This window comes from Mucilaginibacter sabulilitoris, assembly GCF_034262375.1.
Taxonomy (GTDB): Bacteria; Bacteroidota; Bacteroidia; order Sphingobacteriales; family Sphingobacteriaceae; genus Mucilaginibacter; species Mucilaginibacter sabulilitoris.
Window position 1 is genome coordinate 2,768,232 of the sequence record NZ_CP139558.1, and the last position, 57,671, is coordinate 2,825,902.

Consider the following 57,671-nt stretch of genomic DNA (forward strand, 5'->3'; position numbering starts at 1 on the left):
CACAGGCAGGCATAATATTAACTGTATTATTGGCTGATGTAAAAAGCGCCAGGGTAATACCATGCCAAGCAGTAGCGGCGCGGTAAACAAGGTGCAGAAAATGAATTTGTTCTCTATTTTTTCGTAAAATGCGGGCGAATGCTGGGCAATATCATCAATAACCTTAAAACCCAGATTTTCTATTTCTTTTTTTATTTCCGGCAGTTTGGCGCTGTCGTCGGTTGAGAATTTTACTTCTTCGCTGGCAAAATCGACCAGGATATTATGTAAGCCTTTTTTTTCGAGGAGTTTATGTACAGATAGTGCGCAATTATTACAATGCATTCCTGTTACATTCAGTTCAATTAATTGCTCAGCCATAATTACAAATTTAGTGATTAATTAAAATCGTTCTAAATTAAACGGGTAAGCCGAATGTAATTTTAAAAAGAGTTTGCAAATCGGCATAAGATTTCTATTTTTGCACTCTCCAAACGGTAGATGTAGCTCAGTTGGTTAGAGCATCGGTTTGTGGTACCGAGGGTCGTGGGTTCGAGCCCCATCATTTACCCTTAAAGAGGTAGTCAGTTTTTGGTTACCTCTTTTTTATTCACTGTAACTTATTGTAAATTAACATTCTAACGGTATTTTTTGCCACCAAAAAGGCGGTTCGAAGTTTTTGACGTTTTTTTAAGAGTTTTCTTTAATTATAAAAAAAGCGAATATTGAAGCAATAAACGCCTGTTTGCTGGTTCGAATACTCCTTAAGGTCTTGGATCCATTTGTTGATCATCTTTATGTAGATTATATGTTTTAGCAATCAGATATAAAAAATCCAATATTTCTTTGGCTTGATCTTCATTTACTCGAATGTCATTCTGGTTTAAAATCCTAATTGCAGTATTAATAGAAATCTTTCTGGTGTAAAAAGCTTTGGAGTACTTTGTCGAAAATTCTTGCATTATTAAATATTTTGTAAATAATGGACGTATGGGCAGTGCTATCTTGCAGAGTTTGGATTGTAAATAATAATCTTAGACAATCCTGGATCAATTTGTAGGAAATTGAGGTTTCCAGTTAGTGGGTTTATCGATGTGGGTTGCAACTGGCTAATAATTTGCCGCTGTGATACTATATCTTGGTTTTTGTACGAGAATAAGATATCAGGGTTAAAGCACAGCCATTCTTTTTCTGAATCAATTTCATTTTTACTGATTTTTTGATTTAGTTCAATTAGCCTTTCATTTAAGAAATATGATTTTTCTTTTTGTTCTCTTTTTAAACTGTGGAAGTCTTCATAGTCTATCTTGTCCTCGACAAGCAATTTTCTCACCCGCAACATAAATGCTTCTTGTTTAGAGAACTCATTAAATAAAGCTTCTCGCTCTTTTAATAATTTTTTTCTTGCTGTAAAAATATTTTCGTCTTCCAAAATAAGTTTGAACAGTTCAAGAACCCCTGGTGCAACCTGAATATTTTTCAAATGCATCTCGTAATCTTTTTCCAATTCATCTGCTTTAAATCGAACTTTACATTTAGGGGAGTAACAATGGTAATAACGATATTTTGCATTTCTTCCTGTAGATATACTCCCCGTTAGCCTGCGAGCACAGTTTGGACAGGTTAAAAATCCGCGTAAAGGAAACAGGGGTTTCATACTCTGCTTTATACCTCGTTGTCTGCGCCTGCTAATTAATAGTGCCTGGACGGTCTCAAATAGCTCCTCTGAAATAAGAGGCTCATGAATCCCTTTTATTAATTGCATATCTTCACTCTTGCTGGCAGCTATGGTTATAAAACCACAGTAAATGGGATTTCGAAGTAACCGTCGAACGTTTTCTTTATATCTGAGGCCATTCAAACTAGCCATTTTTGCGACTTGATTAATGGTATAATTTCCTGTTGCAAATTGTTCGAATGACCATTTGACGTGATCCGCTTCGGGTTGTTTTGGCAAAATAAACTTCATACCATCGGGTGTAGCTACATTTTGATAACCAATAGGTGCCTTTCCGGCATACCTGCCCATTTTTTTTGCTCTTCTTAATCCATCCGAAGTGTTTTTGCCACGTCGGCTATTTTCAGCCTGCGGAATCGATAAATAGATAGCAAGTATTACTATAGCTTCAGGAACCTCAAAGTCAATTGGTTGATCGATGGCCATAGCTTGAATATTCAGATCCTTAAGTATTTCGATCATCTGATACGCGTATTGAATATTGCGACTGAAACGATCCCACTTAAGAAATAGAACATTACCTGGAGGGCTGTTCTTATTTTTCTTGATCGTTTTGATAAGCTTTTTCCATTCCGGGCGGTTAAAATCTTTTGCAGAGTGGTCTTCTCGAAAAACTCCGGATACCTGAATGTTATTTGTCGCGCAATATTCTAAAAGACGTTCTTCTTGTTCAATAAGAGAATAGCCTCGGCGCCTTTGTTCATCGGTACTTACTCGAACATAGATATAGGCTGATTTCATGGTAATGTAATAAGATGCTTTTTTAAGTTATATAATTTCAACTAGTGATTATAGATTTGATGTTTCATTAAAAAAAATTACGATACAATTCTGACGAATTTATACAGGTTGTATTTGTGCTTGTAAATAATAATGATTTCGTCATCATTTGCAATTCGAGAAGGATATATCTCTCTAATTATTGAGGGGCTACTTTACTTTATAAGTTAAGAAAAGAAGCAAAAGAAAGGTATATTCAATTCACCAATATTTTCATTATTTGAAGACGATGAGTGAAGAAACAACATTACCAATCAGGTGCCTTTACGATGAGATCACTAATTTCTTTGAAGCTAAAGAGCTTGCGGGGAAGTTAAACCAAGCTATTATGAGCAACCAGTTGAGCCGGGGCATTTTCATCGACCCGTATCCGGCGAAACTGGAAGCGCCATTTGCGGATTTTGATGACCGGGGAATTAAACTACAGGCTACTTACTTAGCGTACCTGTGGTGTCTATGTTATGTGATGATAGCCTTTCAACAAATGACTATCGACCAGGCTGAAGAAGAAATTATCAGTTTAAGTCGTTCACCGGAATGTCTACAGTTAAATGAAATGTTTGAATGGGCGATATCTTTGGCTGAAAGTTATTCGGATTGGCCTCAACATTTTCCAAACCCGGAACAACGAGGCCAAAGAATTGTACAAGCTAACGCCTTGTTTCTTTTTGCGGTGCGCTACCTCATGTACCATGAAGTAGGTCATTTGCTGTTACACAGTAATTCTGCCGCCTTCCTTTATGAAAAATATCGGCTGAAGCAATTTAGCAAGGATGACAGCAGGCGATTGACAAATATGGAGATACAGGCGGATGACTATGCCATTGATTTGCTTTTGGGTATTTCGGCCACCGAAGAGGCCCGATATATGAATATGATCGGTGCGGCTGTTGTACAGGTAGCAGGTTTGTTTACTCTGAAAGATGACGACATAAGGGGCGGCTATACACATCCGGATATTGATGTACGTTTAAAGCGGCTTGCCAAACGTGCGGTATTTGACCAGCAGGTGCATGAGCTATTTTTTGATGTGACCATTTCCATAGGCTGGCAGGTGTTCTTCCATCGTTTTCGTGTACCATTCCTGCCCGCAGATAAAGCCGCCTGGCGCTTAACGGATTTCAGTGACCTGTTCAAGCTCATCGATCAAAAAGTCTGTGAAAGGAAATCACACTATCACCAATCCGAACCGTTATTGTTTTTCAGAAAATAATAAGGTGCGAATCTTTTGCGTAATAATTTATGATATCTGGTAAATCCGTCTTTCATTATCCGCGGTTTCGTCACCAAGTATCAGCCGGTATTTTGGACGGAATGCGTCATTATTACTATTTTCAGCCGCCCGGCCTGCTTTTTTTTTCCAATCTCCCGATTGGATAAACCCGATGGTACCGCGACGTGAGTGCTCCCAATTCCTGTTCTGAGTAATGTCCCTGATATTATAATAAGTTAAATCGTAATTGAGGGAGAAGGAATTCATATTCATCAAGCCATTAATCATATCACAAACCTGTACATGTAATGGCTTTGCCGGGTGAGGGTGAAGGCTGTTAAACGTTGGCGCATTGAGCGGGTTCCCGGATAATCGCCTTTCTTCAAGTATGTTGAGAAATGGATTGGCTTCCGTAAAGGTTATGCCATATCGTTCCTGATGTACAATTTTCTTAAAGGCTTCATTTTGCGCTTCACGAGGTATATAATTGTAAAACAGATAGGCAGGAATTCCCCCTAAGTCTTTTGCATAATCGCAAAGCAAACTGATTTGCCTTGATGCGTTCACCGTATGCCAGAAATGTTCGTACCGATATTCTTTATTGGTTATTTTTGCCTGGCAGGGAAGCAACAAAAACCCATCCCCTGTATTGACAAATATCTCCATGTCATTCCCGTTCACATTTTCTTTTCTTGACTGGAATAATCTGATAGGGTGATTGTTAGCAGTTATGTCGCTTTCTATATTGTAAACCAACTGTTCAGTGATAGTCGTTTCGCTCATACGTTCAATCCTGGCCCGGTTAAACTTGATCATGTTCCAGGCCTTAACACTTTCGTTTAGGAGCAGGTCACATATGGCTTGTGTTTGGATTTCGGTCACGGTAATATATTGGTTGAGGTTATCAATAAATATGAAAAGATAAAAATAATATATTTTTAAACAGTACGTATCTTAGTGGAAATTAACCGAACCTATCCTTATGCCTGAGTTAACAGATTTTCAAAAACAATATTTAGAATCTTTACGCATAGAAGAAGCCGAACAATTAGCGGCTAACTCGGAAATTATAAACAAGTTTAAGGATCAGTTAGCGCAAAATGGCATATCCTTAACTGACGATAATTTTAAATACTATCAGACATCCGGTATCATAGCAAATTATCCGGGTATAATCAGTGTGTTAAACGATACATTAGTTAAAGACAAGGAAGGGTTATTACGTTATGATGTCCTTATCAATGAATTTCAAAGAAAGCCTTTTGCCGCAGGTTATTTGTACGCCGATGAATTTGCATTAATGGCGCATCATTATTTCAGACGGGGTTATCATCCGATCAATAGCTTTTCACCATGTTTTATTGAATTATTTTGGGGCCTAAAGGATAATCAGATTGAAAAATACATTGCGCTTGATTCCGACAGTGTTCGCGTGGATATCAATGGCCATGGAATGTTTGAACGCGATACCTGGTTTGGCGCAAATTTTGACAAAGAGATTGCCAGTATAGCGGATGATATCGTAAAGCTGCGCCCGCCATTGGATTTAAAGGCTTCATTAGTATCCTTCTTTTTTGCAAATGCTTATAGTCTGGATATTAAATGGGTGACAAAAGAGGGGATAAAGACTTTCCAGGCGGAGGAGTTTAAAACGGAAGAGGTAACCATAACCAAAGGTGGTGAAGAATATTTTCCGGCGAGGTATATCCACGCTGAATATGATTTAGAAAAAAAAGTTTTCAGGCATTTCGATGGGGCTATTCATTTTTATACGCTGGACGAATATATTGCCCGCAGGGATTCAGACTTTAATTACAACATGAAAAATGCTAATCAAATTAAAACAATTTCCCAGAAGTTGTTTAAGATGAATGGCATTGTACCTGTCGAAAAATGGATTGAGTTTACAAGTCACTTTTTTACGGGAAACCCTTTAATAATCGAATATTTTGAAGGAGAATATCCTCAGCACATCAAAGAAATGCTTGAAAAGGTTAAATATTTACATCAACATAATCGGAAAGATAGTTTACTGAGTTAACGATTTTGTTACATTATGATTTAAAGCAATGGACAATTTAGAATTTATTGCAAAAGCATTGAAAGATAAAGCGGGCCAATATGAACCAGATGTTTTTACAAGGCAAATAATTTCATATATTAATGGGATCACTTTACCGTGGAATACTTCTATCATGAAGGGATCATTTCACCCTTCAGGCAATTGTTTTATCTATTAAATCTAAACATTACTTCGCCGGTTCCCGCTAAATATCAAAAAGCTTTCGATCAGAATAAAGATTGGCCCGTTTTAGTCGGTATGTTGGCAGAAATGGAAACCATTCACATCAACATATGCTGCATTTTTTCATGTAGGCCCATTGCATTACGAGGAACAGTCAATAGAAAAAGTTACTGAGCTTTATAAAAACTTCGATGTTGAACTTGCAGCAAAATTCGGATGGAATGCGACTGACATACTTTTCTTATACGATAGGCTAAAACATAGGAAAATTATAAAAAAGCCAACAACGAATTGACGAGCAAAATATCTGATTGTTATTTATTTATCTTTGTGCCAGATCATACGGAGGTAACTCCAAACAAATAGATAGTTTAAAATTTCGAGATAAGTATTTATTTACCAAATCTACTAACAACAATGCTTTTCAAAATTGTTGTTTTTTTAGTTGCTTTAACACCGTTTATCATTGCGATAAGTGGTTTCATGAAACAGCTAAGGAAACTAATCAAACTGTTCCGTTAATGAGTTTTTGCGCTTAGGAAAATCTAGATCTAAATAGAGTGGAGGTCAACTTTCTTTCCTCCCTCTATTACCTTCATCTCAGCGGCTTACGGTATCAAACCCAAAGTGACACCGGTAGGATTCTTTAAAATCTCGTATCTTGTTCATTATTAATAAACCTTACCATGAATAAAAAAACATGGACAGATTGGCAAGTGAATAAACCATGTCCAAACTGCCATATTGGTCACCTTATTTCGGTTGATAACAAATTTGTACAGTCTGAAACCAGGGAATCTGCAATGCTTACAAATGATGAACCATCATATCCTTATACGGATTATGTATTTACCGAACATCTGAAATGCGATCAATGTAGTGAGATTGTAATGGCGATGGGATTTAAATTCGAGGATAACTATCCTAATCCAGATGGGGATCATAATATGTCTATTAATTACTCGGCCTTCATTCCTGCGCCTCATATCATAGAAATACCCAAATCATGTCCTGATGCCGTCAAAAAGATATTAATTCAATCTTTCGGGTTATACTGGATGGATGAAAACTCTTGCGCAAATAAAATCAGGGTTTCCATAGAAGCATTAATGGATGCATTGAAGGTCCGAAAAACAAAAATTACGCGTAGAGGTCGTGAGAATGTGATGCTACATAACCGCATTTTAGAGTATAAACTCAGAAATCCTGACGTTTCGCAGTACCTGCTTGCAATAAAGTGGATTGGCAATAGCGGTAGCCATTTATCTGACGTTTCCAAAGAGCATATACTTGATGCTTACAAGTTATTGGAATATGCGTTGGAATTAATATATAACGACAAGAAAAAGGATTTGACTAAAATGAGCAAAGCAATTAACAAGCGTAGGAAGCCGATTTAAAATCGACAGTTTACCTAAACCATCAAAAATGAAATCACTTAGACAATATCTACAAGAAGCGCTAGACCTAAAGGATAGCAACTTCAATCAAACTCAATATCAACGAAGACAAGAGCTTGCACTTATAACCGAGAATACGAAAGCGCAACGCTATGCTATACAAATCATTATGCAGTCAACCGAAATGTTATTGGTCGAGCATGAATTGTATAACAAATTCTCTAAAACCAATAATTTATGGCGCAGAGACCCGGAAGACTTGAATATACCAGTCCAAGGGCATTACCATATTGTTGCAAGCAAGTCAAAAAAAGAGATCTATGCTGTAAATATGGATGGTACTGCACACCACAGAAGAAACAAAGGTTATGAAGTGCCCAAAAAAGAAGCAGACGAATTGAGAAAATTTGGAGTTCAAATTCCCGCTAATCGCATCATCGAATGTGTGGATCTTGTAATAAACGAAGAATTGGAAAACCAAAGTGTTTCTTTCGTTATGGTAATTGAGGGGTAATGATAGAAAGCGCGTTTGTTTCCGTAATATGGAGGATAAAATCTACATTTGAAATTGTCAAATTAAGAAAATCTTGTTTGCCAAGCTTGCATTGAATTGTTATGTTGCTACCTAAAATAAATAGTTCATTTCTTTATTAAAATGAATAAAATTAACCTAAGACCTTATTTTCCTGCGCTGGCTTGGAATTTCGCTATACTTTCCGCCATATTGTTTTTTCGCATACCAGTTAGTTCATTGTTGGATACTTTAATGGTGAAGCCTTTATTTGCAAAGTTCGATAATAGTTTACTCACAAATCTATTGTTGATTATACTGTCTGTGTTGACTGGTGTATGGTTATGGCGCTCAGGTAGCCCTCGTTTTTTACTGTTGCTGAGTCTTTTTGTTTTAGCGCTATATGTTATTGAAGCTTCTAATCCTTATTGGCATTTTTATTCCCTCAGAATAATTCCCTTTTTACATCCTTTAGATATTGTAGCCGCAACTTTTATTCTGCCGGGGTTTAAGGTTTGCTTTCCGGTTACGCCTCTGGCGGCGGCGGTAGTTAATAACAATGGATTTGCGGAAGATTTACCTGTAGTTACTTTGGATGGTGATTTATTCCAGCGACGGATAGTGGCTAAGGAACTGGCCACCATGATCAATATCACACCTAACCAGAAATCATTTGCGATTGGCGTTCTCGGTAGCTATGGAAGTGGAAAAACCTCTTTTATCAATCTGATTAACTTACAACTTGATCAAGCTAAAACAGAAGTTATCTACTTTAACCCCTGGAGCGCCGAAACAGCCGCAAATATACAAAAGGATTTCTTTGACCTGTTGGCAGCTAAGCTGGCTGATCTCAATTCAAGGTTGCCGGGGTTGATTATTAAGTATTCCCGCAAACTTAGTAGGTTGGATAGTTCTACGGAAAAATTCGTCAAGCAACTTGGTTTCATCAGCAATTTGATTCAACAGGACAGCTACTTGGACGATTATGATCAAATAAACGCACTGTTATTATCCTGCGGTAAAAAAATTGTCGTGACTATAGATGACGTGGACAGATTGTATCCGAATGAGGTAATGGAAGTACTGCGGCTGATTCGTAATACCGCAAACTTTAGTAATATTTTTTACCTGGTTGCCTACGAAAGGAGTTATGTGGAAGAGAGTATCCGGACGTTGAATCGACATGCCCCAGGCAGTTATTTGGACAAGATCATTCAAATGGAAATTCCCTTGCCTAAAAGGGAAAATAATGATTTGATTGATATTATGTCGTTAGAATTGGAGAAAATTGTCACAGCTGAAGACATGATTTCCTTCAAAGAACAAGTCGTTAAACATGGATTTGAATCACAATATGATATGTCGTTTTCAAACGTATTGCGTAATTCAAGGGATGTTGTCAAATTCATTAATAACTTCAAGATAACTTATAAGCTATTGGGTAGAGAAACCCTATTTGATAATCTTTTTGTACTGGAACTGCTCAAGTTTAGATACCCGCTCATTTATGATAGATTATTTGAACGTACAGATGAGATTTTGTACGATACACCTGTTCGTTCAGCGCATGAGGAATATTATCAATTACGTACTTATAAAGAAGATAAAAATGATCTGTTGCATTTTGCCCGGACACTGCGTGCTGAACAAATGGATGAACAAGATGTCAAGTTAATTAGTTCATTACTGCGAAACCTGTTCTTTCGGTTTAATCGATCCAAAGCAGCAAGGAATGCGATCATTTATCCCAGCGCTTTCGGACGATATTTTCGTTATCGTATTTCATCTACCGAAATTTCAGAAAGACGTTTTAGGGAAGCGTTTTCAAACGGTCTTGAGGCGTTGAAGAATTTTATTAATGAGTGTGTTGATGCAAAATTAACTCATCAAATCTCGACAAGATTATTTCAGGAAAATGTCACTGACCGAGTGGGGTTTGAACTAAAAATAGCTGGTATATTTTACATCGGGCCTAAGTTTGTTGAGCAAAAAGGGGTTACAGGATTTAACTACCAGGCGCTAATTGAACTATTATATAATTACGATAATAGATTGTCAAATAAATATTATGGAAAAAGTAGTACTGCTTATATTCCATTTTTAAATGGGTTATTCGCTAATGCGCCATTCCCTTATTTGTTCCATAATAACTTTATTCATTGGGTAGTCGACGGTGAACAAAATATCGGTATTAATCACGGTGATTTGGTCAATTTTCAAGTAAGTTATTTTTGTGAATACGTTAATTTGAACGGATTGACACAAGACGGAATGTGGTTGTTTTGGGGGGTAAGAAAGAAGTTTAGAGTTCCCGAGCCGGGGCAGCGGAATGCATATAGAGAACGTTGGGAATTTGATCCGCTTATTGTACCCCACATTCTTGATTTTATTGCCAGGAAAGATCCCCTTTATTTTCTCAAAGGTAGTATTAACGCTGACATGGGTAATAAAAATACGGTAGCGATACATGAGCAATTTATACTTCTTTTCGGGAAACCTGAAGATTTAAGATTGCTGGTAGCCGGTCATACTCAAATTCAGAATAATGTTAAGGAGGATTATCTGGCCTTTTTTGATGCGTGTGCTTTGTCAAATTTTAAAAATTGGGTGGAGTATGATTTTAAAACTGAATTAAAACCAGAGCGTAGTGATTGGGACGATTATTAATTATTATATAGCGCTGCGCAAATAGGATGCGCATTAGTGAATTTTATTTGTAAAATAAATGGGCGCAACCAACAAAAATAAGGGCGATATGGAAGAGAAAACTAAATCTTACGATAGTATAAAAGAAATGTTTGAAGCGGGGCAGGCCATGCAAAGATTTCAAACAATACATAATGTTATTCGGGTTGATTATTTAGAACTCTTAAATATTGCCGAAGCAAATATTGAAGTTCAAGAGTCATTCAACGCACTTTACAGGGCATGTATTCGAAGCTTATTTAGCTTAATGGAGGCTGATATTTATAATTTAAATGTTTTAGACAGTTATGACGATTTCGATGATTATGATAAATTCATTAATAAATTAAAAAAAACCTATAAGCAGATTGCGGCGACTTGGGGTAAAGAAACAATACAGCAAAAATATTTCTCTTCAAAAATGAAAGATCTGCTAACGTTGAAAAAACTGCGTGATCAATTGGTTCATCCAAAAGAAATTTCACATATCCACGTAGCCACTACGGAAAGCTTTAATATGGTCAAAAAAGTATTTAAGGACTATGATGATTTTGTGAACGAAATGATGACAAACTTTTTTATCAGCGTGAAAATTCCGGTTAATTGGAACAGATGATAATAGTTAAACCACTTTAGTTAATTTTTGCCTTCTTGAATGACCATACCCGCACGCTCAGCCAGGTAATCGATGGCTTCGGGGAAGCTAAGTTTTTTTATCTCACGCACTAATGCAACAGCGTTGCCGCCTTTTTTACAGTTAAAACATTTCCAAGCTTTACCATTCGGCAAAATCGTAAAAGATGGTACACGTTCGCTGTGAAGCGGGCATAATCCCTTAAATCCCTTGCCGTTGCTTTCCAGCTCCGTAAACTCACCGGCCAAACCAATTAGGTCGGTCTTAAGTAATAGATTCTCTATAAATTTTTTAGGTATCATCTGGTTCAATATTGTTTTGTAACGAGGTCAGCGCCTAATTGTTAAACCAGCTGTGCGGTATGTTAAGGCTTAAACCACGATGACCTGCCCTGGTAATCATTGCTATCTTTGTAGTATTTTAATAAGCGACTTCTGAAATGGCCCAGTTCAAGCGAATGACATTAGTATTCGTTAATATAAAACTTCTTATACGTTGCCTTATCCTTTCGTTGAGCTAAATTGATAACGCCTGCTTCCTCTGGCTCAAATGCCTTATCAAAATCAATATATACATGTAAGAAACTGGCAAATTCTACAACTTTTTTATGCATGTCTTGTAATAATATGGCCGATTCATCAATATCTAGTCCCTTATTGGCTGTAGCCGCACTAGTAAAGCCTTGATAAGAAGTTATTAAATAGTCCGGTTGTGTTTCCAAATCCTTGATGTAAATATCAGCGTGATGTTTCAATGAGTTTGCTATACTTTTTACTTGTTTAACAGTGTTATCATTGTGAAATTCGTTGATCTTGTTAAGTAAGTTAATGACTTCAGTTTCATGCTTTTTGGGTTCTAATGCTTTGAGTAAACTTTCCCAACGACTGTCTTTCAGCACCCTTTTATATTTTGCTTGCGTGGTTAACTTATTGGGGTCAGTAAAATCAAATGCAAACCAAATAATTTGCAAGAAATAGTCATCACAGCTATTATACCAGAGAAATGAATTTTTTAAAAATTGACTTCTTATCCACAGCTGTCCTAAATACCCCGAACTCCAGGTAACCGGGCTCTTATGCAGCTTTTGATGAGCTTGAGTTAGTGCAAATCTTGCTGTGGTCAACAGACTATAAAGATGATTAAATTTATCTAAGGCTATTATGTAACCAAAATCCATCGACGAGCTAACCAAAAAAGATGAATATTGCTTATGTAGTTGATCAGGTATTAAGATCGACCTACTAAATTGATTATTATCTTCAACAAGTTCTTTTAATGTATAGTCTTTTCCTTTATAAAATATCTTTAATAATTCTTCTCCTTGCATGGTTCCCCTTTTTGTAGCAATTTAAAGTTATTTATACCAAGTATTCTACTCAAATAACATCCGTAGTACTGATTATTCAAAATCAGTACTACGGATGAAATATTGCATGCATTTATTTACCATGAAATTGTCGAAATATTGCCTTTTCCCATCTCATTATAATCTTTCAATCTTTCAGGAAAATCGGCCAACCACTTCAAATCAGCAATAAACTTCGACGTAATTTGTACCGATAAGCACCCGAAATGTAATCACTTTCAAGAGTTTTCGCTAAAACCATCATCTCGATCGAAAATTTTCGAAAAACCACCTATTTCAATCAATTCGTCTACAAAATGGTGCGGATTCTGCACCGTTACCCACCCATTAATTTATGAGTAGTCTGAAAAGACTGCTCTTTTTTGTTTTATATCATTGGTTAATAGGTTGTTGTGATTTAAATATAGTGGTTCGATGTTGTGACTGAGAAAAAGAAAGAATCAGGCAAACGTTCGATTATCGCGAATTATACATCGTTTTTTTGGTTCAAGCCCCTTCACCCATTTTTATTGAGGGTGCGATTTTTTGATATTTTATTTACTTCACGGTGTTTTTTCACGAGGAGGGGCGAACAATTCATATTTAATTATTTTCCATATAGGGGGTGCTAAGTTTTTTACTGAGCTCAGGCAGGCATGAGTATTATATAGCAAATAGTTTTTGTTAACTACTTACTATTTGCGTTTCCTAGCTTGGAAAAGAGCTGTAGTACTCGTATCTCACTCACGTGAAGCGTCCACCAATCTTCTCTGATTACTTGTGGCGCTGTTTTAATTGAAATCGTATTAGTCTTTTCATCCTTGCCAATTACGATCCAATAAAAATCAGTGTCAACCTTGTCGCTCTCAAATATTACTTCGTCGCCGATGTAAATTTCATCCATTGTATAATTTCCGATTGGCATAACTTTTTTTTTGCCAAAAATAGTCAAAGTCTTATTAAACTTACATGCAATCAAGCCGTAAGTGTCCGGCTTATTGAATGATTTGTACAACGTATATTTGTCTATGAGTGAAACCGAACTTTTTGAAGCAATCCGCCGTGAAGATGTAGTGATTTTCGCGGGAGCAGGTTTTTCCCGTTATGCGGGCTACCCAACTGGAGGACAGTTAGGACAGTATTTATTTGATGCACTAACTGCTCAGGAACAAAAAAAAGTTAATGTTCATGCACCGCTCGACCATTTGGCAGAAGATATTGTTCGTTTAAAGCATGGCTCACGTGACCTATTAGACACAGTTCTTGATGGCGTGTTTACCAAACCACCTGTAAACTTGGCAGATCACGAATTGGTGGCGGCGATCCCTCACTTTAAAACCATTATTACCACGAATTATGACACCCTTTTTGAACAGGTTTACGGTAGCGATATATCTGTAATCTTTAGAGAATCTGATATATTAAAGTGGGGCGACAATAAACTAAATTTATTAAAGATACACGGCGACATTAGCGACAAAAGTTCGATTATCCTTACCCGTGAAGACTATTCTCTTTTTTACGGTAAAGATTACTCCTCGCCTTTTTGGGCTACAATCATAAAGGAAATTGCAACGAAAACAATCTTATTTTTAGGATATGGATATGAAGATCCCAATATATGGGCGATCTTCAAACACGTTTATGAACACCTGGGCGACCTTCGGAAACCAGCCTATTTTGTTGGCCCCGATCAAGATGAAGAAAAAATACATTTCTTAAATTCTAAGGGCATCCATTATCTTAATCATACCGGAGAAACATTTTTAAACGCTTTATTTAAAAATATTCAGGATAATATTTTCCGTGACATCGATGCGCAGTGGGTTAGCCCGGAAACGTTCAGAAAATTCACGAGCAACCATAAGGTTTCAGTTACGCTAAAAGATGCTGGTGGCAGTTTTAAGGTACAATCCATTCAAGGGAGTGATGGGAAAGAAATGCACGGCAACATGAAGTTTACTTTAGGTGCACAAAGTGATTTCCCGGAACGTTACAATGCCTTTTTTAACAAGGGGCAATTTCAGGAACTTACATTGGGGCAGGAGGAACTTTCAAGTTTCCGGATGGATGTCGAAGGCTTGAAGCTATTTGGCGATGGCGAACTTAGTGAAATATCAATAAAGAAAATGCCAAAAGAAATCCCATTTGATTTGGTTTTTGCTTCCCAGGGATTGGAGATAAGAAATCTCACCGCGCACATTTTTACTGGCAAAAAATCTATTAACATTAAGACTAAAATTCACACTCTAAATTTTGAATTGACGATTAATATGTCTAATCCGGCAGACATCGATGCAAAATGGTCGATGGAACACGATGCCATATATCGTAATGTCAATGAAGAAATCGAGGTGCACCAGTTTCTGAAAAATTTCTTTGAACAAAAAGAAGTAAGCATCTATCTAAACAAAGACACTAAAATAACGAAGGCTTGCCCGACATACAACGCAGCCCATATAAAGCAAGCGGAGAATTTTTTGATTTATTTCAACGCGCTTAAAGAAGTGGAAAGAGCGTTCGGCGTAAGATTTGCACATTTTTATGACATTGATAAGGAGTCGTCTGACGACCTTAATACGACATTGAAGGTTATTCGGGGCGAAAAGTTTGTCTTAGAAGATACCATTGAATTTTCGTTCGGTGAACTATCTTCGGAACTGCTCGGCAAGTTGGAAAATCTTAAGGACAGCAAACTTCCTTTGGAACTTTATATTAATAGTAACCGGCGAATGTTATTGCACGGACAATCTCTTGCTATCCCGGGGGAACATATACAGGTCCCTTTGCCAAGAGTAACCAATTTAGATGAGCTTAAACAGGGGACAACAAAGAAGTTAAAAATCAAAAGTGGCTCAGGCGAAATTCACCAGTTTTTAAGAATCGAACCTTTTGCTGAAGCTTTCTTAAATCAAAGTTAATTGCATATTTAACGCCTATCGGCAAATTACCTCACTGAAAGAAACACAACGACTTTCCCTGTCTGAAAAAAAATTAAACCCCACCTTTGATTAAAAGGGGAATCGAACCCACTTTATACAACTCGCGACATTCCTCTTTTTCAATTTCAAAGACACTATACTCGCAATTGAGAAAGAAGGATAGGTTTGACAACAGAACCGTGAGCATTACTTCTAACGCATCAACACCACCCGTACTTTAAGAAATTTTAGGTGGGATTGAAAATTAAAGAAAAAAGGTACGCTTTAGCTCGGAATAATAAAAGAACGAATGAATTTCAGCCGATGTGCAAAAAAATTAAGATCACCCTCCTGTGAAATTTCGCCTATTCATTTTCAAGAATTTTTGCAAACCCGCCTATTTGACCCTTATCGCTTATAATGCTTAATTAAAGTATTATGCGAACTATAAAGTCAAGCCTGCTTTTTGGGTGATCGATTTTTATAAAATTTACCACCACTTTTTTTATTTATAATTTTTGTGATTTGTTGTCAATCTGTTTATTAGCTATAGCTCTTTGAACTTAATAAAAATTGAAATAAAATCATCATCAAACAAATATTCTATTTGTTCAATATTGTCCCCTAATGGAATTGGCATTACTTTATTGTATTGATCAGATACACCTGCCTTAACTTCAAATCGCAAAATTTTGCCGTTTGTACCGTCTGCGATGGTAAACTCTCCCGTAACAGGAAATGGAAAACCTACGAGATGGAGAGGAGAAAATTCTTCGCATACATATTCAAGTTGCCAGTTATTCCAATGCCAAGCGCCCTTTATGCAATCAGAGTACCAACCAATTGGGAATCCGCCAATCCAGACGAATTTTTTTATTGTACTTCCATTTTCATTGAAGTCTTGGATGCAGCAATATCCAGCATGTGCATTGTCATTTGATTGGAAAACGTCTTTAACACTTGATGCTGCATATATTTGCCTTTTTAACTCAGTTGTAATTATCTCAACGAAACGTTTTGTGCTAATATGGAATTCGGCATCTGCCCAATCAGGACGAGCATGGGTTGGAACAACATCTGGAACATTCAAATTCGGATTTGTAGGCATCGCACTAAATACATTCACCTGAACTACAACGTCAGTTAAAACACCTTCAGGTAAGTCTATTGGGGCGCCATTGGACGACACGCCCTTAGCATAAGAAAAAAAATGCCCAGATAGAATACAATCCTCAGACGCTTCGAGATGGGTTATTAAGCAATAACTCTTGTGGTCCGTTTGCCATCTATTTTCCGAAGCTTTTGTTGGAAGAAATGGAAGGTTAATTTTTGCTGGGATTGTTGCTGATTTAATCTTTTTGGCAATCATATTTGTTAAAGCATTCTTGATGAGTATTGTATCATTGCCGTTAATCTTCAGAGACGACCAGATCTTTATGGGACGTGAAATCACAGGTGTCAATATCAAAGTATCATCATTTGGAGATTTCAGAGCCATTCGAACCAACAAATCCACTTTGATGAGTTGAGTAGGAATAATTCCACGATTGTCCGATAAATTTCCCTCAATATGTAATGCGATTACGTCTGTTTTCTCTTTTTTAATGCAGAAAATACCTTTCGATTCGTTTATAGATAATGAAGTTATAACAAACGATAAATTATTTTTATTAAGATCTTCACTTTCATCAAACGCACTTTGAACGGATTTTAATAATTTCTTTTGAAGGTAATTCCAAGAAAATTTTATTATAAGCCCTCTTAGTCTTTTTGCGATTAACTTATGGAGATCAGAAACTTCGGTTTCTATTGCCATCCAAGGCTTTAAAGCGCCAAAATAAGTTTGAACTGAGAAATCAAGTTCATCCGCGAGTTTATTGATTTCAGCAACATTCTCTCGTAAAGCAGTGACTTGTTGCTTGACCTTTTGGGATTCTGCCTCGATGCGGCGAGCAATGGAAATAGGTTCATCCGGCATTTCTCTAAATTTTAATTAATTAACATGGAAAGTCTAATTCCACTAATTGATTTGCTTCGTTACTGTTCCCTGCTTGAACTTGAATATCTCTAGTTCTCCCGTTACAGCTACACTCAAATGTGTAAGTATGTTGCCCTCCAAGGCAATCTACTGTAACAGTCTTTCCTCTGCAATGCGTCGTGATTCCGTTATAGGTTTTGGTTCCGCAATCACAAATTCCACCACTTAAGGCTTTATATTTAAGTGATGGCGAGAATATGGTTGGGTTGGTTTTATATAACTTTGAAAGAAAAGAATTATTCGAAGCACCAATAGTCTGCAACATATCTGCGAAATTTGTAGCGGAAGGTTTTGAAATGGTCATGTCTGCAATGATATAAAACATGGGAGATGCTTGATTTTCAGAGCTAAACTCATAAATGACCTCGTTCACGGTAATCGAAAATTTCAACAGTTTACAAAACTGGGGGATTAATTCTGCTCCAGGCGTTTGAGGCAAGGTAACAAAAGCTACATCCAAAGGGGTAGATAAACTAAAAGTTAGAAAATCTTGTGAACTTGAAATTTTGGCAAGAAATGGCTTCGGAAATCGGATCGAAATATCAAATGAACTTTGATTTATTGATGGTTTATATTGAAGTTCAACTTCTCTCCCAACATCATTTGTCATTTTTCCCTTGTTAATATTAAACTGTTTTCTACCCAACAACAGTCTTTGTGCTGGTAATCCAATCGGCAATAGGTCTGTAGTTTCAATTAACGTTTTTATTAAGTACGGTTTATTGACATTTAAATACTTCGAAATAAAATCCGCTCGAAACTTGTCTGCATTCTTTTTTAAATTTGCGGCCGCAAGTCTAATTATTGGAATGTCGCTCATAATGTTGGGGCTTTAGCTGTGAATACTAACTAATTCTTTTATTGCTTTCAAATTATCCAATATGGATTTAATGTCGTCAGGCCCACCAGTTTCAGAATTACATATATCCAAACTCTTTTGCAAGTCGGCAATTTTATTTTTAGTATCAGCGACATTTTTAAATAAAATACTGTTATCTTGAAGTCTGGAATAACATTCTGATGTAAGGGCATCAATATCATTTAACTTTTCCGTTAAAGAGTCGGAAGAAAAATCATCAAGGTTCTCAAAATTACCTATTTTTTCTGCATTGGCCTGGTGTTTGAAAAATGCTAACGCTGGGATAAAAAGGAGAGCTTTTTTAATAAAAGATCTTCTAAGTGTTTCCGAATATCTCATTTCATAAAAATTATTATTATACTTAAAATCTCGTAAATAATTAATTACTTACAGCAAATCAATTCTTAAGCCCCTGGTCTCCGTAGAAATTTTTTAAATTCAAAGAAGTACTTTATCAGTATTAAATTTTTATTGTAGCCCATCTACTCCGTTTCATACAAAGGCTTCAGAATATTTATTCTTTCCATAAGGAAAAATCAAATTATTAGGCATAGGAATATTAAGATATTAGAATATGTTCAAAATTAAAGTCCTAATTGTTAGCTATTTATATTGAAATATTTATTGAATTTAAAAAATATTTATTGAATACCAAATACATTAATTTGATTTTTCAATTTGTTGGGTAGATTATTTCGATCCGTTACTTGAAACATTTGCGCTCGAAATGCGTTCAGCCTAATTCACTTAAAATATTCTTAGATTTTCCGATTTCATCCAGTATAGTTTTAAGGTCGAAGTCTAGTTTGATCGCCACAAGGTTTTCGGACGAAAATTCATGTTTATACTATTATCGTTCTGTCGCGGTTCCGTTGATTGCAAATCTTCAAAAATTCTTCCATGGTAACATCGTCATGCGAATCTGCTACATTAGGTTGATAATATGACGCGAACGGCATTCTGATGTTTGTTGGAGGATAGGTAGCGTGCGTGTGGCCTGGTAACAATATTTGCATCATTAAATTACCTACATACAAGCAAAACAGATGCTGTGGAAAAACGGCTTAGTGACAACTGGCCGTTTCTGGAATAAACAAGCAAAGGACCAGGCCAAAATTATATCAATCGGGGCAATCACTACTTTCTTCAAGCCATTATACGCTGGATAATCTTTCATAGCCATAAGCAATTTAAAACCAGCATCATATTCACTAATGTTAATTTTGTTTACATCTCAGTCTTTCGACCCAAATCTACAGTGCTGCTGATTTATTTGCAGAATCACCTGATGATAGATATTTGCTCATCGACCCTAAGAATTTTCGAAAAATCGCCTATTTCAATCAATTCTTCCACAAAATGGTGCGGATTCTGCACCGTTATCCACCCATTTTCTAAAAGCCTTTTTACAGTAGTAAAAGGGCTTTTTTTATGCCATCAGGGCAGATTTTCGAAAAAGATGGAATTCGTCAGTTGCAAGCTGATGCCTTGTGTTAAACACGAAAAACTGCCCAACTTGACGAAAATGTTTTACAAATGTTTTACAATGGAATTCGTCAGTATGGGCTACAATCAAAGAAGTGGTTCTCAAACACCACAAAAAAGAAGACGGTACTTATAATATTAAGTATCGGTTGACTCACAATCGAAAAATAACTTACATCAACACCAACTATTTTGCCGGGGAAAAGCAGCTTAAGAAAGACCTTACTGTAAAAGACAGGTTTCTACTATCAGTCGTTTCCACAGATATCGCGAAGTACCGGATGAGAATGCTGGAGTTGGAAAGCGTATTGATATATTTGAATGTAAAGGAATTGGCAAATCGTTTAATTCAACCAGATGAAAATTTTGTTGTTGATATCGTCGCTTTTGCAAAACAATATGTAAGCGAACTATTGGAGCAGGGTAGGAAAGGGAGCTCCTATCCAATCTTGACGGTTACAAATAGTCTGTGTGATTATTTTGGAAGTCAAAAGGTTGAGATAGATCGAATAAATTCGATAATGTTGCCAGACTATGAAAGGTACCTGCGAAAAGAAAGAAAGTTCAAACGGAAGAATAAATTAGGCAAAGATGTTAATTACGTCAGCAAGGGACTTTCCCGACTCAGGCCTGCATAATCACATGCGTGACCTGAGGAATCTCTTCAATGCGGCAAGGAACAAGTTTAATGATGAGGACAGAGGCTTGATCAGGATTAAGCACTACCCATTTAAAAAATATAAAGTAATAGGAGCTCCGATGACTGTAAAAAGAGCATTAAGTGTCGAACAGATAATTAAAATCATTGAGTTTAAATGTAGTCCAGGTTCACGAACAGAATTGGCAAAGGAAATTTTTCTTTTATCATTTTATCTCTGTAGCATGAACGCTAAAGATATCTATGAGCTTAAAACCTGAGTAATGCCTATTACGAATTGAACTACTCTTCGGCGGTAAAGGCGATGCGTATTTTTAATCAAGCCTCTGACTTCCTCAAATCCTACTGTTTCCCTGAATAGCCTGTAAGCGATGTAACTGGCCGTTTTCTTTCAGGAAACGGATGAGTTCTGCTAACCAAACATAGCTGAAGTGCTCAAGGCAAAGCAATTCTTTCGGAGCAGTATCCGTAATTTCTTTTAGCGTCTTGTAGCCCATGGCAGCGCAGGACTTTTTGAACTCTTCGATGATATCCAATTTATCAATCGATTGGTCGAGTATCTCGGAATCGGGCGTCATTTAGTAAGCTAAGCAATTTGTGACTGATCATTTATGATCCATAAAGATATTTAAAATCACTCATATATGAGTATATGAAGGATAATTTTAATCCCAACTTCCGGAAAGTGTGATGTCCATATCTTCATTTTTGACATCCATTTCCAATGGGAAGATAATCTTATAATTGTCCATATTCATTTTTTGGCTGCTTAATAAACCTGTGGAATCGCCGTATAACAGTACCCGGCAAGTATTTTTATAAAGCGCCTGTTTCATGGCAGAAGTTACGCCGAGCGTAACGGGCAATGGCAAATTTGATGGATAGGCTGCAGATATGCCAATAATTCGTTGCGTATCTGCAGCATCAACGATCCTGACATAAATACGCTGTAACGGGAGGTCTTTTTTTGTATAAGCGTTTATCGTAATTGTTTTCAATTTGAAATTTTGGTCGTCTTTTCGGCAAGCAGTAATGCAAAGTGCGATGATCGCCGCCAAGGTTATATATTTCATCTGTTTATATGGTTAAGTAAATAAATATTATGCCGGTGCTAACCTGCGGGAACGCAGGTAAACTGCAGTCCGGTTCAGATAAGGGAATAGTGCGATGAGCAGTAAGGTTATAACGAGCATGATAGACATTAACTCATAATAATCCATCGCGAACCTGATCTGGATCTGCTGATTAACGGTGTTTACCAGTTGCTTGTTGGCGCCTTTAGCTGCTTGCTTTAGTGAAAGCCCCTTTGATAACAGGTGGTTACTGCGTACCAGCAACGTTTGTCGTGCAAATTGGTCGACCCTGGTCAGATGGTCCTGAAAAGCATTGTAATGACGGCCTTTTTCGTATAGTTCGCAAAAATTAAGGATTGCCGCATTTATGCAAAAGCCGACATATCCCATCGTAGAGCATATAGAAGTTGCTGACGGGCCGATTGCAACCGGAACAGCGGAGATAGCATATACGATGGTGGGAACCATGATCATTCCAACACCTAATCCCTGCATAAAAAGCGGAGCATAAAAATTATTTTCATCTGCCTCCGTAGCGAACAGAAAAAACATGATTGCATGAAAGATCAGCAATAACATAAAGCCGGGAAACCAGATAAACCTGATGTTCTTTTTTTGAAGGATCATCGCACAGGAGATGATGACCCCTGCCACCAGACCTGCAAGGTTGAAACTATTTATATAGCTGATATGAATAGGATCAAGCTTCAGCACGCCGGCAAAAAATGAGTTGGTGACATTAGCGGCGAAACGACAGATATAGAGAACAAATATGAGAAAGGCGGCGAACTTAAAATTTCGAAAACGAAATATTTTAAGATGGAGATAGGGATGTTTTAAACCTTTTTGACGTACAATATAGATCAGGGTACTTACTATGATAGCGACAGCGCTATAATAAATCCGGGGATCACCGATCCAGTAATATTCCTGCCCGTAAATCGTTATGTATCCCAGCAAAGTGAGCACAATACTCCAGAACACAAAGCTCTGCCAATCCAATTTATATAAGTGAAGACGCACGTTTAAGCGAACGTTGTTCATACACAGCATGATCAGGCACAGGCACGGCAGGTAGGAGAATAATGCCCCTTTATACACCAGATTGAAATTATAGGAGTCGATCAGATCGGCAGTCACCAGATTGGTGAAGGGAAGAATACAGATCAGCATTCCGAAGAATACGGAGAAACTAATCTCACGGGCCCTCTCGCTATGCAGGCGTGTAAACATCAGGGAAAGGGAAAGATTTACCGTACTGGAAAACAACATGCCCTGAAAAAACCGGATCGGAAACCATAGATAAAGATCATTGGTCAGGTAACAAACCAGCGTTGTGATCAGGGCCAGCATGGTAAATAGGATAAAATATTCTTTTGCCGCCAGAAAGTAAAAAAAACGCCGTTCCAAACTGTAGAAAGCAATATACCCGGCATAAAACAATGCTACGGAAAACTGTATGTCTGCCGGTTCACCTCCATAATAACCCGCCGCTGCATTAATATTTGCAAATGGCAAAAAAAACAGGACAAGAGTGGGCAGGATCAGCGAAAAGAGAATGATCTTAACAGCCCATCCCGGAACCCATCTTTTAAAAATCGGAATACCTCTATCCATGGCGGCGCTGATTTTTGGGTACATAAACGTTTACGTTCATCCCAACCTTGAGCATCGCCAGTTGTGTTTTTTGCGCATCTACCCTGATTCGTACCGGAACGCGCTGAACAATCTTCACATAATTACCGGTAGAGTTATCCGGTGGCAGTAAAGAAAAACTGGAACCAGTTGCCGGCGACAATGAAATGATGGTGCCTTTAAACTTCTGGTCGGGAAATGCATCGGCAACGAATTGTACGGTATCACCTATCCGCATGTTGGCAATCTGGGTTTCTTTATAATTGGCTACCACCCATTTATCAGTTTCGTTGTCAACTATATAAGCCAGCACTTCACCAACATTGATCATTTGGCCCACCTCTACCGTACGGCGCCCCATTCTGCCATCATAGGATGCCCGTATAACGGTATATTCTACATCAAGCATATTTCGGTCAAGCAAGGCTTTTAACCGTACGATCTCTGCCTTTAAAACAGTCATTTCGGCAGCAATGTCATTTATCTTTGATTCTGCCGCTCCATAATTTTCCCGGGCAGCCTGGTAGTCGCTGTTATTCACGTCCAGTGTTGCCTGCACATTTTCCAATTGTTGTTTAGTTGCAGACTCTTCCTTATAAAGGCGTGAATAACGGTCAAAATCAAGTTGCTGTTTCCAAAGCTTTGCTGCGCTGGCTTTAATTTGCGCTTTTGCCGAGCCCGCATTTTTTTGCATGGTATAAGTGTTGCTTTCTAAAACCCTTAGTTGTGCCTCGGCTTTTTGTATGGCCGCTTTGGTTTGTGCGACCTGTAACGTGTATTCCCTGTTATCGATAACCAACAACGTGTCGCCTTTTTTTACCGGTTGATTTTCTTCAAACTTTACGGCAACTATAAAGCCACCTGCGCGGGAAATAACCGGATTAACATATTCCTGTACCTGCGCGTCGTTGGTTTGCTCATACTTATAATAACCCCAAAGCGTAAATGCCGCCCAAATGGCTAAGGCTATCATAGTGACACCGGCTATCCAGCCGGTGATTTTGGTAATGATACGATCTGTTACGGTATATTTCTTTTTCATGTTTAAAGTACCCCGGTTATGTTCTGAAGTAAATAATATTTGTTTTGCGCCATAAGGCGTGCTGCAGCCAGTTCAAAGCGCGTTTGCAGTACCTGTACATCGGCATCAAGCAGATCGGTAATTAATGAGGTTTGGTTGAAGTAGGTATTTTTGATAATACGGGCATTTTCCTGGGCATGGGCCACATTCACTTCTGCCACATCAATTTGAACTAACGATTCTTTATACCGCAAATAGGCTGCTCTGACCCCTTGCCTTACCTTATCTTCGGTATCTTTGTGCGTAATTTCTTCTTTCTCCATCTCCAGCTTCGCTGCGCTCACTTTATGTGTATTTTGGTAAAGCTGCGAGAGGGGCATTGTTACTCTTATACCGGCAACACCAAGTGAATACCAGGCCGGATTATATGGAAAAAGAAATATCTGGGGATTGGCGTATGAAAAATCGCTGTATAAGCCCACTTTAGGTTTATAGTTAGCCTTAACCTGGTTTAGACGAACCTTGCTGACCTCTGTTTTCTTTTCAGAAATGTGGTAAGAAAAAGAGTGCTCCATGGCTTCAGAAAGATAGTTTTCATAGGATAGGCCCGGCTGATCAACCTGATCAGATTCCGTTGGGACGATCATGCGGTCGTCCGGTTCGCCCATTATAATATTGAGTTTTTGCGTAGCGATAAGAATATCATTTTCTATGGTTACCAGGGCCATCTTCCGCCTGGACAGATCGAGCTCAACACGCAGCACATCGCTTTTAAGCACCACGCCGTTTTTTTGCAGCGCCTTTATTTCAAGCAACTGCTTTTCCTGGTCGGCGATGTCCTTGATGATCAGTTTCCGGAATATCATCGTTTTCTGAAGATCAAGGTAAAGGGTGGCAGTTTTATACCTGATGGCAGAAATTGCATCATGATTTTGTATCACCGTTATCTGGTACAATAACTTATTTTCTTCAATTTTAAGGTTCAGTTTATTGCCATTATAAAGGTTCAGGTAAAAGTCGGCCCCGGCCTTGTACAATGTATGGATGATCTCATGTTCCTGGGTGTGCGCCGAGAAAAGACCATTCTCATAAATAGGCATATTGGTAGCTTTTTCAATACTTCCCAACAAGCCGATATCCGGCAATCTTTCCATTCTGGCGTCTTTGATCTCTTCATTAGCTATGGAACTCGTTTTTCGCGTAATTTCAATCTGCCTGCTGTTTTCCTCAGCTTTACGCCAGGCTTCTGTTAAGGTAAGGGGCGGGGTTTCTTTTAACTGGCTGTAGGCGTTATTAACCGCCAACAAGGCTACAAATGCTATGAGTATCTTACTATACATATTGGCGGCAAAATTATGTCTCCTGTAATTGACTCGTTTAGCATAAGTTGCCAATCTTTTCATCATTTCGGCCAATTTTAATTAATTTTGCAATGAGATGATATGTTAATGACAAAAATTGGACTTACAGCTTCCCTGCCTGAAATTGACAACAGGCCCGATTCGGTTTTCGTAATGCATGAAAGATCAGAGAAACTGATTCCCTTTCATAGGCATACCAAAGGGCAGTTGAGTTATGTGGAAGGAGGGTTAGCCTATATCACCACCGAAAACAAAACATATGTGGTGCCCGCGAGGCATTATTTTTGGATTCCGCAGGGTTTGGTTCACGAATTGCGGGTTGGGATTTTTGCCACGGCTTTAAGATCCCTTTATTTTTATTCGGCCGATGATCATGCTAATGAATTTTACAGTAAGCTTGGTATTTATCCGGCCAGCGAACTGCTGATCCAGATGATCAATTATACGGAGCGTTGGGATGAACGGCACCTCAGTAATGGGGATCATAATTTCGAGTTTCTGGTAGCCATGAAAAATATGCTGCCCACTTTGAATAAAAGATCGCTGCCAATTATGTTACCCAACACCGAACATGTATTAATGCAAAAGATCATGAAGTACATTCAGGATCATATTGGCCAAAAGTTAATTATAGCTGATATAAGTGAACATTTTGCGATGAGCGAACGTTCATTGTCACGCTTGTTCCAGGCACAACTGCATATTTCGTTTCTTCAATATGTTAAGACGCTTCGTATGATAACGGCTATAGAAATGATCGTTAAAACACAAAAACCTATTGCTGATATTGCTTTTGAGGTTGGATACGCTGCTGTCGCATCATTTAGCGATACGTTTTATGATTTTACTTCATCGCGCCCCTCTGATTTGAGAAGGCGCTAAGTGTTAAATTAATAGCGCATGGGAGCGGGGTTCTTCATTAAACACTACATAAGTAATCGTTTGTTTGCTTAAATCCAATTTGATTTCTATGCCTTTGATTTGGTTAAGACCTGATTCTTCGTCAACGCGCTGGTGGAAAAAGCTATTCATTTCCGTCGCTTTTTTTCCAGCTGCTTATTCTCACTCATTTCCATGAACAAGAAGTCATCAAGTATATCCATGGCATGTGGAGAGGAATATAACAGGAGGTTCAAGATATCCTGCATCTCATTGATTGTTCCGTTTTCCTTTAACATGGTTGGTAAGGGCTTGAACGTTTCCAACAGGGTTCCTTAGATCGTGAAACGCTCTTTGATAATGTTGCTTGGTTTCGTCCACGATTTCTGCCAATCTTAAAGTAATCTTTTGCAGTGTAATTACACCTGAAAAGTCCATGCCATAGTAGACAGGCAAATAATCATTATCGGTTTCTTGCGCTATATGTTCATTTGTTCGTATAGAAACTGAGTATGTTTTGCTTTTGGCCCCGGTTTGTAACCCCCATCCCTTAGCGGGCATACTTTGGATTTTTCAACATCAAAATAATAAACCATTGCCTGGTTGTACCGATGTGTCTTTTTACCCTGTACTCTTTTGTATAATGCCAGGTGCCTGCCGGACATACGGGCATATCCGCATTCTGCATCTTTATTTATATGATATAATTGAACTATCGTCGTGTCAATGCGCTCTGGCATGGACTGTCTGTTGGTAAGGATTTTTCTCTCTTTAAGATTATTTGCAGCGTATCATTATCGACAGGATAATTTTGTATAAAACAAAGGATAATTTATACAACTTATGGATTTCCCTATTAGCTAAGTTTGTAATGAGCCTGTTATCTGAATATTAACCATTAAAAATCTATATTGCTATTATAACCAATAATTGCCATCAATTAAAAACGGCTATTGTGTAATTGTAAATTGTTTTGAATTGACATATAGTCTGTTAGCTCATTTTGGTGAAAGGTGAATTTATTGTATCAGAAAACTTTACCTGAGTAATTTAGCTAACGTTCTTTTGCTGACAATAAATCACCACGTTCTAACAAGCGATTTTTGTTGTTGAGTTTTTTCTGGCGTATATCGAATATTATCATAATGGTGCGATAAATAGCTGTGGCTTTGCCATGCCTGTTCAACAATGCGCAATATTGACGGGCAACTTATTTGCAAAGGAATATCAGATGGAGACTAAACTAAAATTATCATAATTATAACATGACCGAAAACGCAAAAAAATTTATACCCGTAATGCTTACACCATTTACTGACAATGGTGTAATTGACTTTAATTTGCTTACCAAGCTTACAGAATTTTATCTCGCAGCCGGGGCGAAAGGTCTGTTTGCAAATTGTTTATCAAGTGAAATGTTTGAGTTATCAGATGAAGAACGGATTGCCATTACAGAACATGTTGTTAGGATTTCAAACGGAAAGGTACCTGTAGTAGCCACAGGAACCTTTGCCCGTACACTTCATGAACAAACAAATTTTATTAAACGAATATACAATACCGGCATTCAGAGTGTGATTTTGACTTCGGGGATATTGGTAAATGAAGATGAACCCGATCAGGTTTTGGAAGACAAATTTTATGACATCCTCAACGCTACTGATCGGATACCATTTGGACTTTATGAATGTCCGGTCCCTTATAAAAGATTAATTGCTCCGGAGTTGCTCAAAAAGTTTATGGTAACCAACCGGCTTAATTATTTTAAAGATACTTCGCTGGATATTGAGCAGGTTAAACAAAAAGCGGCAGTGGGTATAGGCTATGACTTTGGTTTGTACGATGCGTATATCGTTCACGCGGTTGAGTCATTAAAATCGGGTTCTGCAGGTTTGTCATGTATCCAGGGTAACTTTTTTCCGGAGCTTATTGTATGGCTTTGTGACAACTTTGATAACAATTCATTACAACAGCAAGTGCAACTTGTCCAAAACTTCCTCACAAATCATATGGACGTTATGCATGATATATACCCGACGGCAGCGAAATTGTATTTGAATTTTAGGGGACTTGATATCACCGGTTTTTCAAGGAGAAAAACAGGCGCGATAACCAACCAGCAGATGGCAAAACTGCAAAAACTTTATAAAGATTATGCTAATCTGGAAAGTGCGCTATCGCTCACCAGTGTATTGTAAAATATGATTAACCAACATAAAAGAACAGAAAGTTTCACCAAAATTAAATCTATGAGCGAAAAAATTACCTGATAACCAATTGAATCCTGCTTAATCAAAGCATTACCAATTACTTTGAATCAAGCCCCCAATTAATAAAAAAACGTAAACATTAATAATCATAAAACATGAAATTTTATTGTGATGGGAGAGGTACGCCCTTTCCAAAGGTATCTTATTACTCAATCCGGACGAAGCTTTTATGCTGCCTGCTTGTGCTTTTGTCGTTAAATTCAAACACTTTTGCCGTTGCGAACTCTTCTGTAACGGCACTTAGCAATTCTTTTGATGATATCAAAGTACATGGCGTAGTTACAGATTCAAAAGGTACTACTTTACCGGGTGTGAGCATCAAAATTAAAGGCACCAACAAAGGTACCATAACCGATATGAACGGTGCTTATTCCATAACTGCCCCTGCATCCGGCGTATTGGTCTTTACGTTTATCGGCTTTGCTTCGCAGGAATTAGCTGTTAAAGCCGAAAACACGGTAAACGTTAAGCTGCTGGAGGCAAGTAACTCATTAGATGCCGTAGTGGTGGTTGGCTACGGCACACAATCAAAAAGATTGGTGACCGGTGCAATTTCAAAGGTTGATTTAGCACAAACCAGGAGTTTACCAAACACCAATGTTACCGAAGCTTTAAGAGGTCGGGTTGCCGGTGTTCAGTTTACATCAAACGGACGCCCGGGGCAAAACGGATCTATCCTCATTCGCGGGCCACGGTCATTAAGCGGCGGTAATGATCCCCTGATTGTTGTTGACGGGATATTTTTTAATGGGAACTTAAGCGATATTAACCCTAATGACATCGAATCTATTGATGTTTTGAAAGATGCGAGTGCCGCTGCAATTTATGGTTCAAGGGCAGCCAATGGCGTAATCCTGGTTACATCAAAAAAGGGAACTTCAGACAAACCGGTAGTTACGCTTAATTCTTATTATGGAGTTTCGGAAATAGCCCGGACAATAAAATTATTATCGCCAGAGCGCTATATTGAAAAAACATTAGATTATTTAAAAGAATCCGGGCAAGCGGTTAAACCCGATATAGCTGATAACCTTACTTCTGTTGAAGCGGAAAACTACCGTGCGGGAAAAAGCCTCGATCCCTGGCAGGAAGCTACCCAGGATGCCAGCATTTCTTCGGTTGATCTGAGCGTCGCAGGCAAATCAGGAAAAACATCATTTTATAATTCGGCCTCTTATACCAATGAAAAAGGGCTGATGTATAATGACAATCAAAAGCGCATTACTCTCAGAAGCAATATTGAAAACCAGGTTAATGACTGGCTGAAAATCGGTATGACAGCAACGTTTGTCAACCGCGATTTGTCGGGCATAAGTGCCGATCTGAATAGCCTTTATTATAGCAGCCCTTACGGTAACTGGTTTTATCCAGACGGGCAGCCCACGCAGTTTTCTGTAACCACCGAAACCATTTCGGGTAATCCTTTACGGTCGTCAATATTAACCACCAATTCAGAGGTTTCCCAAAACCTGTTCAGCAATTTCTATGGTATTGTTAACATCCCTGCCATCAAGGGATTATCTTACCGGGTAAATTTTTCTCCAAATTACCGTTGGGATCATAATTACAACGCGGTACGGCAGGATATCCACGTGACCAATAATACCAAATCGGCAAGCAAGTTTAACCAGCAATCTTATGATTATGTGTTGGAAAACATTGTGACCTATAACAGGCGAATAAATGATGACCATTACTTTGATGTTACATTGCTTTACGGCCGTAACCGTAACCGTTTTGAAAATACTACCGCTACTGCATCGCAATTAAGTACAGATGCATTGGGATATAACAGCCTTACTTTTGGCGGCATACAAACTGTAGCCTCCGCAGCCCAGGATGTAAACGGTATTTCTTCCATGGCGCGTATCAATTATAATTACAAAGAGAAATATCTGGTAACCCTTACCGCCAGGCGTGATGGCAGTTCGGTATTTGCGAAGAATAATAAGTATGCTACGTTCCCTTCTGCCGCTATCGGGTGGATTGCATCTGAGGAAGGTTTTTTGAAGGATAGCAAAACAATCAGTTTGTTAAAATTCAAGCTGTCTTATGGTGCTGTAGGTAACCAGGCTATCAGCCCATATCAATCCATCAGTTTGTCCAATACAAACAACTATGTGTATGGCAATCCGGGAATTACTGCACTGGGCGTTTATCCGGCAAATATGGCTAATGACAATTTGAAATGGGAAACTACCTATACTTCCAATCTGGCCGTTGATTTTGGTTTGTTCAATAACCGCATAAACGGTACCGTTGAGGTTTATAACAGCGATACAAAAAACCTGCTGGTGCGCAGAATTATTCCGGTGATGACCGGTTACACTAGCGTTCAGGCTAATTTGGGTGCTACTAACAATAAAGGTATTGATATAGCCATTAATACCGTAAATGTTAAAAGCTCAAAATTTGAATGGCTGTCGAACTTCACGGTTTCCATGAACAAGAACAAGATTGTTCATTTGTACCGTTCAGATGTTAACGGCGATGGTAAGGAAGATGATGACCTGGCCAACAATTGGTTTATCGGGCATCCGATCACTTCTTATTTTGACTATGTTTTTAATGGCATTTACCAGCAGGGCGATGCTATACCCGCGAACTCCCAACCCGGTTTTGTGCGTTTAAAAGATTTAAACGGCGATGGGGTAATTAATGCCAGTGACCGCACGATTGTTGGTTCAGGCGGGCAGCCGAAGTTCAGGGGAGGTATAGGTAATACCTTTAACTATAGCGGTTTCAGCCTTTATGTATTTGTTAATGCCATGCTGGGCTGGACCTCTGATTTCATCCTGCTTGATCCGAACTCTACCCGTAGCGAAAACTCACCGGGCCGCGCCTTGAACCAGATTGATGCGGGCTGGTGGACTCCGGAAAACAAATCAGCCACCCGACCATCATTGGTTTATACCAATACCGCCGGGCACAATTATTATGTAAGCCGAAATTTTGCCAGGATCCAGGATGTTTCATTGAGCTACAATTTCCCCAAAAAAATAACCGACAGGTTAAAACTGGGTAGCTTAAGAGCCTACGTCAGCGGTAAAAACCTATACACATTTACCAATTACCCGGGCTCTGATCCTGAAATTATTACGGCCACCGGTACCGCCGCAAACATTAAAGCAAATATGTACCCGCTGGCCCGTACAATCTCCTTTGGTTTCAACGTGGGTTTTTAAATCAATTAAAAGTTTTTCAAAATAAAAAACATGAAAAAGATTACTATAACATTAGGTTGTTGCATGCTCCTGCTTGGCGCTGCCACCTCCTGTAAAAAATCTGTTCTGGATGAAAAAGCTATTGCTCAATTATCATCAGATGTGAATTTTAAAACGAAGGTGGGGTTTGATAACGCCATAACCGGACTGATTTTTGCTGCCCGTGATGAGTTTAACGGCGAAGATTTGGGCAGATGGTATGATATGGACTTAGGTACAGACATAGGGACTACCGGTCAGGAACAAACAACCAACTTCCGTAATTATACTACATTTCTTGTGCCTTCTTCGGCTGCTGCCAGCAGCTATTGGAACTGGGCTTATACCCAAATGATACTGCGGGCCAATACCATTATTGAATATGCCGAAAAACCGGAGTCGGCTGGCATTTTTGCAAATGATGCAGAAAAAAATTCCTACATAGCCGAAGCTAAATTTTTCAGGGCCTATACCTATAATACGCTCGCCAACTTATATGGCGGAGCTGTTATTGTTGATCGTACCTACCAGTCTCCGAAAACTGATTTTACGAGGTCTACCCGTCAGGCAACTTATGATTTTGCACGCGCTGATGCGGAGTTTGCGTCGCAGTGGTTACCAGTTACGGTTACTCCGGCCCGTGAAGGTCATATTGTAAAGGGCGCAGCAGATCATCTGTTAACAGAAATTTATCTCTCCTTACAGCAATATGATAAGGCCATTGAAAGTGCCTCTAAAGTAATTGATGGCGGTACGTATCATTTAATGACCAATCGTTTTGGCGTGAACGCTAATTTACCGGGAGATGTATATTCGGATCTGTTTATTGAAGGGAACCAGAACCGTAGTGCTGGCAATATGGAATCTATTTATGTTTGGGAATTTGAAAACCTGGTAACCGGCGGCGGCGGCTCTACCGGTAGAAACAATACCATCCGCGGATGGGTACCGGCTTTGTGGAATTTAAAAGACCCGGCCGGGGCCAGCGGTATGAGCATTGTTGATAGTTTAGGGCGCGGCGTAGCTTATGTGCGGCCAACCACTTATTTCCTGTATAATTTGTGGAAGGATAATGCCCAAAATGATATCAGGAATTCTAAATATAATATTCGCCGTACATTGTATTATAATAATCCGGCTTCTACTTATTTTGGCAAACCCGTCGAGCCGCGGACTACCCAGGAAGATACGATGCGTAATGTGTACCCATACCTGAGAAAGTTGGAGGGGAAACCATGGCAGGGGGATAATACCTCAGGAGGTACCGGTAAAGACTTTATCGTTTACAGACTGGCAGAAACCTACCTGCTCCGGGCCGAGGCTTATATGAAAAAGGGCGATAACACAAAAGCTGCGGCAGATATCAACGCGGTCAGGAACAGATCAAACGCCAAATCAATTTCTCCGTCTGATGTTACAATGGATTATATTTTAGATGAAAGAGCAAGGGAACTGATCACAGAGGAGAGAAGAAGGTTAACTTTGAGCCGGGTTGGAAAACTGGTGGAAAGAACTAAAAAGTATCAAACCAGGGCAGATGTGGTTTCCACCATTCAAAACTTTCATGAATTATATCCAATTCCGCAATCAGCAATTGATGCAAATTTTAGCGCTAAACTGGAGCAGAACCCTGGTTATTGAGTGTCGCGAGCAAATCAGAGGTTCGCAGAACCACTGATTGCGAGCTGTATAAAAGATGAGGGACGGCCCCTCGGTATCGGCTTACAGGAGCGGGTACCAAACCGCCGCTAAGCTGCTTTGGTTAAGTGCCTTGGTAGTGAGCGTTAGCGGAAAAGGCATCATTAAAGGTGTCAGGTAAGTGTTAAGAAGGTGAACGCAAGTGAACCACTGATGAGGCATCGAAAGGATTAGACGATGTCAAAACCGGGTAACAGTAGCGACCCAGGGACAAGCAAGGCGGGAACCTGTTTACTGGCTTTGCGGCATCCGGTGTATAAGTGGCACGAGCTTAACACAGGCTTTTGTATGGAACGCGAGAACCTGTCGCCATCATGTTAAGGGAAAACCTCAAGTCGGTGCACCGGCAAGAGGGAAAGTACCGATGGATGGCACGGGGGCGGAACATCCCGTATTAGTAATGAAGTTCCTGTAATGGGAATGGAGCGAAGGGGATGTATTAACAGGCTTTCTATATCCGGCGCAAAACTGAGCGATCAGGAGGTAGCAAAGGATGAAAGCAAAACACGCGGAGTCAAGGACAGACCCCGGTGTATTAGTTAATAAGAGCCGTGTGATGGGAGACTATCAAGCACGGTTCTATGAGGGACTTGGGGTGAAATTCCCCAGGTCTACTCGACAAGAATTAAAGTGAATATAGATATGCCGAGAAAAATAATAATGCTATTGCCTTTATGCATGCTTTTGGCGACCGCCACAGGTTTAAAGGCACAAGAGCAATGGAAGGTTGTGAAGCAGGAGCTGGTTTTTGATAACCCTCCGTTTAAACAATGCCATGCCTCTACCATTACCGAAATAAAAACAGGGGAGCTTTTGCTCGCCTGTTTTGGTGGTTCGCAGGAGGGTAAAAAGGATGTGAGTATATGGTTCACTAAACTGAACAAAGAAGACAAAGGTAAACCCGAAATTATAGCCGATGGTGTGCAGCATGATAGCGTCCGTTTTGCATCCTGGAATCCCGTACTGTTTAAAACAAAAAAAGGTAAGGTGTTTTTATTTTATAAAGTAGGCCCTAATCCGAGGGAGTGGTGGGGAATGTTCAAAACATCTGACGATGAAGGCAAAACCTGGTCGCAGGCAACCCGGCTTCCAGAAGGAATTTTAGGGCCGATAAAAAACAAGCCGATTCAGTTGGCCAACGGTACTATTTTGGCGCCTTCCAGTGTCGAAGAACAAGACGGCCGTTGGAAGGTTCATTTAGAAAAGTCGACCGATATGGGCAAAACATGGGAGTTTATCCCTGTTGATACCACATCGTTTGACGTTATTCAGCCCAGTATTTTGTCATATGGCAACAAAAAGTTGCAAATTTTATGCAGGAGCAGACAGGGTAATGTGATCCAGGCCTGGTCGGAAGATAATGGCGATACCTGGGGTAAGCTGTCTAAAACCGAATTATTGAACCCCAATTCCGGTACAGATGCAGTAACCCTGAAGGATGGCAAACAACTGATTGTTTACAATCCTGATGTGCCCGGTAAAGACTGGTTTAATGGAAGAGCAAAGCTGCGGGTAGCCTGTTCTGCGGATGGATTGATCTGGAAAGATATTGCTGTTTTGGAAAACGGAACCAAAGAAGAATACAGCTATCCGGCTATTATTCAAACAAAAGATGGTCTTATTCACATCACCTATACTTTCGACCGTAAAAACATCAAGCACGTGGTTTTACAGGAAGGGAAATAAACTATAAATTTTACGGAGAAAAAGGCCGCATCATGAATAAATGATGTGGCCTTTTACAGTTATTACCAGCTAATTCTGACAAGAAATATTTGTAGATACGTGCCATGGGCATTGGTTATATACCTGTTATAAGTAATCATATCACCTTTATTTGACCAGCTGACGCTACCTATTGCTTTCGAGGCATGGTCGTGAGAGGTAACTTGCTCCGACTTGCCGGTTGCTATATCAGTAATAAATACGTTGTTGTTTGAAAGAAAGGCGGCATACTTTCCATCCGGTGAAAAATTGAACGGCCCCTGAATGGGATTTTCAACGTAAGTTAACTGCTTTGTACTACCGCCATTTGGCGAAATGCCAAAAAGCTGCACAATACCGTGATGATCCTTATTTAAAAAGCCAATGACCATGCCATCGGGTGTGGTTCGCAGCCAATGGCGGGGGCCTTCTATACCGTTGGTGGTATAGGTAAGCCTGCGCTGAGTTATATCATGCGGAACCTGCGGTGGTGTATGGATGGTGCCTTGAATGCCGGATAAAGCGGATTTGGTAAAAACATCCGGTAAATCAATAACGAACAGTTCCGCTTTGCTTTTGCCGTTTAGGTCATAAACCTTACCCTGAAAGGCAATCGCTCTGTTCTGATGGGTTTGATCGGCCCTGGTATAGCCGTTTACCCCGATCCATCCTTCGTCAAAAGCAATATCAATTTCATCTGAACCCCATTGAGGGGATGGTGATAGGTTGGCCGCAATAAAACTGAACATTTTACCGCTATGATTTTCCATCGTATGATCATGATCAACTTTTACCTCATAGCCAGGGATCATAACACCTACCGTTCTTTTAAAGGGCTGTGTGGAAAGCTCTTCCATAACGTAATCATTATAGGTGAAACTTAACCACTGGCCATCTCCGCTCCATAAATGGGCATGTGTACCGCCGCGCAGCGCGCCTGGTGTAAACGGCTCGGTTATATGACGTGCGTCCAGAAAAATTGGCTCGTACGGCTTATTAATGTCTATAGCAACGGCAGTTCTTCTGTTAAATGCATAAGGCCTGGTTTGGTCAGCATTGCTGATACCATGAATAAAAACCACTGTATCGCAAACGGGCGAAAAACTTGCCGCACCAACCCCTGGGCCGAAGACTGACTGCTTTATTGTGCGGTAAATTTCTTTAACTGAACCAGATCGGGTGTTCACGATTTCAATACTCCCGGTACTGCCTATTTGAGTATCATCATTCCTGGTGTCATAAACCAGCCATTCGTCATTTGGCGAAAAGCATTGTGTATTATGTAAGCAGTGGCCGTAATTGCCGTTGGTTAATCGCTGTTCTGTAATTTGCATATATGGATCGTATGGCCTGAATTGCAACGGATTTGATGCTAAGATAATATACTTAAGCCGGCTTAACTGTAATTTTAGCCTTAATCCAGCTTATACACACACCAACCAAAAAAATAGAAAGTGTACCAATAACAATGATCATGTTTTTGTGGAAAGGGCTTTTAAGAAAAGCATATCGGTCTGGTATAATTGCCGGAAACGTCATCCATATGATAACCAATGCACCGATAACAGTTGCGGTAATGGCTTCGGTGTTTTTACTCGCTTTGGAGATCATACCCAACAAAAACAGCCCCAGCATACCACCCGCGAAAATACCCGACAATTCCCACCAGATGTCAAGTACGCTTTTCACACCGATCATGGCGAGTCCGGTTGCCATGCCAAGCAAGCCGAAAACCGTGGTGCCCATATATAAAACACGTATCCCTTGTTTTTCTGAACTCTTTTTATTGAAATATCTTTTGTAAATATCCTCCGAGAATACGGTGGCCGAGGAGTTCATGCTCGAACTGATGGTACTCATGGCTGCTGAGAGAATGGCCGAAATGATGAGCCCTAAAAGCCCTACCGGAATCTTTTTAACCATAAAATCGGGCATGATTTTATCCCCGTAATCTGATGGCTGCAGGGAAGCCGACATGGCGCTTATTTTACTTCCTGAACTGTGCGAAGGCAGTTTTTCAATAGCCGCGGTTAACTTGACCTGGGCCAGTAAATCAGGATGTGTTTGATAATAGGCAAACAGCGAAGTCCCTATTATAAAAAAGAGTAAGGATGCAGGAATGTAAATATAAACACAGAGCCAAACCGACTTTGATGCCTCTTTAACCGAAGTGGCCGTGTGGTACCGCTGTATATAATTTTGGTCCATTCCAAAATTATTCAGGTTGATGAAAAAGCCGTAAAACAAAACAACCCAAAAAGTAGACTCGGTGAGGTTGGGCGAGAAACTTCCCAGGCTTACCTTGTGTTGTGATAAACCTATATCTACAATTTTCCTGATACCACCGGGTATATCTTGTATGATAATATACAGGATGAGCAGCGCGCCAAATGTTTTGATAATGCCCTGAACAACCTCGGTCCATATAACGGCTTCAATACCCCCTAAAACTGTATAAATGATAATGCATATACCCATCACGATCATGATAGATGCCATGGAATAGCTGGTAAGGGCCTGTAAACTTATAGCGATACCGAAAAATACCGAACCCATACGGGCCAGCTGGGTAAGTAAAAAACACGATACGGCATAAGTTCTGGCCCATTTGCCAAACCGGTGTTCCAGGTGCGAATAGGCAGAGATAGAACCCGTGCCGCGATAAAACGGTATGAAATACTTGGTGGCAAACCAGGCAGCTATCGGCATGGAAATACTGAATACATAGGAATTCCAGTTACTGCCGAATGCCTTGCCGGGCACCCCTAAAAAGGTATTGCTGCTTAAAAATGTAGCGTAGATGGATAGCCCGATGGCCCATCCCGGAATTTTTCCGGATGCCTTCGTAAACTGAGCCGAACTTTTATTTTTTCTGGAAAAATAAAATCCCACGCCGATCATTGCGACTAGGTACAGTATAATGATCAAAATGTCTAAAGTATGTAAATTACTCACAAGGCTTTGATTGGTTTGGAGGCTGAGGTTTACTGGTACAAGGCAGCCGTGACAAACATATTTGTTTTAACAGAACATGAATTATTTATTCTTGGCCATGTATTATACAATATTATCCCAATCAAATAACTACAAGAAAATAGCAAGCTTGATTAAATGTTTTTCCGGTCAAGATATGTCCTTCTGTATTTATCGGGGGTGGTTTGTTTGATCCTGCCAAAGTAACGGTAGAAGTTTGCTAAATTCCCAAAACCACATTCAAAACATATCGCATGGATAGATAACTTATCCTCTATGAGTAATCTGCAGGCATTGCTTATCCTTATTTCCATTAAAAAATCATGGTAAGACTTGTTGGTAACCCTTTTGAAATAACGGCAAAATGAGGTGGCGCTCAGGTTGGCTACATTGGCGATTTCTTCCAACGGGAGGGCGTTTTTATAATTGGCTAATGTATAAGTGTAAATTTTATTAAGCCTGAATGATTCTGCAGCATTAGATTGATAAAAGGTATTGGACGATGCGATACTCACCAATTCATTGCTTTGGGAGAGTTCGTTAATGATAGCCAGCAATGCAATAATTCTGTCCATGCCTGATGAACTCACCGCTTCTTTCATTAAGTGAAGCACATGCTCTTTGGTTTGGCCTTTGATGTATAGTCCTTTTCTGGCATTTTCAAAAAGCTGGCGAAACGGCAATGCTTCCGGAATGGATAAAAATTCTTTCCCGATAAATTCAGGTAAAAACTGAATAACGATAGCTTCCGTTTTAATTTCCGGATCACTTTGGTAAAACTCCTCTTTACATCGCCAGGTATGGGGCAGGTTTTCACCTAACAATATCATTTCATTCTCATCGAAATTGCTCACATTGTCCCCAATAAATCTTACCCCTTTACCTTTTATAACATAATGAAGCTCCAGTTCGGGATGATAATGCCATAATTTTCCAAAATTTGGCTGTACACGAAGATTAGCACTGAAAGAACATTGCAGGTCATGTGCAACTTTATAAAAATGTGGTTTCAAAATTGTTAAATGCTTTTTTAAGTATCGTTATCATATGTTTAAAAAAAGAATAATAGTCCCCAATTTACAAAATTGTTCAATATGATGATGATGATAATAATATACATGTTTCAAATGATTTTCGCACATAACGCATTAAGTGCATAGTTGTGGACCATTGAAGGAATATAGTGGAAATGGATTTCAAGGAATATAAAAATCCTACATGGGCAGCTTTCGGGAATATTGAGAAGTTATAATCAATTTCATCCATTCGTCTACTTATATATCAGGTTCAGCAATGTTTTCCGGTAAAAAATAGCTAAAAGCCTCAATTTAAAAATCAACCGACTCAACCTGGGTTTTGTATTTGCCAGTAGACATTCCGGTAATCTTTTTAAAAATCTTGGAGAGTCCTCATTTCGTACCATCCATTCGATGCGATAATTTGACGGCACAAGGTTCCGGTAACCGTCAGTCATTTTTCCCGATTGCGAACCAAGCATCTCGGAATTTCCAAACGATCATTTATGATCCGCAGGTTAAAATTAGTAGATATTTGACTAATATTCTTGTTTGAGTTGTAGGTCGCAAGTAATATTAAGCTTAGTAATAATTATAAGAAGCGCAGGTTTTACAGGGTGAGTTTTTTATCCCGGCGGAAGTAACCAGTCGGTTATCATGCTTACATTTGCATTATAACAGGGAATTTATCTATGAAAAAAATAGGATTTTTATCATTCGGACATTGGTCTGATCATCCTGCTTATAACACGCGTACGGCAGGCGACACCCTACTTCAATCCATTGATCTGGCTGTTGCTGCGGAGGAACTGGGTTTGGATGGTGCCTATTTCCGGGTGCATCATTTTGCGCGTCAGTTGGGGTCTCCGTTTCCTTTATTATCTGCGATCGGTGCGAAGACCAGCAAAATAGAGATCGGAACCGGCGTTATCGATATGCGGTATGAGAACCCGCTGTACATGGTGGAGGATGCGGGGGCTGCTGATCTGATCTCGGGGGGCCGTTTGCAACTGGGGATCGGCCGGGGTTCGCCGGAACAGGTGATCAACGGCTGGCGGTATTTTGGTTATGAACCTGCTGAGGGAGAGACCAACGCAGATATGGGACGCCGGAAAGCTTTGGAATTTCTGGATAAGCTGGAAGGTGCCGGGTTTGCGCAGCCAAACCCTTACCCGATGTTCTCGAACCCGCCGGGCTTACTACGTTTGGAACCGCATTCGGAAGGGTTACGGGATCGGATCTGGTGGGGTGCGGGTTCTAATGCAACGGCGGTATGGGCGGCGGAACAGGGTATGTACCTGCAAAGTTCTACCTTAAAGTTTGACGAAAGTGGAGAGCCATTTCATATCCAGCAGGCTAAGCAGATCAGGCTGTATAAAGCGGCCTGGAAAAAAGCCGTGCATGAGCGGGAACCGAGGGTTTCGGTGAGCCGCTCTATTTTCGCGTTGGTCTCCGAGCAGGACAGGTATTACTTCGGACAACAGGTCAAGGGGGCGGATAGTTTCGGTTATATTGAAGCGGATAAACGGGCGGTCTTCGGCAGGAGTTATGCGGCAGAACCGGATCAGCTGATCGGGGAACTTGCCCTGGATGAAGCGATTCAGGAAGCAGATACTTTATTGCTGACCATCCCGAATACCTTGGGTGTTGATTACAATGTACATGTGCTGTCGGCTATTCTGGAACATATTGCTCCAGCACTGGGTTGGCGATAGCCAGGTTAAACCTGGATTGGGGAATACCTTTGTTAAATCTGACGCCGGTAGCAGTCCTGTAAACTGGTGTCGTCAGCCGCCGGGTTGCTTCTTTTTTCTTTTTCGTGGTAAAATATCTGCTTCGACTAACCCCTCCGGGCTTTCTTTTGCTTACTCACCATTCTGACTACGGATTATTGTTCATGATAAATGGTGTTAAGCGGCGCAGCGGCTTTTCTGGATATACCGGATTGGCTGCACTGTCGGTATAATATTCATACTTGCCATTTACTTTCACGCAAAAGACTTTTCCGATGGAGTTTGCCGTGAGTGTGTCATCTTTCATGATCTTCTCCGGCGGATCAATAAGCCGTGAAAGCGTAACAGATCATACAGCAAGTCCCGTCCCATCTTTATCTCGTGCTTTTCCATCTCCGGAATGAGCATGTGTAATAGTTTTCTGGTTCCCAGCATAGGAACAGCAGCACCGAACTCACCCACCAATGTCAACACAACCATATGTGCGATACTTGTCCTTGAAGCCTTATGATGAGCTAAATAGTAAGCCTGACGGCTTACACCAAACAGTGCACAAACAGTTACCAGGGGATATTCTGGCCGCTTTTGCCGCATTCTTAAGACTGTTTGGTACCACGCGGTGATGGCGCCGATCATAAGCTGCAATAGCTCTAAAGTTTTGCATCCGAAATCTGTTGCAAGATGTAACCTAATTCTTTGCTCAGATTGAACTTGTAGGTGCCAAGAACAAAATTGACTTGATTATTATTCTTACTATCTAAAATAGATGTAGCCAATGCGGGCTCTATGATATAGGCCGTTGACGCTTTGAATTCAGTCCAATAATCAAGTTTGATTGTCGGGCTGTAAGCATTTCAAGAAAATTAATGATCAAGCCATTAGTTTACATTTGATGGGTATTAAAGCTGTTGGCAGCGTTAACATAGGTGGCAGGATGCAGTTTTCTGAACATGAGGTAAGTAACACTAATAATGGTAAACGCTATGATGGCATCAATGGTAGCAGGGAAACCGAGCACCACAATTTTAGAGAAAAAGGCAAAGATGATATCAAAGAAGATGCCTGCAAATACCCATTCTTTTAATCTCAACAGTCTGTTGGGAGTTAACAGTACCGCTACACCCGAAAGTTTGGCGACGCCAAGAATATAAATAAAGTGCGGAGGGTAACCTAATTTTACCGTAATGTCCCAAACTACCGGGTTCCTGGTAAGTTCGTAAAAACCACTTGCACCAAACCATAATGAAATTAATGATGCCCCTGTCCAATAAATTGCTTTTGATGTTTTTGAGTTCATGATATTGTTTTTTTTGATTGATGACTCAAAAATGCATCGAAGGCGTAGAAAATCATTGTTGTTTTAAGCCAAGACGGACAAACTGGCAAGCAGACCGGACAATATTAGGTGTCGATATTATCTTCCGGGAGGGATTGTTCCCACAGATCATGGGCGGTACCCGGTTCAACCGGATAATCATCTACCGCATTCCGGAAGCTGGTGATCAATGGTTACGGAATGTCCAGGGATGAGGGCGCGATTATAACACCTGCCTCGGCTTAGCTATTTCTTCACTGCATAGCCCATATACAAAATATTCATATCGTTGCTTTCAACCAAAATGAAATTCTCTCCAAGTTCAGCAAAGGTCCATACTCCTTTTGCTCTTTTTCGCAAATAGTTTAACATTGTGGGTATTGAAACATTCGGAGATGAACCTCTGTGTTCTTTCCAGTCTAAATTGTTTTTGGCTAATAAGGTTTTTAACTCTTCGGGCTTAATAAACATATCCCAGTTGTGCAGGTTTGGAGGCATAAAAGCCCAGCGTTTCCATTCCTGCCAAATTTTAATGGCTACCAATTTGCTAACAAAAGTTCGATTTAGTGTATCGTAAAAGAATAATCCGTTAGGTTTTAGTACCCTTGATATTTCGGAAATTACTTTAGGCAAATCCATAACATGTTCCAGCACATCACAACACACCACACAATCGAAAGATTGATCGGGGTAAGGCAAATTTTCTGCAAAACCCTGGTCGTATTTTATGTTTAAGCCACTTTGTTTAGCATGATTTATGGCTGTATTCCTCGAGTTTTCAGAAGGTTCTATGCCTGTTGTTTTAAAGCCTAATTTGCATATTTCTTCGGTAAGTATACCTCCGCCTGAGCCAACTTCCAAAGCTGTCATCCCCTCCGGATTTATGGTTAGCCTGGTAAGTACTGTATTTAAATAGCCAACCCGACAAGGGTTAACGCTGGTTTTTAAAAGGTTCAGTACGGTGTCGGGTTTCCACCAGATATCGCCATCTGCATTGTAAAGATCGTTGTCTATTTTTTTATAAACTTCGGTTGAGATTTTTTCCATTTTAGTTTTGTTTATAGTTGATTGTCTATATTGATGATGCTAAACCCAGATCAGGCGGAAGCGTAATCCGAAATAAGCTGTTCTTACACGTATACCGTAAAATTAGATTTGTGGTTAAATCACTAAAAGAAAGGGCGGGCATGACAGGATTATTTGGTATATCTAATATACGAAATACTTAACTATCAGTGAAATAGACAATAAGTATTAAACTTGTGGATATAGGGGTTTTAAATCAGAATAGATGATCTACATTCCCCCCACTATCATAAGCTGAATGAGACCTGGTGTGATGGTATTTTCCGAATCGTTACAATGGGGTAACCGCCTGTTAACCTGTGGTAAATATCTTTGTGGCTATGAAAATATTTAAGGCCGTTGCGTTTATCATTTTAACAAGTTCAATATTTTGTACTACAAGCCACGCGCAAACCACTAGGGTTGATAGCTTGGTAAAGCAGTTACATCAGCCACTCGACAAGTATATCATGGTAACCGCTCATCGCGGCGATTGGCGCAATGCTCCCGAAAACTCTTTACTGGGGTTCAAATACGCTATAGCTATGGGGGTGGATATTATTGAACTGGATTTAAACAAAACGAAAGATGGGGTGATCGTCATCATGCACGATCAAACTATTAACCGCACAACGGACGGAAAAGGAAGCCCCGGCGATTATACCCTGGCCGAACTAAAGAAATTCCACCTGAAGAACGGTCTGGGGAGGGTTACTGTTAATACCATACCAACCCTTGAGGAAGTGATGCAATTAATAAAGGGTAAAGTTTTGGTAAATCTTGATAAGAGTTATCCTTACTATAACGAAGCTTATCAGATATTAAAAGCAACAGGCACATTAAAACAAGCCATTTTTAAAACAGCCGAAGATTACGAAACAGTAAGGAAGCAATATCCATCAATTATTGATAGTATTACATTCATGGCTGTGGTTGACCTGGATAAACCCGGGGCCAAACAGGTTATCGAAAATTATCAGCGCCATATTAAACCGGTAGCTTTTGAATTGAACTTCCGTACAGATACTTCGGCAATCCTAAAAAATAATAAATTTATTAACAAAAATGGCTCCCGTATCTGGATCAATTCGCTGTGGGCCAGTTTAAATGCCGGCCATGATGATGATACTGCTGTTGACCTCGGAAATACTGAAAATAGCTGGGACTGGATTATAGCGCATGGTGCAACCATCATACAAACAGACAGGCCACATGAAATGCTGCAATACCTCAGGAAAAAAGGACTGCACAAATAAAAAAGGTGAACAGGATGAAGCTTAGGCCCACACAATTCGGCCGGTAGAAGCTGACTTGTTAACCTGATCGGCCCAATACAGTATACATTTTACCCCGCTACTGCAAGCAGGGCGCTTGTGGTAGCGAAGGAAGCTTTTTGTTTGAAGAAATAATTGTCATTATCGATCGATAAAGCTTTTTCCTTTCTTCAGAATATTTTCTCCGCTATTATATATCGTAGTAGAATCTTCATTGTAAGCCCTGCTCTCAATATACAGTTTGTCCAACATTACTGTCGTTTTTTGTCTAATATGTATCGAAGTTGGATGTTCATGAAGATAATTCCACTCTCAAATCTCCGATGGAATATCATCGTTTTCTTTTTTAAATTCCAATAATTCGGTCCTTAAAGATTTACCTATTAATTTATTCGAAAGATTTTTATAATATACAATGTCTATAGAATTTGTAGATTTTAAAATAAAATTTATATTTGCAGCATAACACCCATACTGATGAATGCATTACATCCACATAAAGGATCAGATCTTCTTCTCATCATGTCGCGAATGCCGATACAGGCAAACGTCTGTTGTTGTTAAAACAACTTTCTTCATTTTATTTTCCGGGCAGGCACAAATAAGGTTAACCTTTATTTAACACCTGCAACTTAAAACAAACATAACACAATGAAATAATCTTTGATAAAAAAAACCGGCAAGGAAGCCTTGCCGGTTATACCGATGCAAAATCAGTGTCGTAACGCCAATCACTCAACTGATCTTCATCTCATTTACTAATGAATTTAATCATCAAATAAACTTTTTAAAGATATGGAATATTATATCCATGAAAAAAACACTACCCTAAAGTTTCTTAAAATACTCTTACTGTTTTTTTTGCCGCTAAGGCTATTTGGCCAAATAGCACCTCAACCAACTATTAACTCCAAACTGGATGGCGTAGTACTCGATTCGCTTACAAAACAACCCATTCCAGGAGCGGTTATCCGTATAAAAGGTACTACCAATACTGCCGCTGCAGATTTAAACGGGAAATTTCAGCTGGTTACCGGCCAGCGTTTCCCTTATACTCTTGCCATAAGCTATATAGGTTATAAAACAAAAGAGGTTATTGCCAATGGCAGCCCCATAACTATACGCCTAACCGAAACCGTAAACCAGCTTAATGACGTAGTGGTTGTTGGCTATGGAACCCAAAAACGTAGCGATATCACCGGTTCGGTAGCATCCATATCAAAAAATATCTTAAACCAGCCGGCCGCGTCATTTGATAACCTGTTGCAGGGCTCGGTATCAGGGGTTGCGGTAACACAAAACTCGGGTCAGCCGGGTAGTTCTGCAACTATCCGTATAAGGGGTGGCAATTCTATATCATTCGGTAACGCGCCGCTTTATGTAATTGACGGTTTTATTATTTATAATAATAACGATAATGTAAACATTGGTTCAAACGGGCCGAGCGTAAACGCGCTTTCAACCATAAATCCAAGCGATATTGAATCAATAGAGGTGCTGAAAGATGCGTCGGCAACAGCTATATATGGCTCTCGCGGGGCTAATGGCGTGGTTATTATTACTACCCGCCGTGGTAAAAAGGGCACCAACAACGTAAATTTTAACACCTACATTGGTCAGCAAAAAGTATCTAAAAAGCTCAATCTGTTAAATGGTTCACAGTGGGCATCATTAATAAACGATATAAACTTAAGTGATAACGTAGCCAAAACCTATACTGACGAGCAGATAGCCGCCTTTGGTGCCGGGTCCGATTGGCAAAGCGCTGCTTTGCGCAATGCGCCGCAGTATAACGGGGAGTTATCCATTTCTGGAGGAGATGAAAAATCGAGATATCTTATTTCGGGCAATTATTTCAAACAGGACGGTACATTGTTAAATACCGGTTTTGAACGTTACAGCGGCCGCGTAAATCTGGAGCGAAACATTAATGACAAATTTTTGGTATCGGCCAATATTTTTGCCAGCCGCTCAAAGCAAGACAAGCTTTACGGCAGCGGTTATAATAGCATTGGCTTTGGCGGAGCTTTTGCCAATTTGGTAAATACAAGTCCAATTGCTCCAATCCGCAACAGCGACGGCAGCTTTAACACCAGCAACCCCTTCAATGCCACGCCCACTAACCCCCTGCAGGACATTACATCTACCACTAATACCGCTTTTCTTACCCGCACTTTAGGTAACATCGCGGGCGAGTATAAGTTACTTAATGATTTGACGCTGAAAGTAACAGTAGGAGCCGACCTGTTGAACACTACCCAGAATTATTATGCCCCATCATACAGCGCTTCGCCTGCAGGAAGCACCAATGGCTATGCGGCACAGGGTTATGCATCTATAGGATCGGGTTATGCCAATAGTTGGCTTAATGAAAATACATTAACATTTAACCATACTTATGCGGACAAGCATTACTTAAACATACTGGCCGGTTATACCACACAATATGAAAAGGCGGCCTCTTCAGTTGCTATTGCACAAAAGTTTCCGAATGATCTTACTTCATTCAACAATCTTTCTTATGCAGGCGTAGCTAATTTACCCACATCTACGGGCCGTAGTTCATCACTTAATTCATATCTGGCCAGGGTAAATTACTCTTTCGATCATAAGTATAATGTTACTTTATCTGAGCGTATTGATGGCTCATCAAAATTAGGAGCCAACAATAAATGGGGATTTTTCCCATCGGTAGGTTTGTCATGGAACGTGAATAAGGAACACTTCCTGGTCAATAACAAAGCTGTAAGCAACCTGAAAGTAAGGTTAAGCGCCGGACAAACCGGTAACTCTGAAGTGCCTGCCTATAGTTCATTGGCTACACTGGCCCCAACAAACTATTATCTTAACAGTACACTGGTTACAGGTATAGCTCCTTTGCAGTTGGCCAATCCCGATCTGAAATGGGAAACCACTACCCAATATGATGCCGGCTTTGATCTCGGTCTGTTTGATAACCGGGTAAGCGTGGTATTTGACGCTTACTATAAAAAAACCACCGATCTGCTGCTTAATGTACCTCTGCCGCTATACACTGGTTACGCCAGTGCGCTGGAGAATGTAGGTAGTGTTCAAAATAAAGGTATTGAGCTGAGCTTAAATACAGAAAATATCAAAACTACGGGTTTCTCCTGGAAAACTAATATCGTTATAGCAGCTAACCGAAATAAGGTACTTAATCTGGGTTCTGGCGTAAGCAGCTATTTCCCGCTGGCGCCAACAGGTCGTCAGTCGCCGGTTATTGTAAAAATAGGGGAGCCGGTAGGTACATTCTGGGGATACAAGACCAATGGTTTGTTAACTCAGGCAGATTTAACCAACAAAGTTCCGCTGCTTACGGGCGTGCCACAGCAGGTTGGTGATACAAAATATGTAGATACTAATGGCGATGGTACCGTAACAACCGACGACAGGCATAGCTTGGGTAGTGCGCAACCCAAATTTACAGGGAGTGTCACCAATACCTTTAACTATGGCCGCTTTGATTTGTCGGTATACTTCCAGGGGTCTTATGGCAACAAAATTTTCAACCTCTTGCAGCAAACGCTGGAAAGGCCAACGCTGTCTCTTAACGCTTCTGCAACACTGCTTAACAGATGGAGCCCCAGTAATCCTAACGGGACAGTGCAACGGGCAACTAATGCTCCAGTGCCTCAGATAACGGACCGGTATGTGGAGAACGGATCATACCTGCGGCTGAAAAATGTGTCACTGGGTTACAACTTTAGCGGCGACCTGATCAAAAAGCTACATGCTAAGCAATTGCGGATTTATGTTTCGGCTCAAAACCTGGCCACCATTACCAAATACAGCGGTCTTGACCCCGAGGTAAACTTTTATGACAACGATAACACCAAGCAGGGTATTGATTATGGAAGCTATCCCGCCGTACGAACATTCCTTGCAGGTTTAAATGTCACATTTTAATGAACTGAACCATGAAAAATAACATACTAAATAATATTTTACTCATAGCAGCAGGTACCGCGATACTATTCACGTCCTGCAAAAAACTGAATGAAAACCCCGATTCGGTTATTGTGGCCGACCAGTTTTATAAAACGCAATCAGACGCGGTATCGGCAGTAAACGCTGCTTATAGTTCATTAAATAGTGACCCGGCCGGAGATTTTCCATTGTATGGCCGTCAACTAAACCTATTGGTAGAAAACGGCAGCGATAACCAGGTTTACAGCCCCAGCAATACCAACCCCGATGTACGGGCGCTGGGTACCACCACGTATATTTCGGCTAATAGCCGTGTGCAAAAAGTATGGCAGCAATTATATTATGGTATTAACAGGGCTAATATAGCCATTGACAAAATACCCACCATACAATTTGACACCATGCTACGCTCAAGACTTGTACGCGAAGCAAAGTTTTTACGTGGACTGCTTTATTTTGACCTGGTTAGGCTTTATGGAGCAATACCCCTGGTACTGCATGACCCTACTTCTATCAAACTGAATGAATTGCAAGTACCACGCACTTCTGTAGATAGTGTTTATGCACAGATTATAACCGATTTACAGGATGCCACCAACCTGCCCAAAACATACAGTGGTGCCGACAAGGGAAGAGCAACGGGCGGTGCTGCACATACACTGCTGGCCAAAGTATATGTAACCCGCCGCGAATGGGCTAAAGCACTTACCCAATTGCAAATAGTTATAAATGGCGGCTATGGCTATGCCCTGTTCCCCAACTATCGCGATGTTTTTCAAAAACCGACAAAAAATGGGGTAGAACATATTTTTTCGGCGCAGTTTGAGAGTAACCTGGGGGCTGTTAACAGTACCCAGAACCTGAGCCAGAGTTTTTCGTCATTTAACCCGGGTACGCTGCCTATAGATATTCCGGCCGACAGCAGTTTATATAAGCTGTTTACCGCTGCGGATACCCGTAGAGCCGTTACCTTTTATAGTGAAGTGTACAATGCGGCAACGGGTAAAACAGTTGTTTATAATAATGCTTATACTCCATACTTTAACAAGTTTGTTGATTACAGCTTATCGCCTTTAACCACACAAAGCCAAAGCGGCATCAATTATCCGATACTAAGGTATGCCGATGTATTGCTTTCATATGCCGAAGTGCTTAACGAAATAAACGGCCCCTCGGCCGAAGCTTATAATGCCATTAATGAAGTGCGCACCCGGGCACACGTTGATAATTTGTCGGCAGGTCTAAGCCAGTCCGCATTCCGGGATTCAGTTTTTCTGGAGCGGCGCAAAGAGTTTATACAGGAAGGCCATCGCTGGTTTGATCTGGTACGGCGCGGCAGTACTTACCTTGTTGATGCCCTGCATACATTGCCTGCAAAAGCTGCCGCCAGCGAAAAAAATAATTTGTATCCAATTCCATTGGTAGAAATTCAGCAAAACCCATTACTCACACAAAACCCCGGTTATTAATTAATCCAATCATTCATTAAAACAAAATACTATGACACTTTCAGATGTAAACATTTTAATCAAGAAGATACTGGTGGGCATTATTGTCACCATAGTACCCTTCGCAATTATTTTCGGTGGATTGTGGTTTACGCCCAAACTGCTGAGCAAGACAGATAAAACCAAACAACACATACAAATTAAACAATAAAGTTATGCAAATGGAAAGCGCAACCAGGCAAAGGATCGTTAAGAACGCGTTCCTGAGCCTATTCATTTTTTTACTGCCAATCCTAGCCATGTTTATCACTTTTTATTTTACGGGTGAACGGCCGTGGGAAAAGAAAAAATACGAGCAACAGAAAGAAATTAAAACATCATTAAACAAAAAAAATAACACAGAAAATGGAAGCAACGATTGATTTTTTTAAAAGAGTGATCGAAAACCTGAACGGATTCGGGTTTCCGTTCCTGGTATTTTTTATAGGCGTACTGGAGTTTTCTTTTGGCCTTTACAGAGGTAAGTGGCCCAAAATGAACGCTTTGTAGATATAGCCTGCTTTACGCTGCCCCGTTTGATCATTCGCCCTGCGGTAGCCTATTTTGGACTGAAGTTTTTGCCCCAGGTACTGCCGGCTTTTAAAGACGAGTTTTCATGGGTACCTTTTTGGTGGGGATGTGCCATTATAGCCGTGGCCGATGATCTTACACAATACTGGTATCACCGGTTGCACCATGAAATTCCCTGGTTATGGCGTTTTCACCGTACCCATCATTCCGCATCATATATGGGTATGGCAATGGCCAGCAGGCAAAACGCCATCTACACGCTGTTTTTTTCACAAACTTATTTGACCACTGCCCTGGTTTATTTGGGTTTGGGCATACCTGCGGTTGTTGTGCGGGGTATTAAGGGTACCATAACTACGCTGGCGCATTCGAGCATTCCGTGGGATAAGCCTTTTTACCAATATAAAGTATTGCACCCTATAGCCTGGGTGCTGGAGAGGTTAATTTCTACCCCTGCAACACATCATGCACATCATGCCGCAAGTACAGATGATGGTATTGGTTATTACAAAGGTAATTTTGGCAATATGTTTTTTTTATGGGATATTATATTCGGCACAGCACTTATTACACGTAAATATCCCAAAGCGTATGGTATATCACACTATGAAGGCGACCAATGGTATGCACAGTTGTTATGGCCGATATTTAAATCGAAGGTAGAGGGCAGCGAACTTGCCAAAGACGGGCCGGTAGTTAGAACGGATGATAAAACAAGCGCTGATACGGCATCTGTATTGATAAAAGAAAAAGTGGAGGCTGTTCCAAATTTAGTTGTTTAAGCTAAAACGTACGGATTCTGCACCCCGAGCCACCCAAAATCCTTTCATGAAAATGAGAGGATTTTTTTGTTTAAAGGGTGCTGTAATAACACCAGCCATAGATTAAATAGCCCATGAAATTTACGGCTAAGGTATAAATCAGTCCGCGGGCATTTATTTTCTCTTTAAAATGTTTTATTTTTAAATTAAAATCTGCAACCTGGATTGCCATGGTCTTTAATCTGTTAATAAAAAACAAGCATATTATACTGTATGCGGCGGTGCTGGCTGCGCTGCTGTTTTTATTGAAATGGCTCGAGCTGCATTTTATAATTATTGATTACGCCTTTGAAGTATACATAGGCGCAATTGCAGTTGTCTTTACGGCGCTCGGTATCTGGCTTGCTTTAAAACTTACAAAGCCCAAGGTACAAACCGTGGTGGTTGAAAAGGAGATTTATATCGGCAACACATCTGATTTTACTGTTAACCAATCTGAACTGGATAGACTTAACCTCAGCAGGCGCGAACTGGAGGTATTACAGTTAATGGCCGAAGGCTTAAGTAACCAGGAGATTTCGGCCCGCTTATTTGTATCGCTGAATACTATTAAAACCCATTCGTCAAAAGTATTTGAAAAAATGGAGGTTAAGCGCCGCACACAAGCTGTTGAAATGGCTAAACGCCTGTGTATTATTCCATAGTAACCTTCATACTTTAGTATTAAATAATACCCTGTTCTTCAAAATCACCCTAAAGTATGACCTGAGAAATTTTCCTATCGCTCAACTTTGTACTATCTGAACATTAAAGTAAATAATATGAAAAAGAATGTACTGGTTTTTGGATTGATTGCAGGGTTTATTGTCACGCTGTGGATGACGATCTCGATTGCTGTTTGTTACAATAGCTCCAGCTTTGAAGGCAACATGTGGATGGGTTACGGCTCTATGATTGTGGCTTTCTCTTTTGTTTTTGTAGGAATTAAAAATTTCAGGGATAAATACAACGGTGGTTTTATTACGTTTGGAAAGGCATTTAAAATAGGGTTGTATATAGCGCTCATTGCATCAACTATGTATGTGCTGGCATGGCTCATTGAATACTATTTATTTATTCCCGATTTTATGGATAAATATACGACCCATGTAATTACCCAAGCCAAAAACCATGGCGCAAGTATAGCCGAACTTAATGAGCAAAAAGCAAAAATGGCAACCTACACTGAAATGTATAAAAACCCGATCATGGTAATAGTGCTTACTTATTTAGAGATTTTACCTGTGGGTGTGATCATTGCTTTGATAGCCGCGCTGATATTAAAGAAAAAACCCGGAGTTGAACAGGCAACACCTGTAGGCCAATAATTATAGTAGGAAAAATGCTCATGAAAGCGTTAAAGATCATTATCACCTGCCAAAATATAAAATTTCCCGGCAGGTGATAATGTTTATAATATTATAGTGAACGGATCTTTAAACGTGTTTACAAATGCGCAAATCTCAATTTTTATCGTCAAAATAATCGGGAGGGTATATTTGCTGCCGATATTTTTCGGTAATTGCAGGAATCTGTGTTGGATCGGCGCCGCTGATCTCTTCAAACATCCTGTCCAGGCCTGCCGGTATTACAGTACACAGTAATCTGGCAGATTTACCTGTTATATTTTTAAAAGCGTGAACACCACCATCAAGCGGAATACGGATAAATGCACCCGTGTCCGCGTTAACTGGTCCGTTTTTCGTCATAAACTGAATTGTACCATCCGCCACATAAAAAATCTCCTCGATGTCCGGGTGTGCATGCGGTGCCGGGCCTCCACCGGGAGGTACATTCATTTCAATGATAGCATAACGACCTTCCGTTGCATCACCGCTGACCAGGATACGGTACTGACCACCAGCTATAGCAAGATTCTTACCTTCATCACTGCCCGTTATGGTAATAGGGTTTTCTATCATATTTTATCAACGATAATAATCTTGCATTGTTTGCGGTAGCATCTTAAATCATCGCGCCCATAGCCGCTTAACTCATTCAATCAATAGTTACAATGAGAAAAACGCAGGTGAAAAAGTATTATAGTGTACGGATCTTAATGTTTCTCCATTCGCTTGATCCCGGATGTTGCTGTAACGCAATTTTACCTTTTGCTACCTTGGCAAAGTCAGCAAACATTTTATTGTTGAATTTACTTCCGGCTACAAGCTTGTTCCATTCGTCACTGCCTATTTGACCTTCGTAAGTTTTTATACCATTAAGCCAGAAGGTAAGGTGGCCTTTGTTTTGTATCAGCTTAACCTGGTTCCACTCGCCAACAGGTTTTGGTTTAGAAACAGTAGCATCTCCAGACATGTCATATAAGCATCCCGCAAGGTGATTCTGCTTTTTGTTATCATCGGCATCTATGTTGTCCAATACCTGCATTTCCGGGCCGGTTAAATAGGTAGCCCCATATTTTGGGTCTTCCTGAATGTCGAAAATAATGCCGCTGTTTCCGCCTTTGGATATTTTCCATTCCAGGTTAAGTTCATAATTTTCGTACTCATCATTGGTTACTATATCACCGCCGCCGCTTTTGGGTTGAGTAGGATCAAAAACCAGAGCGCCGTCTTTCACCTGCCATTTTGAGCCTACGGTATCTCTAAGGTAAGTATGCCAGCCCTGGGTTGTTTTACCATCGAACAGTAATTTCCAGCCTTGTTTTTTTTCTTTTTTGGTTAACGTATTTGGCGTTTGCGCCATGCTTGCACTTGCTGATAATGCAAGCGCCGCAAAAATAATAAGTGTCTTTTTCATTAATTATGGATTTGGATGGTTGAAGGTAATGAATAGTGTATGGTTCTCTGCAAACGTATCATAATTACATTAAAACTGTTACAAAGTGTATAATATCATGATACTGCGTCTGTGGCAATTACACTCCAGTCGTCGTTGCCATGTCCTTTGGCAATCCAGTTGTCCATTACTGCCGCTATAGTGGGTATAAAGGAGAGTGTAACATCAGCTTCTTTTGCAGCAGCTGTCATCAAACCGGCGTCTTTCCGGGCCATATTTAATTCCCATGATGGCTGTTTGAAATCCCCGGTTGCTATCCTTTTAAGTCGTGCGGGCATACTTGCACCAGGGTTCCAGGAATCAAACAAAGCCAAAACATCATCAGACGAAATGCCCGAAGCCTTAGCAAATGCCAGCGTATCTGTTATGCCTGCAGTAAGCGTTAATAAAAAGAGGTTCCCGGTAAGTTTCATGCCTGCGGCTTTGCCTTCCTCCGGTCCCAGATTAATCACCTTTCCCGTCATTTTAGATAGTTCGGGTTCAACCTGTTTAATTACAGCCTGGTTACCGGAAACAAGCATATTACCTGAGCTCTCCAATGCATTTTGAGGGCCCATAAACACCGGCGCATGCAGGTAAGTATAGCCCTTGGCTTTCCATGCCGCGGTTCTTTCTACAGCCCCTTTAGCCGAAGTGGTAGTATGATCAATAATGACAGCGCCCGGCTCAAATCCGGAACTTGCCATAGCCAGCACTTCATCCACGGTATCATCATCTTTTAAAGTAACATGAATAATTGCAGCTCCTTTCACTGCTTCGGCTGCTTCATTAAACGCTTTGGCTCCATAGGTTTCCAGCGCTTTTGCTTTTTCGGCAGTGCGGTTCCATACCTGTACCTGGTCTCCTTTTTGGATCATGGCCCTGACAAAATTGGAGCCCAGCAGGCCCATCCCAAGAAATGCTTTCATTGCAGTAAATTTTTATGGTAAAGTTAAATACCGGGTTTATAATTGAACGAAGGTAATCGGGCTTTATTTCTTAGCAATACGGTATAATCTGCCGTTATCTGTCACGGCATACAACGCCCCGTCTTTACCAGTAGTAAGCGCTCGCCAGCGTTCGCCTTTGTCTTTCAGTAATCTTTCTTCACCTGTCACCTTATTGTTCCTGATCACAAGCCGAGCTATATGCGAGCCGCCAAGGCCGCCAACAAAAAGGTTGCCTTTCCATTCGGCAATTACATTACTGTTGTAAAACGTAATTCCGGAAGGTGAAATGCTCGGGTCCCAGTAATAAACAGGTTGTGTAATGCCAGACTTTTGCTGTATACCTTCGCCAACTTTTTCGCCGCTGTATTCAATGCCATAAGTAACCAATGGCCATCCATAGTTTTTACCGGGGCGAATAATATTGATCTCATCTCCACCACGCGGACCGAATTCTGCCTCCCATAATTCGCCGGTTTGAGGGTTCCACGCCATTCCTTCAGGGTTACGTAAACCGTAGGCATAAATTTCTGGCCGGGCCTTGGTTGTATGTGCAAATGGACCGTCCGCAACGGCTTTACCATCTTTGGTTATATGGATAACTTTTCCAAGCGAACAGTTGAGGTCTTGTGCTTTTACACGGATATCTTCCGCTCCGCGCTCGCCGGTACTTACGAACAGGTTACCCTGTTTGTCAAACAAAATGCGCGAACCATATTGAAGACTGCCCTTATAAGCAGGAGTGGCCCGGTAAATTACTGTGATGTTTTCAATTTTATTTTCACCGGCAGCTAATTTCCCTTTGGCAATAGCCAATAAAGAGCCGTCAGCTGTTTGTTCCGAATAATCCCAATAAACTATCCTGTTGGTTTTAAAATCGGGGTCGATGTTTACATCCAGCAAACCACCTTGTCCCTGCGCCAATACTGCCGGTAAACCGGTAATTTGCTTATCAGGTTTACCGTCGGCTTTTAGTATTAGCATAGTCCCCGCCTTTTGGGTGATCAGGAATCGGCCATCAGGCAATACGCAAATACCCCAGGGCTGTTGCAGCGTACTATTGATAACGGTAACAGACAACGGTGTTTTCGTTTTTACACCCGATGCTCTGGTTTGACCCGCAAAAGCAGGTTTATATTGGCTGTTAGGGCCCTTTGTTTCAACAGGAGCATTGGTAGTATCTTTAACCATGTTTCCCGCACCGGCCTGGCAGGCTGTAACGGCAGTTAAAAAGGTAAGAGCAGTAAGCAGGGTTTTATTTTGGATAGGTAACATGGCATATAATTTAATGATCCGAATATAGTATTAATGCCCCTCTTTAAAAAGCTTCATTCAAACCCAAAAAGAATCCTCTTGAACCATATTTACCCCAGGCGTAATCCAGGCATAAATTGGTACGCGTAGCCTTATTAAAGAGCACACGCAAACCGCCGCCGCCGCCCGGTTGCCATACCTGAAAAATGCCGGTGCCTAATTTATCATTGGCTGTTTGCAGGTTAAAAAAAGTAACCCCGCTCACAAACTTATTCCTTAATATCGGAAAGCGGTACTCTACTTCCGAGTAATTATATTGAGTACCCTTAAAGTAAGTTACGGTATATCCTCTGCCGCTCCGGAAACTTCCGTCCCTGCCGGTTCCGGGTAATTCCAGGTACGGAAGGGCGCCGCTTATTAAGTATGAGCCCCAGTTCCAAAACGCTATAACATGTTCGGGGTTCCGTTCAGACAGGCTAAAGTATTTCCTGAAATCGGTAGTAAATTGTACTGCGCCTTTTGTGCTTCCCATCCAGGTTTGGTTAACCCTGAAGCCCGCATCAGCATAAATACCCTTATATGCCCGGTTTTGATTATCGCGGGTGGTATATTGCACATTAAAAAGCAATCCGTTTGAGCTGTACCGGTCGCGGGCAAATCCGTACCGGTCGCTGTAAATATTGTAAGGGGTAAGGTCGGTAGTTGATTTTTGGTCTTCAATTTTTCTCCTGATGTCAAAAGATACCCCGGCGCCAACAAACAGGTTCTTTTGAACTTCCTTATACACTTTTTCTCTGAAGTTAAAATAAAGGGAATGCAGGGCACGCCCCTTTCGTTCGGGATTGCTCAGTATCTCATCGGCCTCACTGTCTGTTGCGCCACGACCTATGCCCAACCCAAAATCGGGTGTAACGGTTTTTGCGGCAACCAAACTGCCCTGAAAGTTCCACTTATTGCCATTGGTATACACGTTATGATTAACGTAAAAATAAATAATACCCTTGGTTGTAATGGAAGCAGATGTAGCTGCAACTGATAAAAGCGTATTCGGGTCAGTTCCCAATACTTTACCGGCTACGGCTTTAATCCCGATTTGCGATCCGATACTGGGGTTGGAGGCCACATTGGGTATTACAGTAATACCTGATGACTTTTTGCGTAACGAATCGGGCTTTTTGTGAGGATGAAAAATCAGGTTAAATAAATCGCCTACAT

General features: G+C 40.2%; 53 protein-coding genes and 1 tRNA gene (2 of these 54 cut by a window edge). 25 read left to right on the top strand and 29 right to left on the bottom strand.

Translation table 11 applies throughout. From position 1 onward, the window contains the following. Positions 1–360: the 5' end (the start) of a heavy metal translocating P-type ATPase gene (locus SNE25_RS11885; protein ID WP_321565320.1), read on the bottom strand. It extends 1,728 nt beyond the left edge of the window; only the first 360 of its 2,088 coding nucleotides appear in the window; the start codon lies at positions 358–360; its stop codon lies off the left edge, out of view. A gap of 116 nt (positions 361–476) precedes the next feature. Here SNE25_RS11885 and SNE25_RS11890 point away from each other — a divergent pair. After that, positions 477–550: transfer RNA gene (locus SNE25_RS11890), tRNA-His, on the top strand. A 429-nt stretch (positions 551–979) separates the two neighbouring features. Here the strand turns inward: SNE25_RS11890 and SNE25_RS11895 are convergent. Continuing rightward, positions 980–2,458 carry a recombinase family protein gene (locus SNE25_RS11895; RefSeq protein WP_321565321.1) on the bottom strand — a complete coding sequence of 493 codons (1,479 nt, stop codon included), beginning with the start codon at positions 2,456–2,458 and terminating at the stop codon, positions 980–982. Positions 2,459–2,726: 268 nt separating this feature from the next. On the opposite strand from SNE25_RS11895, the gene SNE25_RS11900 reads away from it, so the two are divergent. Then, entirely contained in the window at positions 2,727–3,710 is a 984-nt protein-coding gene (locus SNE25_RS11900; RefSeq protein ID WP_321565322.1) for a phage exclusion protein Lit family protein, read from the top strand. Between the two features lie 27 nt (positions 3,711–3,737). Here the strand turns inward: SNE25_RS11900 and SNE25_RS11905 are convergent, their stop codons facing one another. Continuing rightward, positions 3,738–4,592 (bottom strand): hypothetical protein, encoded by an 855-nt coding sequence (locus tag SNE25_RS11905; protein WP_321565323.1) that lies wholly within the window; start codon positions 4,590–4,592, stop codon positions 3,738–3,740. 100 nt (positions 4,593–4,692) lie between these two features. On the opposite strand from SNE25_RS11905, the gene SNE25_RS11910 reads away from it, so the two are divergent. From SNE25_RS11910 to SNE25_RS11930, 5 genes are all read left to right on the top strand, one after another. Continuing rightward, the gene (locus SNE25_RS11910) at positions 4,693–5,751 is read left to right on the top strand and encodes a BTB/POZ domain-containing protein (protein ID WP_321565324.1); all 1,059 of its coding nucleotides are present in this window, start codon (positions 4,693–4,695) and stop codon (positions 5,749–5,751) included. Between the two features lie 890 nt (positions 5,752–6,641). After that, a complete protein-coding gene (locus SNE25_RS11915) occupies positions 6,642–7,355 on the top strand; it encodes a DUF4145 domain-containing protein (protein WP_321565325.1) in 714 nt (237 codons plus the stop codon). Between the two features lie 28 nt (positions 7,356–7,383). Further along, positions 7,384–7,869, top strand: coding sequence for a hypothetical protein (locus tag SNE25_RS11920; protein ID WP_321565326.1), 486 nt, complete (start codon positions 7,384–7,386; stop codon positions 7,867–7,869). 141 nt (positions 7,870–8,010) lie between these two features. Then, the gene (locus tag SNE25_RS11925) at positions 8,011–10,533 is read left to right on the top strand and encodes a KAP family P-loop NTPase fold protein (RefSeq protein WP_321565327.1); all 2,523 of its coding nucleotides are present in this window, start codon (positions 8,011–8,013) and stop codon (positions 10,531–10,533) included. 58 nt (positions 10,534–10,591) lie between these two features. Beyond that, positions 10,592–11,167, top strand: a complete 576-nt coding sequence (locus SNE25_RS11930) for a hypothetical protein (protein ID WP_321565328.1) — start codon at positions 10,592–10,594, stop codon at positions 11,165–11,167. Positions 11,168–11,187: 20 nt separating this feature from the next. On the opposite strand, the gene SNE25_RS11935 is transcribed toward SNE25_RS11930, so the two are convergent. Both SNE25_RS11935 and SNE25_RS11940 read right to left on the bottom strand, forming a co-directional pair. Continuing rightward, entirely contained in the window at positions 11,188–11,487 is a 300-nt protein-coding gene (locus SNE25_RS11935; protein WP_321565329.1) for a CHC2 zinc finger domain-containing protein, read from the bottom strand. A 161-nt stretch (positions 11,488–11,648) separates the two neighbouring features. After that, a complete protein-coding gene (locus SNE25_RS11940) occupies positions 11,649–12,512 on the bottom strand; it encodes a hypothetical protein (protein WP_321565330.1) in 864 nt (287 codons plus the stop codon). 1,046 nt (positions 12,513–13,558) lie between these two features. Between SNE25_RS11940 and SNE25_RS11945 the strand changes: the two genes are divergently transcribed. Then, a complete protein-coding gene (locus tag SNE25_RS11945) occupies positions 13,559–15,451 on the top strand; it encodes an SIR2 family NAD-dependent protein deacylase (RefSeq protein WP_321565331.1) in 1,893 nt (630 codons plus the stop codon). A 547-nt stretch (positions 15,452–15,998) separates the two neighbouring features. Here SNE25_RS11945 and SNE25_RS11950 read toward each other — a convergent pair. From SNE25_RS11950 to SNE25_RS11965, 4 genes are all read right to left on the bottom strand, one after another. Then, the gene (locus tag SNE25_RS11950; protein WP_321565332.1) at positions 15,999–17,429 is read right to left on the bottom strand and encodes a hypothetical protein; all 1,431 of its coding nucleotides are present in this window, start codon (positions 17,427–17,429) and stop codon (positions 15,999–16,001) included. 19 nt (positions 17,430–17,448) lie between these two features. Further along, positions 17,449–18,309, bottom strand: a complete 861-nt coding sequence (locus SNE25_RS11955; RefSeq protein ID WP_321565333.1) for a hypothetical protein — start codon at positions 18,307–18,309, stop codon at positions 17,449–17,451. 12 nt (positions 18,310–18,321) lie between these two features. Continuing rightward, positions 18,322–18,687, bottom strand: coding sequence for a hypothetical protein (locus SNE25_RS11960; protein ID WP_321565334.1), 366 nt, complete (start codon positions 18,685–18,687; stop codon positions 18,322–18,324). Positions 18,688–19,190: 503 nt separating this feature from the next. After that, entirely contained in the window at positions 19,191–19,367 is a 177-nt protein-coding gene (locus SNE25_RS11965) for a hypothetical protein (protein WP_321565335.1), read from the bottom strand. Positions 19,368–19,928: 561 nt separating this feature from the next. Between SNE25_RS11965 and SNE25_RS11970 the strand changes: the two genes are divergently transcribed. Beyond that, the gene (locus SNE25_RS11970; protein WP_321565336.1) at positions 19,929–20,471 is read left to right on the top strand and encodes a phage integrase SAM-like domain-containing protein; all 543 of its coding nucleotides are present in this window, start codon (positions 19,929–19,931) and stop codon (positions 20,469–20,471) included. 355 nt (positions 20,472–20,826) lie between these two features. Here the strand turns inward: SNE25_RS11970 and SNE25_RS11975 are convergent, their stop codons facing one another. The 5 genes from SNE25_RS11975 to SNE25_RS11995 form a co-directional block, all read right to left on the bottom strand. After that, positions 20,827–21,069 carry a hypothetical protein gene (locus tag SNE25_RS11975; RefSeq protein WP_321565337.1) on the bottom strand — a complete coding sequence of 81 codons (243 nt, stop codon included), beginning with the start codon at positions 21,067–21,069 and terminating at the stop codon, positions 20,827–20,829. Between the two features lie 87 nt (positions 21,070–21,156). Beyond that, the gene (locus tag SNE25_RS11980; RefSeq protein WP_321565338.1) at positions 21,157–21,564 is read right to left on the bottom strand and encodes a hypothetical protein; all 408 of its coding nucleotides are present in this window, start codon (positions 21,562–21,564) and stop codon (positions 21,157–21,159) included. A gap of 27 nt (positions 21,565–21,591) precedes the next feature. Continuing rightward, positions 21,592–23,205 carry an MFS transporter gene (locus SNE25_RS11985; protein WP_321565339.1) on the bottom strand — a complete coding sequence of 538 codons (1,614 nt, stop codon included), beginning with the start codon at positions 23,203–23,205 and terminating at the stop codon, positions 21,592–21,594. Then, positions 23,174–24,241 (bottom strand): HlyD family secretion protein, encoded by a 1,068-nt coding sequence (locus SNE25_RS11990; protein ID WP_321565340.1) that lies wholly within the window; start codon positions 24,239–24,241, stop codon positions 23,174–23,176. Before SNE25_RS11990 ends, SNE25_RS11985 begins: the two co-directional genes overlap by 32 nt. A 2-nt stretch (positions 24,242–24,243) precedes the next feature. Continuing rightward, positions 24,244–25,626, bottom strand: a complete 1,383-nt coding sequence (locus tag SNE25_RS11995) for a TolC family protein (protein WP_321565341.1) — start codon at positions 25,624–25,626, stop codon at positions 24,244–24,246. A gap of 42 nt (positions 25,627–25,668) precedes the next feature. Here SNE25_RS11995 and SNE25_RS12000 point away from each other — a divergent pair, with 42 nt between their 5' ends. Further along, a complete protein-coding gene (locus SNE25_RS12000) occupies positions 25,669–26,463 on the top strand; it encodes an AraC family transcriptional regulator (RefSeq protein WP_321565342.1) in 795 nt (264 codons plus the stop codon). Between the two features lie 267 nt (positions 26,464–26,730). Here the strand turns inward: SNE25_RS12000 and SNE25_RS31865 are convergent, their stop codons facing one another. Beyond that, a complete protein-coding gene (locus SNE25_RS31865; protein ID WP_407667012.1) occupies positions 26,731–27,021 on the bottom strand; it encodes a hypothetical protein in 291 nt (96 codons plus the stop codon). After that, positions 27,011–27,148, bottom strand: coding sequence for a hypothetical protein (locus SNE25_RS31870; RefSeq protein WP_407667013.1), 138 nt, complete (start codon positions 27,146–27,148; stop codon positions 27,011–27,013). The genes SNE25_RS31865 and SNE25_RS31870 overlap by 11 nt, the downstream gene beginning before the upstream one ends. A gap of 577 nt (positions 27,149–27,725) precedes the next feature. Between SNE25_RS31870 and SNE25_RS12010 the strand changes: the two genes are divergently transcribed. The 6 genes from SNE25_RS12010 (at position 27,726) to SNE25_RS12035 (ending at position 35,317) form a co-directional block, all read left to right on the top strand. After that, positions 27,726–28,658 carry a dihydrodipicolinate synthase family protein gene (locus tag SNE25_RS12010; RefSeq protein ID WP_321565343.1) on the top strand — a complete coding sequence of 311 codons (933 nt, stop codon included), beginning with the start codon at positions 27,726–27,728 and terminating at the stop codon, positions 28,656–28,658. A gap of 167 nt (positions 28,659–28,825) precedes the next feature. Continuing rightward, a complete protein-coding gene (locus SNE25_RS12015) occupies positions 28,826–31,915 on the top strand; it encodes a SusC/RagA family TonB-linked outer membrane protein (protein WP_321565344.1) in 3,090 nt (1,029 codons plus the stop codon). Positions 31,916–31,945: 30 nt separating this feature from the next. Further along, positions 31,946–33,574 (top strand): RagB/SusD family nutrient uptake outer membrane protein, encoded by a 1,629-nt coding sequence (locus tag SNE25_RS12020; RefSeq protein WP_321565345.1) that lies wholly within the window; start codon positions 31,946–31,948, stop codon positions 33,572–33,574. Positions 33,575–33,629: 55 nt separating this feature from the next. After that, a complete protein-coding gene (locus SNE25_RS12025; protein ID WP_321561241.1) occupies positions 33,630–33,752 on the top strand; it encodes a hypothetical protein in 123 nt (40 codons plus the stop codon). 56 nt (positions 33,753–33,808) lie between these two features. Then, positions 33,809–33,952 (top strand): hypothetical protein, encoded by a 144-nt coding sequence (locus SNE25_RS12030; RefSeq protein ID WP_321562136.1) that lies wholly within the window; start codon positions 33,809–33,811, stop codon positions 33,950–33,952. Between the two features lie 321 nt (positions 33,953–34,273). After that, positions 34,274–35,317, top strand: coding sequence for a sialidase family protein (locus SNE25_RS12035; RefSeq protein WP_321565346.1), 1,044 nt, complete (start codon positions 34,274–34,276; stop codon positions 35,315–35,317). Between the two features lie 62 nt (positions 35,318–35,379). Here SNE25_RS12035 and SNE25_RS12040 read toward each other — a convergent pair whose 3' ends face one another. The 3 genes from SNE25_RS12040 to SNE25_RS12050 form a co-directional block, all read right to left on the bottom strand. Continuing rightward, positions 35,380–36,669 carry a DUF3748 domain-containing protein gene (locus tag SNE25_RS12040; protein ID WP_321565347.1) on the bottom strand — a complete coding sequence of 430 codons (1,290 nt, stop codon included), beginning with the start codon at positions 36,667–36,669 and terminating at the stop codon, positions 35,380–35,382. A 52-nt stretch (positions 36,670–36,721) separates the two neighbouring features. Further along, the gene (locus SNE25_RS12045; protein ID WP_321565348.1) at positions 36,722–38,290 is read right to left on the bottom strand and encodes a sodium:solute symporter; all 1,569 of its coding nucleotides are present in this window, start codon (positions 38,288–38,290) and stop codon (positions 36,722–36,724) included. A 152-nt stretch (positions 38,291–38,442) separates the two neighbouring features. Further along, positions 38,443–39,321 (bottom strand): AraC family transcriptional regulator, encoded by an 879-nt coding sequence (locus SNE25_RS12050; protein WP_321565349.1) that lies wholly within the window; start codon positions 39,319–39,321, stop codon positions 38,443–38,445. A gap of 695 nt (positions 39,322–40,016) precedes the next feature. On the opposite strand from SNE25_RS12050, the gene SNE25_RS12055 reads away from it, so the two are divergent. Then, positions 40,017–41,039 (top strand): LLM class flavin-dependent oxidoreductase, encoded by a 1,023-nt coding sequence (locus tag SNE25_RS12055; RefSeq protein WP_321565350.1) that lies wholly within the window; start codon positions 40,017–40,019, stop codon positions 41,037–41,039. 166 nt (positions 41,040–41,205) lie between these two features. Here the strand turns inward: SNE25_RS12055 and SNE25_RS12060 are convergent, their stop codons facing one another. The 4 genes from SNE25_RS12060 to ubiG all read right to left on the bottom strand — a co-directional run bounded on the left by SNE25_RS12060 (position 41,206) and on the right by ubiG (position 43,419). Next, positions 41,206–41,364 (bottom strand): hypothetical protein, encoded by a 159-nt coding sequence (locus tag SNE25_RS12060; RefSeq protein WP_321565351.1) that lies wholly within the window; start codon positions 41,362–41,364, stop codon positions 41,206–41,208. Beyond that, positions 41,361–41,651: a hypothetical protein gene (locus SNE25_RS12065; protein ID WP_321565352.1), complete on the bottom strand. Its 291-nt coding sequence runs from the start codon at positions 41,649–41,651 to the stop codon at positions 41,361–41,363. Before SNE25_RS12065 ends, SNE25_RS12060 begins: the two co-directional genes overlap by 4 nt. 289 nt (positions 41,652–41,940) lie before the next feature. Next, the gene (locus tag SNE25_RS12070) at positions 41,941–42,354 is read right to left on the bottom strand and encodes a DoxX family protein (RefSeq protein ID WP_321565353.1); all 414 of its coding nucleotides are present in this window, start codon (positions 42,352–42,354) and stop codon (positions 41,941–41,943) included. Positions 42,355–42,618: 264 nt separating this feature from the next. Next, complete coding sequence (ubiG, locus tag SNE25_RS12075) at positions 42,619–43,419, bottom strand: bifunctional 2-polyprenyl-6-hydroxyphenol methylase/3-demethylubiquinol 3-O-methyltransferase UbiG (RefSeq protein ID WP_321565354.1); 801 nt, start codon at positions 43,417–43,419, stop codon at positions 42,619–42,621. A gap of 359 nt (positions 43,420–43,778) precedes the next feature. On the opposite strand from ubiG, the gene SNE25_RS12080 reads away from it, so the two are divergent. The 6 genes from SNE25_RS12080 to SNE25_RS12105 all read left to right on the top strand — a co-directional run bounded on the left by SNE25_RS12080 (position 43,779) and on the right by SNE25_RS12105 (position 51,459). Beyond that, positions 43,779–44,693 (top strand): glycerophosphodiester phosphodiesterase family protein, encoded by a 915-nt coding sequence (locus SNE25_RS12080; RefSeq protein WP_321565355.1) that lies wholly within the window; start codon positions 43,779–43,781, stop codon positions 44,691–44,693. A gap of 813 nt (positions 44,694–45,506) precedes the next feature. Further along, the gene (locus SNE25_RS12085; protein ID WP_321565356.1) at positions 45,507–48,638 is read left to right on the top strand and encodes a SusC/RagA family TonB-linked outer membrane protein; all 3,132 of its coding nucleotides are present in this window, start codon (positions 45,507–45,509) and stop codon (positions 48,636–48,638) included. Between the two features lie 11 nt (positions 48,639–48,649). Continuing rightward, on the top strand, positions 48,650–50,128 hold the full coding sequence (locus SNE25_RS12090) for a RagB/SusD family nutrient uptake outer membrane protein (RefSeq protein WP_321565357.1): 1,479 nt from the start codon (positions 48,650–48,652) through the stop codon (positions 50,126–50,128). A gap of 31 nt (positions 50,129–50,159) precedes the next feature. After that, entirely contained in the window at positions 50,160–50,318 is a 159-nt protein-coding gene (locus SNE25_RS12095; protein ID WP_321565358.1) for a hypothetical protein, read from the top strand. Positions 50,319–50,512: 194 nt separating this feature from the next. Continuing rightward, the gene (locus tag SNE25_RS12100; protein WP_321565359.1) at positions 50,513–50,656 is read left to right on the top strand and encodes a hypothetical protein; all 144 of its coding nucleotides are present in this window, start codon (positions 50,513–50,515) and stop codon (positions 50,654–50,656) included. Next, a complete protein-coding gene (locus tag SNE25_RS12105) occupies positions 50,632–51,459 on the top strand; it encodes a sterol desaturase family protein (protein WP_321565360.1) in 828 nt (275 codons plus the stop codon). The genes SNE25_RS12100 and SNE25_RS12105 overlap by 25 nt, the downstream gene beginning before the upstream one ends. A 70-nt stretch (positions 51,460–51,529) precedes the next feature. Here SNE25_RS12105 and SNE25_RS12110 read toward each other — a convergent pair whose 3' ends face one another. Beyond that, complete coding sequence (locus SNE25_RS12110) at positions 51,530–51,670, bottom strand: hypothetical protein (protein WP_321565361.1); 141 nt, start codon at positions 51,668–51,670, stop codon at positions 51,530–51,532. Between SNE25_RS12110 and SNE25_RS12115 the strand changes: the two genes are divergently transcribed. Continuing rightward, on the top strand, positions 51,669–52,142 hold the full coding sequence (locus SNE25_RS12115; protein WP_321565362.1) for a response regulator transcription factor: 474 nt from the start codon (positions 51,669–51,671) through the stop codon (positions 52,140–52,142). The two genes, SNE25_RS12110 and SNE25_RS12115, sit on opposite strands and share 2 nt — an antisense overlap. Positions 52,143–52,259: 117 nt before the next feature. Continuing rightward, on the top strand, positions 52,260–52,805 hold the full coding sequence (locus SNE25_RS12120; protein ID WP_321565363.1) for a DUF4199 domain-containing protein: 546 nt from the start codon (positions 52,260–52,262) through the stop codon (positions 52,803–52,805). Positions 52,806–52,940: 135 nt separating this feature from the next. Here the strand turns inward: SNE25_RS12120 and SNE25_RS12125 are convergent, their stop codons facing one another. The 5 genes from SNE25_RS12125 to SNE25_RS12145 all read right to left on the bottom strand — a co-directional run. Continuing rightward, positions 52,941–53,399, bottom strand: coding sequence for a cupin domain-containing protein (locus tag SNE25_RS12125; RefSeq protein ID WP_321565364.1), 459 nt, complete (start codon positions 53,397–53,399; stop codon positions 52,941–52,943). Positions 53,400–53,517: 118 nt separating this feature from the next. Beyond that, on the bottom strand, positions 53,518–54,237 hold the full coding sequence (locus SNE25_RS12130) for a 3-keto-disaccharide hydrolase (RefSeq protein WP_321565365.1): 720 nt from the start codon (positions 54,235–54,237) through the stop codon (positions 53,518–53,520). A 95-nt stretch (positions 54,238–54,332) separates the two neighbouring features. Next, positions 54,333–55,184 carry an NAD(P)-dependent oxidoreductase gene (locus tag SNE25_RS12135; RefSeq protein ID WP_321565366.1) on the bottom strand — a complete coding sequence of 284 codons (852 nt, stop codon included), beginning with the start codon at positions 55,182–55,184 and terminating at the stop codon, positions 54,333–54,335. Between the two features lie 63 nt (positions 55,185–55,247). Continuing rightward, positions 55,248–56,477, bottom strand: a complete 1,230-nt coding sequence (locus SNE25_RS12140) for a PQQ-dependent sugar dehydrogenase (protein ID WP_321565367.1) — start codon at positions 56,475–56,477, stop codon at positions 55,248–55,250. A 43-nt stretch (positions 56,478–56,520) separates the two neighbouring features. Beyond that, a protein-coding gene (locus SNE25_RS12145; protein ID WP_321565368.1) for a BamA/TamA family outer membrane protein crosses the window boundary here: on the bottom strand, positions 56,521–57,671 show its 3' portion. 226 nt of this gene lie beyond the right edge of the window; 1,151 of the gene's 1,377 nt are visible here — the last part of the coding sequence; its start codon lies off the right edge, out of view; the stop codon is at positions 56,521–56,523.

Excerpts from the sequence above, each read along its gene's own strand:
- SNE25_RS11965 (WP_321565335.1), bottom strand. The coding sequence starts at position 19,367 with ATGATGCAAATATTGTTACCAGGCCACACGCACGCTACCTATCCTCCA.
- SNE25_RS11985 (WP_321565339.1), bottom strand. The coding sequence starts at position 23,205 with ATGTACCCAAAAATCAGCGCCGCCATGGATAGAGGTATTCCGATTTTT.
- SNE25_RS11995 (WP_321565341.1), bottom strand. The coding sequence starts at position 25,626 with ATGATGAAAAGATTGGCAACTTATGCTAAACGAGTCAATTACAGGAGA.
- SNE25_RS12040 (WP_321565347.1), bottom strand. The coding sequence starts at position 36,669 with ATGCAAATTACAGAACAGCGATTAACCAACGGCAATTACGGCCACTGC.
- SNE25_RS12100 (WP_321565359.1), top strand. The coding sequence starts at position 50,513 with ATGGAAGCAACGATTGATTTTTTTAAAAGAGTGATCGAAAACCTGAAC.
- SNE25_RS12140 (WP_321565367.1), bottom strand. The coding sequence starts at position 56,477 with ATGTTACCTATCCAAAATAAAACCCTGCTTACTGCTCTTACCTTTTTA.
- SNE25_RS12010 (WP_321565343.1), top strand. The coding sequence starts at position 27,726 with ATGACCGAAAACGCAAAAAAATTTATACCCGTAATGCTTACACCATTT.
- SNE25_RS12095 (WP_321565358.1), top strand. The coding sequence starts at position 50,160 with ATGACACTTTCAGATGTAAACATTTTAATCAAGAAGATACTGGTGGGC.
- SNE25_RS12025 (WP_321561241.1), top strand. The coding sequence starts at position 33,630 with ATGAGGGACGGCCCCTCGGTATCGGCTTACAGGAGCGGGTACCAAACC.
- SNE25_RS12065 (WP_321565352.1), bottom strand. The coding sequence starts at position 41,651 with ATGCGGCAAAAGCGGCCAGAATATCCCCTGGTAACTGTTTGTGCACTG.
- SNE25_RS11910 (WP_321565324.1), top strand. The coding sequence starts at position 4,693 with ATGCCTGAGTTAACAGATTTTCAAAAACAATATTTAGAATCTTTACGC.
- SNE25_RS11920 (WP_321565326.1), top strand. The coding sequence starts at position 7,384 with ATGAAATCACTTAGACAATATCTACAAGAAGCGCTAGACCTAAAGGAT.
- SNE25_RS12115 (WP_321565362.1), top strand. The coding sequence starts at position 51,669 with ATGGTCTTTAATCTGTTAATAAAAAACAAGCATATTATACTGTATGCG.
- SNE25_RS11935 (WP_321565329.1), bottom strand. The coding sequence starts at position 11,487 with ATGATACCTAAAAAATTTATAGAGAATCTATTACTTAAGACCGACCTA.
- SNE25_RS12015 (WP_321565344.1), top strand. The coding sequence starts at position 28,826 with ATGAAATTTTATTGTGATGGGAGAGGTACGCCCTTTCCAAAGGTATCT.
- SNE25_RS12055 (WP_321565350.1), top strand. The coding sequence starts at position 40,017 with ATGAAAAAAATAGGATTTTTATCATTCGGACATTGGTCTGATCATCCT.
- SNE25_RS12030 (WP_321562136.1), top strand. The coding sequence starts at position 33,809 with ATGTCAAAACCGGGTAACAGTAGCGACCCAGGGACAAGCAAGGCGGGA.
- SNE25_RS11975 (WP_321565337.1), bottom strand. The coding sequence starts at position 21,069 with ATGACGCCCGATTCCGAGATACTCGACCAATCGATTGATAAATTGGAT.
- SNE25_RS12130 (WP_321565365.1), bottom strand. The coding sequence starts at position 54,237 with ATGAAAAAGACACTTATTATTTTTGCGGCGCTTGCATTATCAGCAAGT.
- SNE25_RS12035 (WP_321565346.1), top strand. The coding sequence starts at position 34,274 with ATGCCGAGAAAAATAATAATGCTATTGCCTTTATGCATGCTTTTGGCG.
- SNE25_RS11895 (WP_321565321.1), bottom strand. The coding sequence starts at position 2,458 with ATGAAATCAGCCTATATCTATGTTCGAGTAAGTACCGATGAACAAAGG.
- SNE25_RS12090 (WP_321565357.1), top strand. The coding sequence starts at position 48,650 with ATGAAAAATAACATACTAAATAATATTTTACTCATAGCAGCAGGTACC.
- SNE25_RS11955 (WP_321565333.1), bottom strand. The coding sequence starts at position 18,309 with ATGAGCGACATTCCAATAATTAGACTTGCGGCCGCAAATTTAAAAAAG.
- SNE25_RS12135 (WP_321565366.1), bottom strand. The coding sequence starts at position 55,184 with ATGAAAGCATTTCTTGGGATGGGCCTGCTGGGCTCCAATTTTGTCAGG.
- SNE25_RS12120 (WP_321565363.1), top strand. The coding sequence starts at position 52,260 with ATGAAAAAGAATGTACTGGTTTTTGGATTGATTGCAGGGTTTATTGTC.
- SNE25_RS11945 (WP_321565331.1), top strand. The coding sequence starts at position 13,559 with ATGAGTGAAACCGAACTTTTTGAAGCAATCCGCCGTGAAGATGTAGTG.
- SNE25_RS12080 (WP_321565355.1), top strand. The coding sequence starts at position 43,779 with ATGAAAATATTTAAGGCCGTTGCGTTTATCATTTTAACAAGTTCAATA.
- SNE25_RS12110 (WP_321565361.1), bottom strand. The coding sequence starts at position 51,670 with ATGGCAATCCAGGTTGCAGATTTTAATTTAAAAATAAAACATTTTAAA.
- SNE25_RS31870 (WP_407667013.1), bottom strand. The coding sequence starts at position 27,148 with ATGCAGAATGCGGATATGCCCGTATGTCCGGCAGGCACCTGGCATTAT.
- SNE25_RS11950 (WP_321565332.1), bottom strand. The coding sequence starts at position 17,429 with ATGCCGGATGAACCTATTTCCATTGCTCGCCGCATCGAGGCAGAATCC.
- SNE25_RS11915 (WP_321565325.1), top strand. The coding sequence starts at position 6,642 with ATGAATAAAAAAACATGGACAGATTGGCAAGTGAATAAACCATGTCCA.
- SNE25_RS11925 (WP_321565327.1), top strand. The coding sequence starts at position 8,011 with ATGAATAAAATTAACCTAAGACCTTATTTTCCTGCGCTGGCTTGGAAT.
- SNE25_RS12085 (WP_321565356.1), top strand. The coding sequence starts at position 45,507 with ATGGAATATTATATCCATGAAAAAAACACTACCCTAAAGTTTCTTAAA.
- SNE25_RS12070 (WP_321565353.1), bottom strand. The coding sequence starts at position 42,354 with ATGAACTCAAAAACATCAAAAGCAATTTATTGGACAGGGGCATCATTA.
- SNE25_RS11960 (WP_321565334.1), bottom strand. The coding sequence starts at position 18,687 with ATGAGATATTCGGAAACACTTAGAAGATCTTTTATTAAAAAAGCTCTC.
- SNE25_RS11990 (WP_321565340.1), bottom strand. The coding sequence starts at position 24,241 with ATGAAAAAGAAATATACCGTAACAGATCGTATCATTACCAAAATCACC.
- SNE25_RS12125 (WP_321565364.1), bottom strand. The coding sequence starts at position 53,399 with ATGATAGAAAACCCTATTACCATAACGGGCAGTGATGAAGGTAAGAAT.
- SNE25_RS12000 (WP_321565342.1), top strand. The coding sequence starts at position 25,669 with ATGACAAAAATTGGACTTACAGCTTCCCTGCCTGAAATTGACAACAGG.
- SNE25_RS12060 (WP_321565351.1), bottom strand. The coding sequence starts at position 41,364 with ATGAAAGATGACACACTCACGGCAAACTCCATCGGAAAAGTCTTTTGC.
- SNE25_RS31865 (WP_407667012.1), bottom strand. The coding sequence starts at position 27,021 with ATGCCCGCTAAGGGATGGGGGTTACAAACCGGGGCCAAAAGCAAAACA.
- SNE25_RS12020 (WP_321565345.1), top strand. The coding sequence starts at position 31,946 with ATGAAAAAGATTACTATAACATTAGGTTGTTGCATGCTCCTGCTTGGC.
- ubiG (WP_321565354.1), bottom strand. The coding sequence starts at position 43,419 with ATGGAAAAAATCTCAACCGAAGTTTATAAAAAAATAGACAACGATCTT.
- SNE25_RS11900 (WP_321565322.1), top strand. The coding sequence starts at position 2,727 with ATGAGTGAAGAAACAACATTACCAATCAGGTGCCTTTACGATGAGATC.
- SNE25_RS11980 (WP_321565338.1), bottom strand. The coding sequence starts at position 21,564 with ATGAAATATATAACCTTGGCGGCGATCATCGCACTTTGCATTACTGCT.
- SNE25_RS11930 (WP_321565328.1), top strand. The coding sequence starts at position 10,592 with ATGGGCGCAACCAACAAAAATAAGGGCGATATGGAAGAGAAAACTAAA.
- SNE25_RS11940 (WP_321565330.1), bottom strand. The coding sequence starts at position 12,512 with ATGCAAGGAGAAGAATTATTAAAGATATTTTATAAAGGAAAAGACTAT.